Here is a 52,658-nt window from a genome sequence, read left to right as displayed (position 1 = left end):
TTCTCGACCGCTATGCTGCCGATCCTTCGCCGGACAAGCGCCTCGATTTCCTGTCGTGGCATGCCTATGGCGAGTTCCCTGAGGGGACCGGCGACAGCAATGGCCCTCGCGCATATCATTTCTACAAAGGCAATCCCAGCGAAGTGGCGGGGCAGCGCAAACAGTTGAACGAGGCACTCAGCAGCCGTGGCCTCGACACGAAGATTCCGGCTTTCATCACCGAGACCGGCATCTATCCCGGCCCCTCATTCGATAACAAGGACGATCCGCGACCGGACTACCTCATCGGTGCGGCCGGCGTTCCCGCGCTACATTACTGGTATTTGGAGCAGCCCGACACCTATCCGTTCAACTGGGTAATTCGCCACTCCAGTGAAGAGCGAAAGGATCAACTGATCACTCGCTCGCGCAATGGCGAGCACATCGCCGTTAGGGGCGCTGAAAACGTAGGGAACCTGCCGGTTAATACGTTCACGCCCTACGGCAACGCGATGGCGATGATGGCGAAGCTCAAGAACGAGCGCGTGGAGGCGCAGTCGAACGCCCTGAAGGAGGGCAAGGGTGTCTACAGCATCGCCACGAAAGACAAGTACGGCGCTGCGGTGATGGTCTGGAACTACCAGCACACTGGCACGCAGCCTTACCGGGTAAGCATCAACATGGGCGAATTGCCTGCCAATCTCCAAGGCAAGCGCCTGTGCCAGAGGATGTACCGGATCGACGATCAAGTCAGCAATTACTGGGCGAACCGGGAAACCGCCAACCTGCAGCAGGTGGGGGCGACTACCATCAGCCCCACCCGGCGCCACAGCGTATCTGTCGATCTCGCAGCTAATGCACTCCAATTGGTTGTTTTGGAGCCGGGACAATCATGCACTTGAGAAGCAGCCTCCCGGCTCAGGCGGATAGGGCCAAGGCGTAGGCGGTCTCTCGTCGCAATCTTCCCGGCCGCACTCGAATTGGCTTGGAAGATTGCGTCTGTGACGTCCTTTCTCTTTCTTAACCCATTTTGCGCGAAAGGCACACCTGTGGCGGAGGTCACCGCCGGATGGGAATTTTGGAGCAGGCATTCTACCGCTAGAAGAAGGTGGGAACTTCGAAGAATCGTCTGTTTCGGCGTCGTTCTGACGTTATGCAGGCGCAGTACGCACCTCGAGCCACTGGATGTTATAGACCATGTCGGCGATGCCGATCTTGATCCGAGCACAGGCGATGCCGATGGTTAGTACGATGAGGCCCATGCGGTGCTTCTGGCCGACAAAAAGACGTGCTCGACAGCCGAGCGCACCGCTGACCACTTCGCGTTGGCGCGTGCGATGCATTCGGGCATGGCCCGGCGGTGCGGCTTTCGCTGATGAACGTACCTTTCGCAAGAAACGCCTCGTTCTTCTTGGAAAGGTAAGCTGTGTCGGCCCACAAGCCCGAGGCTGTGTTGTCACGGCTGATCAGGACCGGAACCGTACTACATCGTGAGCATTGGCGGCCTGACATCCCAGGTGCGGATCAGGCTATGGCTGCGATCGGCCTGGGGTGTTGTCCAATGTGAAGCCAAAGCGTTTGTTTCCCGCTGAACAACGCTAAGGCCGTCTATCAGCGCGTTGGCATGACTGCTTCTGCCCCTTTTGACGTCATGACCCGAGCCGGCGTAAGCCTTGGTCACAACCGTGCGCGTCCGCTTTCGGGTTGGGCCAAAGGCTGGCTCTATGGCGATGTTGGTGGAACCGCCACTGTCCCAGGTGCCAGGGCGCGGCCGCGTGCACTTGGCTCGCCGAGCGAGAGGCCGCTCTGCTCCCGGTCGGCTACTTCCACGTCGTTTTCACGGTGCCCGCTGAGGTCGCCGACATCGCGCTGCAAAACACGGCAGCGCTCCACGGTCTGCTATTCCAGGCGGCGTCGGCGACGATGACGACCATTGCCGCTGACCCCAAACATCTCGGCGCCCGCATCGGCATCACCGCCGTGCTCCACACCTGGGGCTCGGCTATGACCCACCACCCGCACATCCACCTGATCGTGCCGGGCGGCGGCTTTTCGTTCGACGGCAACCGCTGGATCTCGTCACGCCCTGCATTCCTCCTGCCGGTGCGGGTTCTGGGCAAGCTCTTCCGCCGCCTATTCCTCACCCGGTTGATGGCTCTGCACGATGCCGAGGAGCTCGGCTACTTCGGCAGCATCTCGCATCTCGCCGAGCCATGCGCATTCCTGCATCACCTACAGAGATGGCGACAGCCAGCTGAGCTCACCCGGCCGGGCCGTCGAGCTCACTACTATGGCTTCAAACGAGCCGATCAGAATTGGCGCCCCCATCATACCTCGCGCGCCATCCGGCGCTGACGCGGGGCAGAATCTGAAAACCCCATAGCGTATCGCATGCGGCCCACGGGTTCGGGCCTCCAGGAGTTTCGTACGCCTGCCGGCCCCCGAAACTCTTCAGGACAACAGTCCGTCCGCTTTCGGGCAGCGCTGAGGGGAAGCGCTCTCTCGTTCATCTAGCAGGGCAAGGGGGCTCACGCCTGGGCGTAGTGCCGATGGCGGGGGGACGCCCACTGCTGCTTAGGCGGCAGGGAAGGCTTCGACGCGCGTCCTGACGATGCGCAAAGTCTTGATGAGCCAGTCGTCCCCGATCCTGACGTAGGTCTCGTGATAATGGCCATGCCCGAGCAACTCGCGAACGGGCCCTCCCTCGGGCATGATCAGCCTGTCAGTCATGGACCAGATTCCGCGGGCCGAGCTGGCGTCGTCGATTTCAATTTCGCAGTTCGGCCCGTAGTGCGCACTGATGACCCCGATCTCGGCCAGACCGTTGCCCGAGTAAGCGGCGCGCCCGCGCATAACAATGCTCAGTGCCGGAAAGTGATTGTAACCGGTGAGCGGGTCCACAAAGCAATCAGTATAATCGAGGAGGCAGTCCTCCGCGAGTACACTGCGCACGAGTGCCCCGTCTCCAGTGTCTACACCGCGAAAGTAGCGAGCCTTGAGCAGCTTGATGGCTTCGACGGCTGTCAACTTGTGGATCGCGTCCATGATTGCTTATGTCCTCTCGTGTTCGCACCGCCAGGCGGCGCAACCTGCCTTGTCGCCTATCCTGGCACTTCTGCCAAAAGACGCTACAAGATGGCGATCAGCAAGGACACATCGCTGCACAGCTGCTCGGTCCGTGCCTGCGCAGCTATAGCCTCCCGCTATGGACGGCGACATCAATTGTCGTATCGTTCTGCTCGTCTGGTCCATAAGAGGTCCCATTGCAGGGTTACAGACAAGCGCCGGACCGCGAGGGAACGCTCGCGAAAACGTCGGCCATTGCGGGGATTAGTGATGCAGGCTGACAGTTCGGCGGCTTGGGCAGGGCCTCTTGCAGGCATTCGCGTGCTCGACTTCACGCGCGTGCTCGCGGGGCCGGCAGCTTCGCTCGCGCTGGCGGATTTGGGTGCCGAGATCATCAAGGTGGAGCCGCCGGGCACCGGAGACGAGACCAGGACGTTTCCACCCATCAAGGATGGCGAGAGTCACTACTTCCTCGGCAACAACCGAGGCAAGAAGAGCATTGTCATCGATCTTAAGAGCGAGCAGGGCCTCCAGCTCGCACGTGATCTTGCAGCCAAGTGCGATGTCGTTGTCGAGAACTACCGTCCAGGAGTCATGGACCGGCTAGGCCTCGGCTACGAGACGCTGTCGCAGATCAACCCACGGCTGATCTACTGCGCCATCTCCGGGTTCGGCATGACGGGCCCGCTGCGCGACCGGCCCTCATTCGACATTGTCGCGCAGGCGCTTTCTGGCGTGTTGAGCGTGAACGGCGAGCCGGGCCGGCTGCCCATCAAGCTGGGCTTGCCGATGGGCGACCTGGTCGGCGGCATCAACGGTCCGATCGGCATCCTCGCAGCGTTGCACGAGCGACATCTAACCGGGCGAGGGCGGCTGATCGACGTGAGCCTGATGGATGGCCTCATCGGTTTGCTTGGTTACATCGCCCAGCTCGCCTTCTTCACCGGCGAGAACCCGGTGCCCCAAGGCTCACAGCATCCGAACCTGGTGCCTTACGGAGCCTTCCCAGCCAAGGACGGCGCCATCATTATCGCCTGTCTGACGAACGGGTTCTGGGCGCGCATCTGTGATGCACTTGGCTTCCCGGAGGCGGGGCCCGACCCGGCGTTCGACACCTTGCAGAAGCGGCGTGACATACGCGAACGCGTGAACGGGATGATTGCCGAGCAGACGCAGCTCTATTCGGTCGACGAACTGGTGGAGCTGTTTACCGAGCATCAGGTCCCTCACGCGCCAATTCTTGGAATACAAGAAGCGCTGACGCAGCCGCAGGCGGTCGCGCGTGAGATGGTGGTGGAGACAGAGCATGAGACTCTCGGCACGATCCCGATCGTCAACCGCCCGATTAAGTTCCCCGGCAGCCCTCAGCCTGTACCGACAGCACCGCCCGCGCTGGGCCAACACACCGAGGAGATCCTGCGCGATCTACTCGACCTCGACCCAGAGCAGATCGCCAGCTTGCGAGACACGCAAGTGATTGCGTGATTGCGTAAAGCAAGGAGACGAACGTGACAGAGCAAGCTGCAACCATCTACAAGATACTGCTGCCGATGAAGCGTAAGCCGGGGTTGAGCACGCAAGAGTTTCGCGAGTACTACGAGAACCATCATGCGCCACTCGCGGCCAAGTACTCAGGAGCACTCCTGCGTTACGTGCGAACGTACCTGGAACCCCATCCCCATCCCGAGACAGGCGAGGCTACCGAGCCGCCGTATGACGTGATCACCGAGTTGTGGTTCGACGACGAGGCGACCTACCGTTCGACGCTGCAGTATCTCACGACCACCAAGATGTCGCCCGAGATCGTCGAGGACGAGAAGCGGCTGTTCGATCGATCGTCGTTCTGCATCCTCACGACCGTCGAGCGGGAAACCGATCTCGACGCCGTGCGGGAGGCGCTGAAATCCTGATCGCAGGCCGTTCAGGGCGGGGCGGGGGCTCTAGGCGGGCGCCCCGTTCAACTTAGCCATGAGCGGGATCATCGTTTCCTGCACGACCAGCGCGTTGAAGTGCTCCGCGATTGAGCAGATCCGCCCCTCGCGGAAGCGGAACGCGAAGACGTAAGTGTTCGCATACTCGGTCCCGTCGACGAGGCGACCGCTGGATCTCACTTCAGCGAGCGCGCGATCGTCCTCGGCAGTTATGGCGTCGATCGTGAACGTCAGCGGCTGCGCTACCATGCGCGCGAGCAGCCCGATCACGTTCTGATACGCCGCCTTGCTCATAGTACCCTGGGTCGTGCTCCAGCCCGTCATGTCATCTGTCAGCAGCGCGTCGGGCAATTCTGCGTTCGCCAGCGCAGCGAAGAAGGCGCGTACGAGCGCCTTGTGCGCCTCCAGCGGCCGTTCGGCCGCGCCGCAGCGGTGAATAGTGGCGCGCTCCACGCATTGCGCTCGCAGGCGATAGTTTTCGTCCGCCCCAGGCATCGTTGGTTGCGAGAGGAACGCCTGCCCGCTCGGGTACCAGATACCCAGCGCCTCATGGAACGGTTCAGGCCCGCCGACCATCTGGCCCAGCACCGCGTGCCGCCAGAGGATACGACCTCCTGAGACCTTCAGCAGGGCAGCGAGTGCATCCATGTAGGCGCGATAGGGAGCGCCATCGGGGAAGCCCGCCTCGGCCTTGTACGTGTTGAGGTTGAGCATGAGCACGGGCCCATCGCGCCCGGCCTCGATGTCATCGCGCAACGCCGCGAGTTCGCGCTCGTTTCGCTTCAGGTGGTCAGGCGACATTGCAGCTCCCCCATTGTCGGGACGCGGAAGGCGCGCCCCGACATGTGCTCACAGGATTGGCGTCAGACGATCGGCTCGTCGCCTTCGATCTTCGTGCGGTGCATCATGCGGCCGCAGTCCAGCGGATAGTACGTCGCGCGGTGCAGGCTTCCGGTGTTGTCCCACATCACGAGGTCGCCGACCTTCCAGTCGTGGCTGTAAGTGAACTCGGGGCCAGTGGCGAAAGAGCGGAGGCGGATCAGCAGTTCCTCGCCATCAAGCGGATCGTAATCGAGGATGTTGTGCGCCGAGTTGCCGATCACCAGCGATTTGCGACCGGACTTGTGCGTCCAGACCAGCGGCAGTTCCTTACGCCCGATCGCGCGCCATTCCTGCCACTGCTCGTACGTCGGCTCTGGCGTGACGTCGAGCTGGGTCGCGGCGAGGGCGTGCACCGCCCGCAAGTCGGCCACGAGAGCCTTGTCCTCTCCCGACAGCGCTTCGTACGCGGCGTACGTATTGGCGAATTCGGTGCGGCCGGTTCCCGGAGGTGAGAGCACCTTGGCCGAAAGCAGGCTGGCGCGGATCGGCATCGGCGACATGAAGCCGTCGAAGTGCCAGAAGAATGCGCCCTTCAGGTATTCCGCGGTCGCGTTCTGCTTCTCGTCGAGGCTGACCTTGTAGATCTCCTCGCCGCGCATCTCGCGCGCGAACTTGCCGAGCGTGTTCGTGAAGGCGACGTGCTCTTCGTCGTTGAAGTTGATCTCCGGGAACACGAGCACGCCGCGATGCTCGAGAAGATTCATGATCTCCCCGCCAAGATCGCCGGCAAGCAGCTCTTCCTTGGAGTTGATGACCCGAGCCCCGATCTTCGGCTTGATCTCTTCGCTGCGAAGAGCGGTCAGTTCTTGCGTTGCCATTGTCATTCTCCACTTCCCTTGGCGCCGCCCGCAAGCGGGCTGCCGCTGCTCTTGCGAGGCAACTCGATCTCCGCGATGGCGGTCGCCATTGTCGTCCCGAGTTGATTTGTCATCTTGCAGTCCACCTGCACGATACTGCGGCCTTCATCATCGGTCAGCTTGTCGGAGACGGTCGCGTTCTGGATCGTGATGTCGCCGGTGAAGGCCGGTCCGCGATAGAACGCGTTGGAATGCACGACCTGGCCCCATTCACCGGCCCAGCCTGCGAGGTAGTCGATGATCCACGCGCCCATCGAAGCGCCATAGCCATAGCCACGAGGCATGCCGATGTAGCGCGCCCATTCGGGGAAGAGGTGACCGCGCGAGGGGCCGAAATAGGCGCCATCGGTCAGCTCCGGATTGATGCGCTCCATGACGCCGTCGTTCTCGTGGCCAGCCATCGCGGGGTCAAAGCCCATGGCCTCGAAGTCCGGGTTCACACGGTGCGTGCCGCCCCAGATCGTGAAGAGGTAGGCTCGCCATTCCGTGGTGAAGCTGGCGATCGTGTGTGGTCCGAACACGCGCTCGGGCAAGGCGTCGCCAATCTCGACGTCTTCCCAGAAGCGCTTGCCATGCCCAAGATCATGCAAGCTCTTGATCCACGCGAACTTGCGATCCTGCAGTTCCTCGAGCTGCTCGGGGCTCCAGACGGGATCCTCGGTCTGCGTGAGAGAGGCCATCTCCACGGCCAGGTCGTTGCGGTAGCGGATGCCGGTCGAGCGCTGGCGTGCCACAAAGTCGCCGGCCTGGTTGTAGTAGTTGTTGTCACCCCGCTGGAAGCAGGTCGGTCCGGCGAACTTCGTTTCCTTGACGACGTAGTCGAAGGGAATCCGCTCGTTGACGATCATGTCGCCCGCGAAGATTCGGGGGCCGAAGAACCACCACTCGTCACCGCCGAAGATCAGGTGGGAGCCGGGGATGCGCCCGACGCAGGCCGGAGTCGCGCCATGGCCGTCGTCGGTAGCGACGGCAAAGGACTGCGGCGCCACAAGCTTGCCGTAGCGCCCTTCGGCGGAGAACTCGGTGTCGTAGTGGAGCAGGTTGGGGTAGTGCATCGCCTGCGCCCAGCGACGGAAGTCGTTGTTGTGCAACGGTTCCTTCATCCGCCCGGGTTCGAGCGGCTTGCCCATGTAGTCGTCGAGGTCGGACGTATCGAGTGTGCGGTCGGTCATGCGGGTACTCACAGGGACAGAAGTGCGGAGCCGGCCTCGTCGTACCGTGCGCCGGCGACGGCATCGGCGGGAAGGGCGCGCTCGATGGCGGCGATCTCGTCGGGAGAGAGCGCGATTTGCGCCGAGGCGACATTCTCCTCGAGACGGGCGATCTTGGTGGTGCCGGGGATCGCCACGATGTCATCGCCCTTGTGGAGCAGCCACGCGAGCGAGAGCTGGGCTGGTGTGCACGCCTTTTCGGCTGCGATCGCCGCAAGCGTCTCGAACAGGCCGACGTTCCGCTCCAGCGCGGAGCCTTGCCAGCGCGGGAGGTTGCGCCGGAAATCGTCGCTCGCCAACTCCTTGGCTCCAGCGGCGAGAAAGCCTCGGCCGAGCGGGCTGTAGGCGACGAAGCCGATCTGCAATTCGCGGCAAAGCGGCAGGACGTCTTGCTCCGGATCGCGGGACCAAAGCGAGTACTCGGTCTGCAGCGCCGTGACCGGATGCGTCGCATGGGCGCGGCGGATCGTTGCGGGTGCGGCCTCCGACAATCCGAAGTAGCGGACCTTGCCTGCGGCGACCAGCTCCCCGATGGTTCCCGCGACATCCTCGATGGGCACCGCCGGGTCGACGCGGTGCTGATAGAAGAGGTCGATCGTCTCGATCCCAAGCCGCTGCAGCGAGGCGTCGCAGACCTCTCGGATGTGCTCGGGCCGGCTATTCACGCCAGTGGGTCGGCCGCCCTCCGGCGGGACCGCGAAGCCAAACTTGGTGGCGATGACCACCCGGTCGCGGACCGATCGCAAGGCGCTGCCAACCAGCAGCTCGTTCTTGAAGGGGCCGTACATCTCGGCGGTGTCGAACATGGTGACGCCAAGTTCGACGGCACGAGCGAGGAGGTTCAGGGCATCGCCTTCCCCTACGCTGGACCCATAGCTTGCGCTCAGGTTCATGCATCCGAGCCCAAGTGCCGAAACCGAAAGGCCCTGTGTCCCCAAGTTGCGTTTTTGCATCGCATTCCTCTCGATTCCCGCCTCGTTACGGGCTTTGTTGAGCCGAGCTTAAGGTACCGCGGCCATCAAGAACACGACAAAACCTGTCGCGTGGCTATAGCGTCCAGGCATGGCCTCAGGCCGAGCCCATGTATCGGCCGCCGTTCGTGCTGATGGTCTGTCCGGTGACGTACGCGGCATCCGGAGAGGCGAGGTAGGAGCACGCTGCAGCGACGTTCTCGGGCTTGCCCGGGCGCTTCATCGGCATCGTGGCCGCGTAGGCGTCCACATCGACGGGCGATGCACGCAGCATCGGCGTATCGATGAAGCCGGTGGCACCATGTTCACGGTGACGTTCTGCGCTGCATATTCCATCGCGATCCAAGTCGTCGACCGACAGATCGAGGAAGGAACCGTGCCTGTGATCCCGGCATTGTTCATCAGGATCGTGATCGGCCCCAGTTCGCTCGCCGGCGGCGATGTTCTCCTGCTTGGAGCAGTCCACGCCACTGCAATAGCGCGACCGCCGTCGGCATTGACGAGGCGCTGAGTCTCTTCAGCCGATTGCTGATTGATATCCCAGATAGCGACCGCCGCACCGTCGCGCGCGAGCTTTTGCGCAATGGCGCGCCCAATGCCGGATCCTGCACCTGTGGCCACGGCGACTGCACCTGTGCCCACGGCGACTTTACCTGCCAGTCTTGGATCAATAGCTCTTCGGCAGTTCGAGCACACGTTCGGCGATGTAGTTCATGATCTGGTGCGGGCTGACCGGGGCGATGCGCGGGATCATGACTTCGCGCAGGTAGCGCTCGACGTGGTACTCCTGTGCATAGCCCATGCCGCCCATCGACATGACGGCTGTCTGGCAAGCTTCGTATCCAGCCTCTGCAGCAAGGAACTTGGCGGTGTTCGCTTCCGTGCCGCAGTCCTTGCCTTGGTCGAACAGCGTCGCTGCCTTGAACACCATCAGCGTCGCCGCTTCGACCTGCATCCAGGCCTTGGCAAGCGGGTGCTGAATGCCCTGGTTCTGGCCGATCGGGCGGCCGAACACGACGCGCTCGCGGGCATAGCGGCTGGCCTTCTGGATCGCCACGCGGCCCAATCCGGTCGCCTCGGCGGCGAGCAGCACGCGCTCGGGATTAAGGCCCTGAAGCAGGATCTTGAAGCCTTGGCCTTCCTCGCCGATGCGGTCCTCATCGGGAATGAACAAGTCGGAGATGAACAGCATGTTCGATCCGACTGCGTGCCGCCCCATCTTCGGGATGAGCCGGTGCTCGATCGCGTCACGATCCAGCTTGCAGTAGAACAGCGTCAGACCTTCCGTCTTGCGCTTAACCTCCTCAAGCGGCGTGGTGCGCGCGATCAGCAGCATGCGGTCGGCGACGTGGGCGTTGGTGATCCAGATTTTCTCGCCCGTCACCCTGTAGCCGCCATCGACCTTCGTGGCGCGAGTCTTCAGGCTAGTGGTGTCGAGGCCCGTGTTGGGCTCAGTCACCGCGAAGCACATCTTCTCCTCGCCCGAGAGGATCGGCGGGATCATTCGCGCCTGCTGCTCTTCGGTGCCGAACAGATGCACCGGCTCCAGCCCGAACACAGGGCCGTGGATGGTCGAGGCCGCCGCCATGCCGCCGCCGCTTTCCGCCACCGCCTGCAGCATCACCGCCGCTTCCGTGATGCCGAGGCCAGCGCCGCCGACCGCTTCGGGCATGGCGATGCCCAGCCAGCCGGCTTCCGCCATCGACTTGTGGAACTCGTGCGGCCACTCGCCCGAGCGGTCCTTCTCCAGCCAGTACTCGTCGCTGAACTGGGAGCAGTGCTTGAGCACCGTCTCGCGAATGTTCTGCTGATCTTCGTTGAGCGCGAAATCCATACGATCCTGCCTGCTTCCTGATGCTTACTTGAGACGGTGCGGCGCACCGGTTCCCATGAACCGGGCAAGGTTGTAGTGCAGGCTGGCTACGGCCCGTTCACGGTAGGGGTTGGGCTTGGTGCCGCGAAAACCCTTGTTCTTCATGCCTTGCTGCACGGCCGCCATATTGGTGAAGTCCTGCTCGAGCACCGGGGGCCAGTTGCCGCGCTCGGTGTACTCCCACTCCGTCTCGGGCGCCTGCCCTTCCGGGTAGAGCTCGTAAACCACGGCTTCGAACACGCACTTGTCAGGGTTGAAGTCGTGGGGCCGGGCCTGGTAGCACAGCATGTTGTTGACGGCCTGGCCGACCTGGAAGTTGGGGAAGATCTGCCAGCTGGTCCCCGCCTGGGTGGCGTGGGAAGAGGGCACTTCCGGCCAGACAACGCCGCGCTCGGCATCCACCTGCTTGGAGCGCGTGATCCAATAGGCGAGCACCTCGGCCGGCGGCGTGCCGGCGGGCAGCTCCTCGGCCAGGCGCTGAGCGACGTCGACCATCGTCTTCGTCGTGTTGGTGTTTGCCGCGGCCCAAGTATAGGCCTGCATCTCCGCCGTGGAGATACGTGCATCCTCGCCCGCGCCGATGCGCAGCTTGCCTTGCTGTTCGTCCATGTCGGCAGGCGCATCATAGCCGATGTTGCTGTGCAGCCCTTGGTTGCGCGCCCAACCCGGAAACTCACCGAAGGCCATGAACTCCGGATGCGTGCTGGCGACGTGATAGGTCTCGTTGAACGCTTCCAGCGCAACCTTCCAGTTGCACTCGAACACGATCCACTTGCGCCAGCGAGGCCGCATGTTCTGGAGCTGATAAGGGTCGAGCAACGTCGCCGCAGGTTCCAGGTAGTCGCGCAGCGGCTGAGGCTCGTCGTCCATGTTGATCCAGATCCACCCGCCCCAGGTGTCGCAATGGACAGCCCCCAGCCGCACGTCCTCATCGTTCAGGTCGCCCTGCCAGTCCTCGCGGTTGGGGATGTACTTGCAGCCGCCCTCCAGATCGAAGGTCCAGGCGTGGAAGCCGCAGATGAAGTTCGAGCGGTTCCCCCCCGCGTTGCGCTTGCCCGGCGGCGTGTCGACCAGACGACGTCCACGGTGCGGGCAGACGTTGTAGAACGCTTTCACCTGGTCCGGTGCGGTGCGCACGATCAGAATGGAGTCGGTCAGGATGTCGTACGTGATGAAGTCACCGACTTCGGGAATGTCCTCCAGCCGTCCGGCCTGAAGCCAGACGCGACGCCAGAGCCGGTCCTGCTCTGCACGCGCATAGTCTTCCGACACATAGGCTTCCGAGCCGATCGTGACCGGCTTCACCAGCTCGTCGGCGGCCTGAACGATCTTGCCAAGTTCTGTCATGGTCGTGCTCCTCGATGCTCAGTTCGTTTCGCGCGGCGCGAGCGGGGAAATTGGGAAAAGAGTTCGCTGTGCTGCTCTGGCTGGGTGAAACCGTGACCCATCGTCCGAACGGCGAGGGGCGTGCCGCCTGCGTCCCGGCGCCCGCCCGATCATCCGGACTGCATGCGGATCACCGCCGAGTTCGATTTGCGGGTAGACGACCCCGATCTCCACCAGACCTCTCCAGTTGTGCTTTGACGCGCCAATAGCCGTTGCTGTACGCCATAGCCCAAGACAATGTGTGTCGTGTGGGTATAGTCAAAGGCTATATCGTTAAGGAGAGCGCACGATGGCCGATTTCAAGCGGCTTGGGTACTTCGTTCAGATCGCGGAGCTCGGCTCGCTGACGCGAACCGCTGAGCGACTGCGCATCGCCCAGCCTTCGCTCAGCCGGCAGATGCGGATCCTGGAGGAAGAGCTCGGCGTCACTCTGTTCACGCGCGGGCACCGAGGCATGCAACTGACGGAAGCGGGTGAGGCGTTGCGCAGCCGCATTGCCGGCCCGTTGCGGCAGATCGGCCATGCCCTCTATGAGGTACGCTCGCTTCCGACGCAGACGGTGGGCAGCGTCAGCTTTGGCATGCCCCCCACGTTCGTGTCAGTCCTCGCGCCGGATTTGGCAGCGCGCGTGGCGAACGAAGCGCCGGGGGTTTCGCTGCATATCGTGGAGGGGTACTCGGGCCACCTGCTGCAATGGCTCAAGCAAGGGGAGCTGGATGCCGCGATCCTCTATGGACCCACGCCATCCGGAGTGAACGCGACCCGCCTCCTCGATGATGAACTGGTGCTGGTCGGCAGTCCGGGACACGTACCCGCTAGCGGCCAGCTTCAGTTCCGTGACTTGCCAGAGATCCCGCTGGTTCTGCCAAGCCATACTCACGGCCTTAGGATAGCGGTCGAGTCCGCCGCGGCGAAAAGCAGGACCCAGCTTACGATCGCCTTTCAGTCCGACTCGTTCCAGCTGATGATGGAACTGGTGGAGAGCGGACGCTTCTGCACGATCCTGCCGCCATCCGCGGTTCACAGACAGGTTGCCGAAGGTCGCCTTGTGACTGCAGCGATCAGCGACCCGGCACCAAAACGCCAGGTCTTCCTCGCCATGCAATCGGGAGCACAATCGCCGCGCGCCGTCATCGAAGTGGAGCGGTTCCTGCGAGAGGAGCTTGCCAGACTGGTGGACAAGGGGGTGTTTGCCGGCGCGCGTATTCTCGGGACGGCAGACTAGCGGGCATGGTATAGCTGTCCGACATACCCCGGCGACCAACATTGTCTTGGTCATATGTCGCCGCGTTGAGCTAGGCCGCCGAAAAGCCGGAGTTGGAGAGAGTATGAACATGCAGATTGGTGTTGCCTATCCGACGACCGAGGTCGCCGGAGATCCCGATGCGATCCGCAAGTTCTGCCTTGCCGTCGAGGACATGGGTTACACGCACATGATGGCGTACGATCATGTGGTAAAGTGCCCGCACGAGGATCGCGAGCCCAAGCTGACGGGTCCATATACCGACAAGGACACCTTTCACGATCCTTTCGTTCTGTTCGGATTTGCCGCGGCCATCACCACCAAGCTGCAGTTCTCGACCGGCGTGCTCGTCCTGCCGCAGCGCCAGACGGTGCTGGTCGCGCAGCAGGCGGCGGACGTCGACCTGCTTTCGCGTGAGCGGCTGCGTTTGGGTGTGGGCATCGGCTGGAACTATGTCGAATTCGAAGCTCTGGGGCAGAACTTCAAGACTCGCGGGCGGCGGGTCGAAGAGCAGGTCGAGTATTTGCGCAAGCTCTGGACCACGCCGATCCTGACCTTCCAGGGCGAGTTCGACAAGATCGATCGCGCTGGGATCAACCCCCGTCCGCGCCGGCAGATCCCGCTGTGGATCGGCGGCCACAGCGAGGTCGCTTACGAGCGTGGCGCGCGCATCGGCGACGGTTTCGTCTTCGCCGCATCGGGCGAAGGTGCGGTCGAGGCATGGGGCCGCGTCCAGCACCACCTGCGCGAGCTCGGGCGGGACGAGGCGGAATATGGCCGCGAACTCCTGACGCTGTTCGCGCGCGACAAGCAGGAAACGGTCGATCACCTGAAGCGCTGGCGCGACGCCGGCGGCACGCACGGGGGGGTGCCGTCGATGAACAAAGGCCTAGGCGGCGATATCGACGCGCACATCGATTATGTCGCCGACGTCAAGCGCATGTTGGACGAAGGCTGAGGCAAGACAAGTCAAGGAACACCACCATGCAAATCAGTGATCTCGCCCCGCGGATCGGTTCGCGCGTCGAGGCTGACCGGTCCGAGCTGCTGTCCGGAGCCCATTCCCAGCAGATCCGACAGCTGCTGGAGCAGCGCGGCGTGCTGTTGTTCCCCGAGCTTGATTTGTCCGACGAGGAACAACTGGCATTCGCCGAAACGCTCGGCGAAGTGATCCAGCAGGGCATCAAGGGCATCTACAAGATCACGCTCGATCCTACTTTAAACGATACGGCCGATTACCTCCATGCCACGACGCATTGGCATATCGATGGCGCCAACGATCCGGTGCCGACCCTTGCTTCGCTACTGACGGCACGGGTCCTGTCTGAAGAGGGCGGCCAGACCGAGTTCGCGAACACTTATGCCGCTTACGAGGACTTGCCCGAGGACAAGAGGCAATACGTCGAAAGCCTGCGGGTGGTTCACTCGCAGGAGTTCATCCAGCGCGCTCTCTACGCCGATCCCACCCCAGCTCAGGTCGCACGCTGGCGCGAAATTCCCGAGCAGGTGCAGCCGATGGTCTGGACCCACCGCTCCGGGCGCAAGTCGCTTGTCCTTGGCCTGACTGCCGGCCGCGTCGAGGGAATGAGCGAAGCGGAAGGCACCGCACTGCTCGAGGAAATGCAGGCTTGGGCAACCCAGCCGCAGTTCGTCTACCGCCACCAGTGGACCGTCGGCGACATGATCATCTGGGACAACACCGGCGTCATGCACCGAGTGGAGCAATATCCGGCAAACAGCGGACGGCTGCTCAGCCGCACGACGCTGGTCGGTGAAGAGACGATCGCCTAAAAAAGGAAACGGGAACGATGCCAGCTTACATTATCGTCTATCGCGAGACTCCGGTAACGGATCGGGCCGCCATTGACGAATACTCGCGCATCAATCGCGAGAACGCCCCTGCCTTCCAGGAGAAGTTCGGCATTCGCCCTCTGGTCGTCTACGGCGCGTCCGAGGCTCCGGAAGGCAGCAACCCCGATGGCATTGTCATGCTGCAGTTCCCGACCGTAGAAGATGCGCGCGCCTGGTACGACAGCCCTGCGTATCAGGAGGCCCTTGCCTACCGCAAGGAAGCGGCCGACTGGCGCGTAGTTATCGTCGAAGGGCTGCCCGGATGAGCGATGGCGGCACGCCCGACAGGCAGCGGATCGAAAACCTTCCGCCGAAGGCTCTGACTCCCGAAATTGAGGCGTTGTTCCCGATCATGCTGCCGCCAGGCCCCCGGGCGAAGGGGGCCGACTTCAATGCGCTTGCGGCGATCCTGAACACGGCAGGTGCGGCGAATCGAGCGGCGGGTCTTCGAGCCGGCGACCTCCGCCGGACTGCCCCAGTTCAATTGCCGGCTGTGGCACAAGGGTGCACCACATGAATGCTCAAGCGCGCGTCGGACGCATCGGTGTGTGGTCGCTCGAGCTTCGCTTCGGTGATCATGGCGAAGCGGCCGAAGCGGCGAGCGAGCTCGACGAACTGGGATACTCTGCAGTTTGGGTGCCGGGCGGTATCGGCGGAGACCTGACTGGCGACCTGGATCGCCTGCTCGCCGCAACCCGCAGCATGACAATTGCAACGGGCATCCTCAACATCTGGAAGCATGAGCCCGCCGAAGTTGCCGAGTGGTGGCACGGGCTGGAGCACACGAGGCAGCAGCGTGTCCTGCTCGGCCTCGGCGTTAGCCATGCCCACGTGATCGGGGACGCGTACAAGAAGCCGCTGGCGGCGATGCGGGACTACCTCGGCTTGCTCGACGAAGCCGGCTTACCCGAACAGGCGCGGTGTCTGGCTGCGCTTGGCCCCAAGATGCTGGAACTCGCTCGCGAGCGTACCGCCGGCGTGCACCCCTACCTCATCACGCCGGCACATACCGCGCTTGCTCGACAGGCTGTCGGCCCGGACAGGCTGGTCGCACCGGAGCAGGGAATAATCCTGGAGAAGGATCCCGTCCGCGCACGCGAGATGGGGCGAGCCGCGCTGTCGCACTATAGTTCGTATCCGAATTACCGCAGCAGTTGGCAGCGGCTCGGCTTTTCCGAGGGCGAGATGGATGCCCTAAGCGATCGTCTCGTCGATGCACTCTTCGCCTGGGGAACGCCGGAGGTGATCGCCGAGCGGGTGGGGCAGCACTTCGCCGCTGGAGCAGACCACGTCTGCATCCAGGCGATAACCGGGGCAGGCGTGAGTGTCGCGGCGGCCCGGCCTATCTGGCGCGAACTTGCGGGAGCATTGCTCTGAGCACCCCGCCGCTCGTCGCTCAAACGGTTGTTTCTAGCAGGACGGTGGCGAAGTTCGCCGCGTGGTGCCGACCTCCCTTCACCGATGCAGTTGATACAACCGGCGTTCTACGTTCTAAGAAGAGGCGAGCGGGCAGAGATGTCACACGAGAGAAGCGAAGCCGAGTATCGCATCGGCAAAGGGATTGTCGTGATCGCGATCGATCACTTGCGGGTTGGCGAGAGCGATATGCCGGGCCTGTAGGAGGCAAGCCTTGTCCCGATCGCTGAGGCCAATCATACCGTCCTGCAGGTTGCCTTGGAGGGGCTACGCGAAGGTACCCTACGGCCGGGATTGCAGCCCATTAGCCCCAGTGTGAGCGTCGGCGAAGGGCAGTCGATGGGCGGCCACATCGCGATTCTGATGCAGGCGGCACCGCAGCTTCGACGGCTTGCGATGCTGGGATCTAGCGTGTCGTGCACTCGCCTGCCAGCCAGGGACCGGGCAAACGACATCTGTCTGCTGGGCAAGGATGATCGCGCCGAGGGTCCCCGAAATTCGCCGGATTGGACGTGCGATAATACCCCCCGTATAGTCGAATCTGGATCAACGGCGGAACCGCGGCGGGCATTATGCCTGCGGCCGTCATGAAGGCGGCCCCGCGGCTCACGCCACAATCCGGCGCAGGGATGGCCGATCCAGCCTTTGAGACCTCCGGCTCGTTCAGCCCCTTATCTGATCGACTCACGATGCATTGCCAGGTAAGATCTTGATTATGGGTAGCGTGCACAAGTTCCAGCGTCCGCCGAAGAACGAGCAACAGTTTAAGGGCTATCGGCCGACCCTGCCAAGTGGATCGCGGCGCGGGAAATTGGCGCGTTGGCAGCCCCGCGATTGGCAGAAGACTCTCATCGCATGGTCGGCGCTTGTGTTCCTTGCTGTCGGGATTTGGGCTACCGGCAAGTTAATGTAGCGGCAATCGCCGCTGGCGCCGCTTGCAGGCATCCAGAACAACACGATCTCTCCCGTTCGCTGCTTGTCGCGTGCTACCTCTAGTGCCTCTCAGCACAGCGGCATGAACGGCAGCTTGTGCGAAGCGCGCCAGAGCCGCGGGATGTCTGCGATTGGGTCGCCATGAAGCTTCAAGCGGCGATGGGGTTCTGCTCACTTACTTGAGCGCGACGAACGTCAATCGACGGCGGCGCCCCGAACAGGCGCCTGTACTCACGGCTGAACTGTGATGGGCTCTCGTAGCCGACCGCGAAGGCCGCCGCCGATGCACCGACGCCTTGGCTCAGCATCAAGCGACGTGCCTCTTGGAGACGTAGCTGTTTCTGGTATTCCAATGGAGTCAGTCGCGTCACTGCCTTGAAATGCTGATGGAACGAGGATGGGCTCATGCCCGCGACCTCGGCAATCTCAGCCACGCGTAGGGGCCTCTCCGGACGCTCGCGGATGTGGGCCGCTGCACGTGCGACGCGAGCGAGGTGGCCGTCGGCGGCTGCCATCCGCCGCATCATAGGCCCGCATGGGCCCTGCAGTAGGCGGTACAGGATCTCGCGCTCTACGAGGGGTGCGAGGAAGGCGGCATGGGCGGGCTGGTCAAGCACGCCGACGAGGCGGCAAGCCGCATCGACCAACTCAGGATCGATCGGGTATGCGGCGAGAACTGGAGCGGAAGCGCTCGCCGCATCGTTCCCTGCTGCCAGCACCAGATCGCTGAGCACACCCAAATCGAAGTCGATCTTGCAGCAAAGGTATGGCGCTTCGTGGCTGGCTTGGACGACATGGCCGACGAGTGGTAGGTCCAAGGACACCACGAGATGGTGTGCAGCATCGTACAGGATGACCTGGTCACCCAGAGCGACGCGCTTGGCGCCTTGTGCGATCAGGCAAGCTGATGCTTCGTAAACGGCTGGCAAGGGCGCGCTAGGCATATCCGCGCGGAACAGCGACAGACGGGGCAGGGCGGTTGCGACCATGCCCGTTGACGGCAGATGGCGCGAGATCAGGTCGGCGAGATGGGCAGCGTTGCGCATGGCGGTCTTCTGCCCCTGCGCTGGCAGATTGCAAGGTCCTGTCTTCCAAATTCGTAGTATCGGGCAAGTCTGCCGGATGATCGGCCTAACGGCTACGCCCTGTATCGCTCCATATCCTCGCTAGCCCCACAAACCGGTGCAATGGAGACAACGTATGCCCACCATCAACAAAACCATCCTCATCACCGGTGCATCCAGTGGCATCGGCGAGGCCGCCGTTCGCGAGCTTGCCGGAACCGGCGCCCGGCTGTTCATAGGTGCTCGCCGGGCCGAGCGGCTCGAGGCGCTAGCGCACGAACTTGGCGGCAACCTTGCCTGGCGTACGCTCGACGTGACGGATGCAACCGACTTCCAGGCCTTTGCAGACGCCGCTGTCGAGCGGTTCGGTCGAGTCGATGCGCTGGTCAACAATGCGGGTGTGATGCCGCTGTCGGCGCTGGCGGCAGTCAAGCTGGATGAGTGGAACCGCATGATCGACGTAAACGTGCGCGGAGTGCTGCACGGCATCGCCGCCGTGCTCCCTCGCTTCGTAGCGCAGCGGTCCGGGCACGTCGTCAATGTGGCCTCGGTCGCGGCGCATATGGTCATGCCTACGGCTGCGGTTTACTGCGCCACCAAGCATGCGGTGAAGGTGATCACCGAGGGCTTGCGCCAGGAGCATGACGAGGTGCGCTCGACGCTGATTTCGCCTGGCGTCGTCGCGACCGAGCTCGGCCACGACATCAGCGTGCCCGAAGTCGCGGACGGCCTTCGAACCTGGCGCAAGAAGTCGCTAGGGCCCGACGCGATCGCTCGGGCTATCCGCTACGCGCTAGAACAGCCGGACGGCGTGGACATCAACGAGATCATCGTGCGACCAACCGCTGCCGATATGTAAGCTTGAAGGGGCAAAGCGGTGCGCTTTGCCCCTTCAAGCCCGCGCCAGCCGATTGCCCGATGAGCCGGTCCGAGCAACTGGCGGCGGGCGAGTGCAGTAAGCCACTGTCGACCAAGGTTAAGCTCGTCGCGATAAAGCCAAGCGCACCTATGCGGTCTTGAGGCTGCACTGAACAAGCGTCCGCTTTCGGAAAGCAGCAGAGTGGCTCTAAGTGGCGGCTTATGGTTCTTATCAACCTCAGCGGCATGCTGAACGAAGGGCGGCATGATGGCGGCTTCTCAGATGGCAACATGGAGCGGCCCGGCATCGAGGCCCCTATGAACGAAGTCGATGCGGGCCGTGTCGATGTGATCGTCGTCTACAAGGTCGATCGCCTCACTCGCAGCCTTGCCGCCTTTGCCAAGATCGTCGAACGGCTCGATGCGCGGCAAGCCAGCTTCGTCTCTATCACCCAGGCGTTCAACACGACTACTAGCATGGGACGCCTCACACTCAACGTGCTGCTCTCGTTAGCACAGTTCGAGCGCGAGGTTACCGGCGAGCGCATTCGCAACAAGATCGCGGCCTCAAAGAAGAAGGGCTTGTGGATGGGCGGTCCGGTGCTCCTTGGATACAAGGTGATCGATCGCAAGCTGATCGTCGTCCCAGAAGAAGCCGAACGGATGCGCATGATCATGCTGCGCTATCTGGACGCGGGGTCAGCTCCAGCGCTGCTCCAGCAGCTCAATGTGGAAGGCATTGGAACCAAGGTGCAGGTGCGGAGCAGCGGACCCCACGGGGGAGGCATCCCCTTTAAGCGTGGCAGCTTGTTCTACTTGCTAAAGAACCCTGTCTATCGGCGCATGCTGGTCCACAAGGACAACCTCTACCTAGGCGAACACCAGCCGATCGTTGGCCAGCAGCTCTGGGATGCGGTTCAGGCGAAGCTTGCGGAAGGCACCGTCGCGACGCGAGACCAACGATCCGCAAAGAGCACTACTACAGGGGATAGTCGCTGATCCACAAGGCCGGGCGATCGTGCCGAGCTACGCTACCAAGGGCAAACGTCGGTACTGCTACTACGAGACTCGCAAGGAATGCTCCTGGGTCTCGCCGGCTGATGTCCTGAACCGCGAGTAACAGACCTGCAGCGAGGGTGCGGCGGGGTTCTTCCAAACGGAGAATCCAGCTGTTTTCGTGACTATGTGCTGGGTCTCGGCGGCGGTCTCTATCTTCACCGTATCTGAAAATCGACGGCGAGAAGGCGCAGCACTGCGCGGCTGTGCACCAGCCGGGTGCCCGAAGGCGAAACTCAGTGCTGTTCCGAAACTGCCTGGTGCGGTCGAGAAGACTCGAACTTCCACGGGCTTTCGCCCACAACGACCTCAACGTTGCGCGTCTACCAATTCCGCCACGACCGCTAAATCTCGGGATGCGCTGACGCTCTTCCCGGGGCAGGAGCGCGCCCTTAGCAAAGGCTTTGAAAGGCTGCAAGCGGCGATAACGATTGTTTTCGCGACTGCTGCCCGGTTCAGGCCGGCTTCCATCCTATTTCTGCCGATTTGGCCGACTTTGGAACGTCGGTCACGGCTTCGTTTATGGTGATTGTCTCGCCCGGTGCCAGCTCCCGCTTGGGCGGCACGACTTCCCAGCTGTAGACGATGCGGTCTCGCGCATCACGCAGCACGATCAGAATTGTCGGCACGTAACGGCTCTCTCGGCCGATATTGCTGACCGTCCCGCTGGCACCGAAATACTCGGTGCCGTTAGGAAGAGTGCGTCGGTCTTGCCGCTTGGCAGGAAAATCCAGCACGAGGTCCTGTTGCGCTTGCGCGAAGGTGGGTCTTGCGACCGGAACCCAGTCTGGCAGGCCGGCCCAGGCGACCAGCCCCGCGAGCCCCAATGTTACGACCGCGAATACGATAGCCGCCAGCATCCCGATCTTCGCCCAGTTGCGCCGGGGCCGAAAGGGAGGCGCGAAGTCGAAGCGCGAAGGGCTCTCGTCCGAAAACTGGGTTTCGCTCGTATCATCGTAGTAGGTGCGCCGGGGCCCTTGCGCCGGCTCGCGATCCGCCAACGGCGGCTTCGGAAGCTCGTCCACGGGTTTGTGGGTGCGGGGTGCTGGCTGGGGCGCTTCAGGCAAAGGGCCATCCACCGACGTGGGCGCTGGCGGTGTGTTGCCTGACGGTTCGGTTGGGGGTGTGGGCGTACTGCCTGCTTCGGCTGTCGCGCCCGGACCAGCTTCGGTCAGGTCCTCTACCGATGCGTACTGGAACCAGCTGTGGCGGCACTTGGCGCACCGCACCGTGCGGCCTTCCACGCCGATCGCACTGTCCGGGACCGCGTAGCGGGTCGCACAAGCGGGGCAGGCGATGATCATAGTGTCACCCTAGACATGAGAACGGCCCATGCGACAAGACGATGACCAGCGGCTTCATGGTTCTGAGCTCTTTTTTCCACATTCATTGACCGCCATAGCCCGTTCGGCGTACCTCGCGCACTCCGTTTTTGAAGACGAATTGATGAGCATTACGGCTGGGGACGAAATCGTCCATTTCGACAACGTGGGCCTGCGCTACAGCACCGACCGCGAGGTGCTGAGCGACTTGTCGTTCACGCTGTTTCCCGGCACCTTTTATTTTCTGACCGGCGCGAGCGGCGCGGGCAAGACCTCGCTTCTGCGGCTGCTCTATCTCGCGCAGCGGCCATCGCGAGGCGTCATTCGCATGTTCGGCAAGGATGCGATCACCACGCCCCGCAGCGGCCTGCCCGCGATGCGGCGACGGATCGGAGTGGTCTTCCAGGATTTCCGGCTGGTCCCTCACTTGAGCGCGTTTGATAACGTGGCGCTGCCCTTGCGCGTCGCGGGCTTTGGCGAGCGAGAGATAGCCGGGCCTGTTGCCGATATCCTGGACTGGGTGGGCTTGGCGGACCGCCGCGATGCGCGGCCGGCGACGCTATCTGGCGGAGAACAGCAGCGTATCGCCATCGCGCGTGCAGTGATCGGGAGGCCGGACGTGCTTGTGGCGGACGAGCCCACAGGAAACGTCGATCCGGAGATGGCGGTGAAGCTATTGCGACTGTTCGAGCTGCTTAACCGTCAGGGCACGACGGTCGTGGTAGCCACCCACGATGTTCATTTGTTGAAGAAGGTCTCCAATCCGCTGATCATGCGGCTTGATCGGGGACGCCTTTCCGATCCAACCGGCGCGTTGCGATACCCGCCGCGGCGGGTAACGTAAGGGGCATGAGAACATGAGCCGGGCTTCACCGGACAAGAGCCCGGGCAGGATCGGGCGGCGTCGCGCGCTTTTCGCAAGAGGTGAGGCCGAGCTCGTGCCGCAGGCACGCCTTTCCGGCCCGATGCCGTGGGTCATCGCGATCATGGTAGCGTTGACGGCCATCGCGCTTGCTGCCGGCCTTACTCTTGGCAACACGGTGACCGCTGCCACGGCGGAGATCGAGGGCGGGGTGACTGTACAGATCGTCGAGCCCCGAACGGACTTGCGCGAGCGGGAAGTGACCCGAGCGCTCGCCGCGCTCAAAGTGCTTCCCGGCATTCAGAGCATACGCTTGGTGCCCCAGGAGGAACTGGATAAGCTGGTCGCGCCTTGGCTCGGCTCAGTCGACGAGGACCCGGCCGCAGCGGCAATTCCGGTCCCCGCCTTGATCGACGTTCGGCTCAGACGGCCCACTACGCGGTCACAAGTTGCAGTTGTCGAAGAGGCGCTCTTACCGGTTGCCCCGTCCGCACGCGTCGATGCGCAGGCCACCTGGTTGCGGCCGGTATTCGATGCGATCGTCTCTCTGCAGTGGCTGGCGATCGCACTGGTCGTGCTGCTCGCGGGCGCCTTGGCGGCAGCGGTGCTGCTGGCGGCGCGTTCGGCCCTCGGGACCAACCGCGACACGATCGAAATCGTTCACCTGCTCGGCGGCACCGACACGCAAATCGCTCGCGTATTCCAGCGCTCGATCGGATGGGACGCGGCGGGGGGAGGCGCAGTCGGCCTGGCGCTGGCAATGATGGTCATCCTGGGGCTGGGGCGCCGCTTTTCCGGGCTTGGAGCGGGCATGGTGAGCAGTGGCGGGCTTGTTTGGACCGACTGGCTGCTGCTTGCACTCGTGCCGCTGCTGGCGACGCTGCTGGCAATGCTGACTGCCCGGCTGACCGTGATGCATGCGCTGCGTAAGATGCTATAAGCTCTCTCATGTTCCGCCGCATCGCCGCATTCTTCTTACTGCTATGGGTTTTTGGTTTCCTGTGGTTCGCAGTCACGCTGCCGCAACCGGCGGACGGCCAACGTACGGATGCAGTTATCGTTCTTACAGGAGGTCCGGGCCGTATTCCGCGCGCGATCAACGTGTTGCGAGAGGGGCTTGCGCCGCGTCTGCTTGTTTCGGGTGTGGATCCCGAAGTCCGCACCGTCGAGTTCGCACGCGAGTACAACGTCTCCGAGCGTTTGATGCAGTGCTGCATTACACTGGGCTACCGCGCATTCGACACCCGGTCCAACGCGGTGGAGGCCGGCAACTGGTTGCGTGCGAACGGCGCCCGTTCTGTGCGCGTGGTCACTGTCGACTGGCACATGCGCCGCGCGGCGTATGAGCTGGGTCGGGCGTTGCCAGCCCACATAGCAGTGCTGCGCGACGCCGTGCACAGCGAACCGTCCTTGCAAGTTCTCTTCCTCGAATACCACAAGCTGCTGGCACGCTGGATGATCGATACATGGCAAAGGCTACGTCAGTGACACGTCCGATCCAAGTTTTGCGTAATGTTCTTTTCTATGTGGCGTTCTACGTTGGATCAGCCGGCTATGTGCTTTCGGCTTTGGCTATGCTGCCAATCAGCCGAGACCGCTTCGCGCGGGTAGTCGTCGGGTGGAGCCGATATCATCGAACCTGTGCCCGGTTGCTGCTGGGCATTCGCGTGGTCATCGAGGGTGAACTGCCGCTGTCCCATGCCCTTGTCGCGATCAAGCACGAGAGCTTCTTTGAGGCGATCGACTTGCCCTACCTGCTCAACGAACCCGCCGTTATAGCCAAGGCCGAGTTGCTGCGCATTCCACTCTGGGGGAAGGCAGGGCGCAATTTTGGCCTGATCGGCGTCGAACGGGATCAAGGGGCCAAGGCTCTGCGCACGATGCTGAACGAGGCACGGACGATGATCGCCGCCGGTCGGGTTCTGGCCATCTTCCCCGAGGGGACGCGGATACCGCACGGGCACACGGCACCGCTCGGCTCGGGCTTTGCAGGGCTCTACAAGCTGCTTCGCCTTCCGGTCGTCCCCGTGGCGGTGGATAGCGGGCCGCTCTATCATCGGACGTGGAAGCGATCGGGGACGATCACCTATCGAGTTGGCGCGCCCATCCCTTCCGGCCTTCCCCGGGATGAGATCGAGGCGAAGGTAATCGCGGCGATCAATGGACTAACCCCGGAGGCGCCCTTTCAGGAGAGCGCCAACGGTGCGGGACTTCCGCAGGCGACGGCTCCCGGCCTGCCGCGCAGGGCTTAGTCGGCCGACGTCTACTTTGCAGCGCGGAGGCGAGAGCTTTAGCCCTCTGTCGCATCGTGGTCGGCCCGTCCGAAATCCGGACGGGCATCGTCCTGCCCTTCCTCGATGATCGAGCGGCGGATCGCGCGAGTGCGAGCAAATTGGCTGAACAGCATTTCGCCGTCTCCGATGCGAATCGCGCGCTGAAGCGCAGTGAGATCCTCAGTGAAGCGCTGGAGCATGGTCAGCACCGCTTCGCGGTTCGATAGGAACACGTCGCGCCACATGGTCGGATCGGAGGCTGCGATCCGGGTAAAGTCCCGGAAGCCGCCAGCGGAATATTTAATCACCTCCGAGCGGGTGACTTCCTCAAGATCCGACGCGGTGCCGACGATCGTATAGGCGATCAGGTGCGGCAGGTGGCTGGTTACGGCAAGCACTAGGTCGTGATGCTCGGGGTCCATGATCTCCACGTTCGCGCCCAGAGCCTCCCAGAACGCGACGAGGCTGGACAGCTTCACGAGGTCTGTCTGCGCCGGGGGCGTGACGATGCACCAGCGGTTTCGGAAAAGCTGCGCGAAGCCTGCGTCAGGACCTGAGTTCTCAGTGCCTGCCACCGGGTGGGCAGGGATCACAAGGTGATCCGGCAAGGCCTCGCCAAGGGCTTTGGCGACGGCTTGCTTGCTCGAACCCACGTCGCTGACGAGCGCTCCGGCTGGAAGGCTCGCGCGCACGTCTGCCGCTGCGGGCCCCATCGCACCCGGCGGCACGCAGAAGATGATCAGATCGGCATCGGCAGCCGCTTCGGCAGACGTGTCGCAGACCTTGTGGACGAGTCCGCGCTCTGCTGCGCGGGCACGAGTCCCGGGGTCGATGTCCGTGCCGGTGGTAAAGACGTCGGGAAGATAGGCCTGCACAGCCAGTCCGATGGACCCGCCTTGCAGGCCAAGACCGATGATGGCGACGCGCTGGAAAGTCATGTCCCCGCGCCTTTCATTCCCAGACCGTTCACTTCGCTGCCTCGGCCATTTCGCCCAAGGCGGCTGCGATGGTGTCCATGTCACGGGCATGGCCGATCGTGAAGCGCAGCGCCTGGGGCAAGCCCTGACCGGGAAGCCAGCGCACGATATAGCCGCGCTCAGCCAGCCCCTGGTACGCAGCCTCGGCAGTGAGCGCCCCTTGAAACAGGACGAGGACGAAGTTGGCTTCGCTAGGAAGCGCCCGCAAACCATGATTGCCGAGCGCTTCCACGGCTCGGACAAAGCTGGCGCGAACGTCCAGGTTATGCAGTCGACTGTGCTCGACGAAATCTGCATCTTGAACGGCGGCCAGAGCGACCGCCTGGGCGCTGTTGTTCAGGTTGAAGGGGCCGCGGATGCGATTGAGCACTTCGATCACCCCGGCCGGGCCGGTCGCCCAACCCACACGTTCGCCGGCAAGGCCGTACGCCTTCGAGAAAGTGCGGGTTACCAGCACATTCGGCTGCGATGCCGCCAATTCGAGTGCGCCGTCGTCATCCTCTGGTGCAACGTATTCGGCATAGGCCTGGTCGATGACGAGCAGGACCTCGGGAGCCAGAGCAGCATGCAACCTTGCGATTTCGCCGCGGGGGAGGAAGCTGCCGGTCGGATTGTTGGGATTGGCGACGAACACCACACGAGTCCTGTCGCTCACCATCGAGAGCAACACGTCGACATCGGTGCCATAGTCCGCATCGGGAGCAATCACCGGAGTGGCGCCGCAACGGCGCGCGACAATCTCGTAAAGCGAGAAGCCGTAGCGGACGTACAGCACTTCATCACCCGGTCCTGCATAGGCATTGGCCGCAATGCCGAGCAGTTCGCCCGATCCTGTTCCGCACAGTATCCGCGCCGGATCAATTCCGTGCAGTTCGCCAAGAGCCGCACGCAAGGAGGTGCTGTCAGGGTCCGGGTAGAGCGAGGGCTCCACTGCACTTGCCCGCGCTGCCAGCGCGGCCGGGCTTGTGCCCAACGGGTTCTCGTTGGCGGAGAGCTTGATCAGCGGCCTTCCATCCGCGCCTGTCGATTTGCCCGGCACATAGGCGTGGATCGCTTCGATCCACGGTTTGGGAGCGGGCACACGGGTAGAGATCAGGTTCATGATCGGCGGCCTTTAGCGAAGGAGGGGCCAGATTGCACCCCGCGATTGAAAGGCCGCCATTGACAGGGGAGAGGGGCTGCCCCAATTCCCCCGGTCACCATGGCAACGGCTCCGACCATCGACACGAGCGAAGTTCTGACGCTGCCTCAGCCTCTGCGGCTCGACGGCGGCCAGAGCCTGTCTGGCGTGCACATAGCTTACGAGAGCTACGGCACGCTCTCCCCTGCGCGCGACAATGCGATCTTCATCGCCCATGCCCTCACGGGCGATCATCATGTCGCCAGCCCCCATCCCAAAACCGGCAAGCCCGGCTGGTGGGTGCGCATGGTCGGTCCCGGCAAGCCGATCGATACCGACCGATACTATGTGATCTGTGCCAATGTGCTGGGTAGCTGCATGGGTTCGACCGGCCCCGCCTCGACAGGGCCCGAGGGCAATCCGTGGGGCATGCGCTTCCCGGTAATCACCATTCGCGACATGGTGCGCGGACACGTCGCACTGCTGGACGCCCTGGGGATCGAGCAACTGCATGCCGTAGTCGGCGGTTCGATGGGAGGAATGCAGGCGCTGAGCCTTGCCGCGAATTTCCCTGAGCGCACGCGTGCCGCCCTCGTGATCGCGTCCACGGCGCGGCACTCCGCTCAGAACATCGCGTTTCACGAGGTAGGACGCCAAGCGATCATGGCCGATCCAGCCTGGCGTGAAGGCAATTACTATTCGCACGGAAAGGGCCCGGAAAAGGGCCTCTCGGTGGCGCGAATGGCGGCGCACATCACCTACTTGTCGGAAGCCGGGTTGACCGAGAAATTCGGACGACGCTTGCAGAACCGCACTGAGAAAACCTTCGGGTTCGACGCAGACTTCCAGGTCGAGAGTTATCTGCGCTATCAGGGGCTGGCGTTTACCGATCGCTTCGATGCCAATGCCTACCTCTACATCACGCGGGCTATGGACTACTTCGATCTTGCAGAGGAGCACGGGGGCATGCTCGCGAATGCATTCGCCGCCAGCAAGGCGCGCTTCTGCCTCGTCAGCTTCGACACGGATTGGCTCTATCCGACAGCCGAATCGCGCAACGTCGCCCACGCTCTAACCGCGGCAGGTCTGCCGGTCAGTTTTGTCGAGCTTTCGGCGCCTTTCGGGCACGACTCATTCCTGCTGGACGTTCCCGCGCTCGACCGGGTGGTCGCAGGGTTCCTGGGGTAAGGTGATGGTTCTGCGCCCCGACCTCGCGGTGATCGCAGAGAGCGTTGCACCCGGCTCAAGGGTGCTCGACGTCGGCTGCGGTGACGGTGCGCTTATCGCCGCTTTACGTGACCGCAAAGGGTGCGATGCACGCGGGATGGAGATCGATCCCGCTAACGTCGCCGAATGCGTCGCGCGCGGCCTTTCGGTCATCCAGGGCGACGCTGACAAGGACTTGGCCTTCTACCCGGACTCCTCCGTAGAGTACGCCATTCTGAGCCAGACGCTGCAGACGACGATGCGCCCCGATCGCGTGCTGGAGGAACTGCTGCGGATCGGGCGGAAGGCCTTCGTCAGTTTTCCGAACTTCGGACACTGGAAAGTCCGCACGTCGCTGCTGTGGAACGGCCGCATGCCGGTAACTCGGCTGCTGCCGATCGCCTGGTACGCGACGCCGAACATTCACCACGCCACCGTCAACGACTTTCGCGACATGGTGCGCGAACGGGGAATCAAGGTGGAGCAGGCCTGGTACCTGAGTGGCGACCGTCGCTGCAGTCCGGCAGCGGCCAGCTTTCGCGCCGAACACGCCGTTTTTCTGCTGGCGCGCTGACGGCGCCAGCTAGTCAGCAAGACGCTCCTGGGCCGCAGCCGCTGGGCCCGCTACAGCCAACACGCTGTCATCGCGTGCGAGCGCCCACAGGCTCAGTCCTGCCGCTTGTGCGCGCTTCACGGCCATGCTCGTCGGCAGTGACACTGTGACCAGCGTGGTTGCGCCCGCCCGCACGGCTTTCTCCACGATCTCGTAACTGCATCGCGCCGTCGAAAGAACAAAGCCTGTTGCCAGCGGTTTGCCCGATCTCGCACTGACGCCGACGAGCTTGTCGAGCGCGTTGTGCCGGCCCACGTCCTCGCGCACGTGAACAAGGCTGCCGTCGAGCGCCACGTGCGCTGCGGCGTGGGCGGCGCCTGTCGCTCTTCCCAGCGGCTGATGATCGCGCAGATGGCTTAACGCGCGGAAGATCGCCTCGCTCGCAATGGGCTCGTGGGGAGCCACGGCCGGCAAGGGCCGGGCGACCGCTTCGAGATTCTCGATACCGCACAAACCGCAACTCGATTCGGCAACGCGCGCGCGCACGCGTTCTCCCAGCTTCTCGGCGCCGAGGCCCTCGACGGTGGTTCTCACGACCCAACCATTCTCGACTTCGGCCACCGCGACGTCCAGGACCTGAGTTGCGGTTGTCGCCAGGCCTTCGCCGATAGCAAAGCCGGTTGCGAAGTCCGCCAGATCTGTCGGTGTGGCCATCATCACAGCGTAGGCAACGCCGTTAAACTCAAGCGCCACGGGAGCTTCGGGCACCCATTGGCGCTCAACCTGGAGGCGGCGCCCGTCTGCCGTGACTTCGACCGCTCCACCCATGTCAGTTAACCCATGTTGAGCCCGAAGTAGGCTCCCAGCTTGTTGCCGTCGGGGTCGCGCAAGTAAGCGCCGAAGGCGCCACGTGCCTGCGGCTTGGGCTCGGGATCTCCCTCGGTGGTGCCACCGTTGGCGAGGCCGGCCGCGTGCCAGTTGCGCACAGACTGCTCGTCCGGCGCCTCGAGAACTACGGTTCCGCCATTGGCGTGAGTCGCGGGCTGACCGTCCCTGGCGGGGCCGCACAGGAAGCGAGCGCCACCGGGCAAGTTGTACATGATGAGGGGGTAGTCGGCCGGCGTTGCGGAGGGCGCCACTCCGAGCGCACCGAAAGTGGCATCATAGAACGCGCGGGACTTGGCGACGTCGTTCGTACCGAAGCGCAGACTTTTCAGCATCGTTGACCTTCCCTCTCTCTTTACGCCCCAGTCATGGTGCTTCGGGTCGGCAGGGTCAATCCGTGGAAGGAGGAGCTGCTGCCGGCTGCCGGCTGCCGCGAGCTCGCGACGAGCACTTATCCACCAGTCGCACCCGCTTCGTCCTATCGCTGCTGGACGCTTGTGGACGCCTTTGGCATGCCATGCGGCATGTGGCACTTATACCAGTTCCCGCTCTGCCCATTCAGCCGCAAAGTGCGTCTACTGATGAGCGAGAAGGGCATCGCTTACGAACTCCAGACGGAAAAGCCCTGGGAGGCGCGCGACGGCTTCTTTGCGATGAACCCCGCAGGCAGGGTGCCTGTGCTTCATGAAGAGGAGCGCGGCATCACGCTGGCTGACAGCCGCGCGATCTGCGAGTATCTCGAGGAAACGGTCGACCGAAACCCGCTGATCAGTGGAACCGCCCAGCAGCGTGCCGAAGTGCGCCGGTTGGTCGCCATGTTCGACGAGAACTTCTTCAACGATGTCGCTGGCCCGCTGCTGCACGAGCGTATGAAGAAGCGGCTCATCCTGCGCCAGTCACCCGATGCGAAGATGCTGCGGGAGGCCATGAAGCTGGCGCACGATTGGCTGGACTATATCGATTACCTCATCGACCATCGGCCTTGGCTCGCGGGCGCTACTATGACGCTGGCGGACCTCGCCGCCGCCGCGCAGATCTCCGTAGCCGATTATCTCGGCGGCATTGACTGGTCGAGCCACGAGCCCGCGCGTGGCTGGTACCTCGTGATCAAAAGCCGTCCAAGCTTCCGGCCGCTGCTGTCCGAACGGATGGAAGTGATTCAACCGCCTAGTCATTATGCCGAGGTTGATGCGTAGAGGTTTCCCCACCCGGCGGGTGGGGCAAAGGCGCCAAGTCTGCCTCTAGAATTTGGCTCCTGGTGCCGGCATCGAATCGCCGCGGTCCGTTTCGGAAAAACGGCCGTACTTGCGGAAACGCACCATCCACCGCTCTAGGAAAAGCGACAACGGACGCGGTGAGATGCCCAGATCTTCAATTCCCGGCAGCGAGGGATCGGCGACATTGCCGCGCCTGAGTAACGCCAGCTGATCACGGGTGATCGGCGTGCCCGGCAAAGCGGCGATGGCGTTCGACACCCTGTCCGGAAGTTCGATGAAGCTGCGCTTGCGCCTTTGTGCAGCGGCTATGCGCTGATTGATTTCGCGCATCGTGATCGTTTCAGGGCCGGCGATCTCGTAAGTCTGGCCCTGTGCCTGCTGCCTCCCCAGCGCATTGGCAACCGCCTCCGCCGCGTCGTCGGCAAAGAGGGGCTGCAGCTTGGCGTCGGGGGCGAAAACCGGCAGCGCCGGCAGCTTGCTGATGAGCTGACCGAACATCATCACGAAGTTATCATCGTCCGCAAACAAGATGGACGGGCGCATGATTGTCGCGGCCGGAAACGCAGCCAGCACTGCCGCCTCGCCTTCTGCTTTTGTGCGGGCGTAAGCGATGGAGGAATTGAAATCGGCGCCGATCGCAGAGATCTGGACGTATGAGCTAATCCCGGCATCAGATGCTGCAGCCGCAACCCGCCCGGCGCCGCTGCCCTGAAGCGCATCAAGGTTGCCCGAGAACGATCCCACAAGGTTCACGACGGCGTCCGCTCCTGCGAATGCCGCCGAGAGCGTTTGGGGGCGAGTCACATCAACCGGAAGGAACTGCAACTGGCCGAGATTACCCAACGGACGCACACGCCAGGCCTTTTGCGGTGCCCGGCTCGCCAGACGCAATCGGGCGCCGCGTGCCAGCAGTTCCTGCGCAAGGTGGCGCCCGAAGAAGCCAGTGCCGCCAAGCACCGTCACTACTTTGCCGCTGAGGGAAACGTTCGCGTCCACGCTCATGCCTCGATAAGTCCTTCTACCGATCCGTGTTCCCGCCGCACATCACGCGCACAGCCGAGATCAAGCCCTTGGCATAAGCCCCCCATCCGAGCAACCGGACAGCGGGGCGCACACAGACTTTGCCGCCTTCACACGAATACGTGTCCCCGAGTGCGCATGGGCGTTGACAACCCCGCGTTCACCCAGTATCGGCGCCCTCCTACCCGCGTCGTGCTTCTGGCATGGCGCCCGTGCCCAGATGGCGGAATTGGTAGACGCACCAGCTTCAGGTGCTGGCGCTCGCAAGGGCGTGGAGGTTCGAGTCCTCTTCTGGGCACCATTTCTGGCGCTAAGTGCGCCCAGCAGCGTCCAGCAAGCGGCTGGTTTGACAGCATAAATCGACGGATGATCGCCGGCTAAATTTCCCGTGACGTCCGGCTATGACCATCAACAGGACTACCACGATTGGGCTGCGTTTGATGGCCTCGGATCGACCCGGCTTGCTGGGATGCATCCAATGCTAACTCACATCAAGATCACGTCCGCGAAGCCATCAGAAAAGCTCTACCGGCTTCACGACAGCCTCGGCCTGTTTCTTGCGGTCAAGCCGAACGGTTCGAAGCTCTGGCGCATGAACTACCGATCCCTGGGCAAGCAGAAGACGCTTCATTTGGGGAAATGGCCTGCCGTCCGTCTCGCCGACGCCCGCGCGAAACGGGATGAGGCGCGCAAGCAGATCGCTGCCGGAATGGACCCTGCTATCGAAAAGAAGCGCCAGCGGATCGCGGCCAGGCATGCCGCGGCGACCACGTTCGAGCTGGTTGCAAAGGAATGGCTGGTGAAGTGCGAGCGCTATGGATTGGCGCCGGTCACCATCGACAAGATTCGGTGGCTGCTCGAAAAGGCCTACCCCGTTATCGGCAGTCTACCGATCGCCCAGATCACGCCTCACGAGGCGCTCGCCGTCCTGCGCAAGATCGAGGCGACGGGGCGTATGAGAGCGCCCGGCGCATGCGCAGCGTGCTTAGTCGCGTATTCCGCTATGGGGTTGCGACGGTGCGATGCGACAAGGACGTCGCGGCCGATCTGCGAGGCGCAATCGCGACCCCGAAGCCCAGGCACTTCGCCGCCATAACCAAACCCTCAGAAGTCGGCGCTCTCTTGCGCGCCATCGACGGTCGCGACCGATTGCCGGTCAGGCGCATGGCGATGCGTCTCTCCCCGCACGTGCTCCTGCTCCGGGCGAACTCAGGCAGGCGTAGTGGTGCGATATCGACCTGGAGGACAGGGTGGTCCGAAAACTGCCGGTCCAAGCGGCTCAATTTCATGCGTGGACTCGAGGGGACCTCAGACGGTAGACATCGCGGAGTTGGCTTAGGATAGGCCCCTCACTGGGGGCACAATGGCGAAGCTGCATCTATCGGATCGAGAAATCAGCCTAATCAAGGGTCTGCTCACCCATAAAGGGATGAATGATCAGGAGGTGCTGCCGGTGTTCAGCTACCTCCACCGTAACATGAATCATCGGGAGATCGCCCAAATTCGGCGCGGTGATAAGCCCGGTACGTTGCTATCGCGGCAGCGCCGTTGGCTGAGGTCGACGAGCTTCTTTACCACTACGCCAAAATCGCTTCGTTGGCCGACCGGCTTGGTTTTGCGAAATGGACCTGATCACCGCTAAGGTCCACAAGGAGGTCGAGATCATGAAAACCGCGATCACGGTCTACAACAATAGCATGATCGTTACCCGGTCTGAGACAACCATCGTCCCCGGCGTGATCGCATGGACCTACCTGGTTCATGCCCATCTTGAGGCGCAGAGTGTCGATCCGATTTATCGAAACACCGACGGCACTGATGTGCTGATCGACGGCAAGCCCAAGTACTGGGAACTGACCTACTGCCTTGCCGGCCTGAGGCAGCTCTGATCAAGGGGATGGTCAACAATCTGAGCCGCCCTGGGTTTGCCGGAGGCCAGTTTCGTCGAATTATGCGGCCATTGGGGTGTCGTCCAGCATGGCGTAATATCGCTCTTCGGCTTCGGCAAGGCGGGAGATTGCCGATGGGCGCAAGCAAGCGTCGGTTGTTGAACCAGTCCACCCATTCGAGCGTGGCGTATTCAACGGCTTCAAATGATCGCCACGGCCCCGCCGATGGATTACCTCGGCCTTGTAAAGCCGTTGATCGTTTGGCCAAGGCGTTATCGTAGCTGTCGCCAATACTCCCGACCGACGGTTCGATGCCGGCTCGGCAAGCCGCTCGGGATACTTGATCGAGACATACCGGCTGCCGCGGTCACTGTGGTGGATCAGGCTATCCCGATGGACTGGCTGCCGATCATGGATCGCCTGTTCGAGGGCATCCAGCACGAAGCTGGCATGCGCTGTCCTGCTCACCCGCCAGCCCACGATACAGCGAGCGTAGACGTCGATCACGAAGGCCACGTAGACGAACCCCGCCCAGGTCGCGACGTAAGTGAGATCCGACACACATAGCATGTTCGGCGCCGAGGCATGCAAGTGGCGGTTCACCTGGTCGAGCGGGCAAGGCGCAGCCTTGTCACTGATCGTCGTCTTCACGGCCTTGCCACGGATCACGCCCTGCAGACCCAGATCACGCATCAGCCGTTCGACCGTGCAACGGGCAATTTCGAAGCCCTCGCGCAGCATCTGTCGCCACACCTTTCGCACGCCGTAAACTCCGAAGTTGGCGTCAAACACGCGCTGAACCTCGGGCGTCATCGTCTCGTCGCGCTGCAACGTGATGACAGACGCGACGGATCGCGGCGCTGCGCCACACGCTCATGGTAGGTGGATGGGGCGATAGGCAGAACCCGGCAGATCGGCTCGACCCCATACTCATCCCGATGCTCATCAATGAGGCCGGTCATCGCTTGAACGGGCGGTCGAGCTCCGCCTGGGCAAACTATGCAGAAGCCTTGCGCAGTATCCCATTGACTTGCCGCAGTTCGCGCTTCTCGCGCTCCAACGCCTTCAGCTTGTCAGCTAACTCGGTCGGTACGCCGGCACGCTTGCCGCTGTTCACCTCGACCTTCTTCACCCACTCCAGCAGCGTGTGCCCTGAGCAGCCGATCTTGCCCGCAATGGACGTGATCGCAGCCCAGCGGGAGGGATAATCACCCTCGTGGTTCAACACCATGCGGACTGCCTGTTCGCGAACCTCGGGTGAAAACTTGTTCGTCGTCTTGCTCATCGCAGACCCTTCCTCTCAGGAGTTAGGGCCTCCGGCAATCTCGGGGCGGCTCAGTGATTCGATGACGAGGCGGCGTACCGGTCTACCTTGGCGTACATCACGACTCACACGATGCCGCCCAAGACCATCAAGGACGAGATGAAGCTCTTCGACCGCTCGTCGTTCTGCATCGTCACCACTGTGGAGTGTGAAACAGACCTCCATGCTGTGCGTCAGTCGCTGAAGGCCTGATCTGCGGACGCTGAACCCTTTGATGCGCCGTTCGGCTTGCGCATGAGCGGCAACATCTGTGGACGCCCCGAAGAGGGCAAGCTTGCGATTTTCATTGAAAAGAGGGTGTTACCGCGGTTGTCCACCCCATGAGCGTGGAAAACCTCCTTGGCGATATCCAACCCGATCGTGCTAACTCCTTCCACGGACGCCTCCTTTCGTGATGTTCGACGACTCACCTTCGCACATTGCTACCGCCGGGGGGCGTCCACCCCATCATGATACGGTCCGGTTATGGTGGAACAGGTTTGGGCCGATGTTTGCAGGCGAAGTGCGCCGCAAGCGGTTGAGCCACATGCGCGGGTTCCGCCACTGACGCTGGCACCTGGACGAGATGTACGTGAAGCTGAATGGTCTCGCAGCAGCATGATCAACAGCGGCGATCCACTTATCCGGGCAGCGAGCCTGTGCAGACAAGCCGAGCCAGCTCTGATGTCCAACCATTTCGTAACCAGTCTCGTGCGAAGATGGGCAGTCGAAATCAGGAGCGGCTGAGTGAATAGCTATTCACGCGCGAGGCTGGGGGGCGCAGCCTCGATTGTGCAGTGGCTGTTTCGGCCTTCCGGGGAAGTGTCTGCGGACGATCGCGCTTTCCTGTTGGGGCAACTTCTGGGGGCTCCGGCGGCTGCGATCATGGGATCGTTCTGCTCCCTCGCCGTGACCAGCGTAGCACTTTTACGTAGTGGCGGCTCCCTCTATGGGTTTCTCCTGGCGCTTGAGATCACATTGATGGCGGCCCGCCTCGTGGATTGGCAGCGACGTACCAGGCTGTCACGATCTGCTCCTGAATCAGTGCCGACCATCGACACGTCAGTAGCGTTGTCGGCAGTCTGGTGCACATTCCAGGGCGCGCTGGCTTTCGTGATCATGAGCTCTGACGATCTCGTGCTCTGCGTTCTCTCGGCCACCCTCGTGATGGCGATGATCGGCCCGATCTGCGCGCGCAACTATGCCGCCCCGCGCTTTGCATTCCTGCTGGTCTTGCTCTGCGATATTCCGTTTGTGGCAGGAGCGGTGGCATCGGGAGAACCCTGGCTTACACTCATCGTGCTACTTACACCGCCCTTTCTCCTCGGCACCATGCAAATCATCACCACCTTTCACAGGTCGATGCTGGGGACGCTTTCCGCGCATGCGAACATGCTACGTCTAGCGCAGCATGATTCGCTTACCGGCATTCTCAACCGACAGGGAATGGATCAGGCCCTCAGCCAGATTTTGCCACATCACGATCGGCAGATGGCAATGATTTGCATAGACCTCGACGGGTTCAAGCAAGTGAACGACCGGTATGGACATGGCGCCGGTGATGTCCTTTTGATCGAAGTCGCCGAAAGGCTGAAGGGGCAGCTCCGCAGCGAAGATTTGCTCGCGCGCATGGGCGGGGATGAGTTTATGGTCGTGGTCCGCGACATGTCGCCCCGCCAGATTGGGCCGCTCGCCGACCGCCTCATCAGCGCGATCTCCCGCTACGATTACGACCTTCAGGACGGGACATCTGCGCGCGTGGGCGCCAGCATCGGCTTCGCCTGCCTTCCGGAGGATGCGACCACCACGGTCGAGCTGCGGCTGCGAGCGGACGAGGCCCTATACGCGGCGAAAGGCGCTGGGAAAGGCGTAGGATGTCGCTATGGCACGCTCGCTGCTGCGGCGGCGCCACTGCATAGTTCGGGCCGAACGAAGGTCGCCCAGATGTAACGCAGCGCTGGTACCGCTAAGGAGGGTCATCGCTTTTATTGCGATAAGTGCTCGCCTCCTCGCCCTGCGGCAAGATAGCGTCGAACTGCGCTGATCGCTTCGGAGGCGAGTGGCGAGTTCAGTCGTCTTCGGAGCTTGGCCATATAAATTCGCGTATCACCAAGCGGCAGCCCCTCCACCCGAATTTCCTTCAGGCTACCGTCAGCGAGCTGCATTGCGACAAAATCCGTAGAGCAGATACACACGGCATCGGTCGTCATCACAGTTTCCCGCAGAATGTGGTAGTTATCGCAGATCAAGCGAGCCTTGCTCGGTACATCAGGCGCAAGGTGCGGCTCGACGGAGCTGAGCCAAGGATAGCGTACGAGATCATCACGTGCGATCTGGCGACGCTCAAGCAGCGGGTGTCCAGCACGAACAAAGCAGCCCGACATCACTTGGCCGACAAGTCCGATCTCGATGTCCTCAGCGTCCTGAATATGGCTCTCCGGGAAAAAGAAGACCTCGATCTCATCGTTCTTGAGTGCGTCCAACAACCCGCGGCCTGGTCTGATCATGACACGGATTTGCGCCGCCGAGTCAGGTCTGAGAAAGTCGGCTGCAAAGCGCGTCAGTAGTTGACTGGCAAGGAGGGGTGCAAAGCCTACGGAGAGACGCCCCCCCTTTCCTTGCCCGATCAACCGCAGGTTGCTGTCAAACACCTGCAACTCCTGCACCAGCGCCTGCGCCTGTTCGACGACGTCCTGACCTGCTGAAGTCACTTCAACCCCGTGACTCATCCGATTGAACAGCGGGAAACCGTAGCGCGCCTCGGCAGCCGCTATGCTCCGGCTCAGTGCAGGCTGGCTCATATGAAGTTCTTCTGCTGCTCGTGAGAAGCTTCTGCACCGCGCAACGGCGATGATCTGCTGCAACTTGTTGAGTGAGGTGCTCATTCCTGTTCTGCATAGCGTTAGGCCTAAACACGCATTGGACTGCATTGCTCGTGCGTGCAATATCCTCTTGCCCAGGAGAGGAGCCGCCCTGTGTTCAAACAAATCTGCTTCTTCCGAAAGCGGCCTGACATGTCGCTGGACGAGTTCATGGACTACTATGAAAACCAGCACTCCCAACTCGCGAAGAAGATGGGAGCCAAGCCGGCCCTGCCCAATGCCGTGCGGTATGTTCGGCGTTATCTCACCCCGGAGACTAACCCGGTTACGGGTGAGGTGCATGATTGTGGGTACGACTGCATCATGGAGATCTGGTGGAGCAGCCGTGAAGACTTCGAGGCTTCGCAGCGCATAATCAGCGACCCTGCTCGTCTCCCCATGACCATCGATGATGAGAAGAAGCTGTTTGCAAGTCATGCAAACCCGATCGTCTCATGCGTCGAATTCGACTCACCCATGGGCCCAAATGGCGAGCCCACACGTGCCGAAGTGCGCCACGGTGCCTGAAGCGGCTGTATTTCAGGAGAATTCAAATGAGCGATGAATCTGCTGCTGCGATCTCCGCTGTTCGCCGCGACTGGGCTGCTGAGCATCGCGAGAAGTATCTCCGATCAGGCGGGACGGAAGGTCATATAGAGGACCTAACACCGGTCGGGGGACGTCCTTTCGCAACGCACTGCCTGCTGAAATACACGGGCCGCAAAAGCGGTAAGGTTTTCATTACAGGGTTAACCTATGCCGACGTTGGGGGAGAAGTAGTTGTCTGCGCCTCCAAGGGCGGCGCCGATCAGCATCCCAATTGGTATCTAAACCTAATCAACGATCCTGTTGTTGAGTTTCAGATCGCAACTCAGGCGTTCCGCGGCTCCTGGCGCGAGCCGACCGGGGCGGAACGCGAGAAGGTATGGCCCTTCTTCGTCGACTGCCACCCGTTTTATCAGGCGTACCAGGACTCGACCGAACGACTGCTCCCCCTCGTCATGCTCAAGGCAGGCTCGCGAGTTCCTGTGTTCCAGGAAAGCGACGCTACCGGCATTCGCCAGTCCTAAAAACAGGCTGACGCGAGGCGTTCAGCACCAGCCATTCTCTCGAGGTCAAAGACATGGACGTCCGACACGCCAAGCCGAAGGTCGGCAGTATCGTCACGATAGACAGACACGACTTCTTAAGCGGAAGGTACGCCAGCGAAATTTATAGGCTTTTGGTCGAACGCAGCGCGTTGGTGTTTCCGGAGATGTTCCTTAGCGACGATGAGCAACTGCAATTTGCCAGTTCCATTGGCGAGGTCAGCCTTATTGGTGGCAGTATGGCGTTGCAGAACGTCACGCTCGATTCCAGTCTCAGCAAGGTAGCCGATTATACGCGCGGTGCGTTTTACTGGCACATAGACGGTGCGAACGATCTAATTCCTGCAAAGGCAACTATGCTTTCGGTGCGTACCCTGCCCGAACCGGGAACCGGCGATACCCTGATTGCCAATACGTATGCCGCGTACGATGACCTGCCGGAGCAGCAAAAGCAGGCTCTAGACGGGATCCTGGTGCGCCACGCGCTTGAAGCATCACAGCGTTACGTCAATCCAACGCCATCCGTTTCAGAACTGACCCGCTGGCAGTCCTATCCCTCTCAGACGCACCCTTTGGTCTGGCACCACGTTCACGGCCGGTCCTCGCTGCTACTCGGCAACACCTGCTTCTACGTGGAAGGCATGGAACTTGCCGAAGGCAATATGCTGCTTGCGCGCATGATGGAGTGGGCAACGCAGGATCAGTACGTCTACCGTCATACATGGCGCGAAGGCGATTTCGTGATCTTCGACAACACCGGTGCGATGCACCGCGCTGCCGACTACTCGCTCAACAGCAAGCGGCTGATGCGTCGGACCACATTGTGCGGCGAGGAGCCCGTCACCGCGACGGCCTGATCTCACCATCCTGTCTCGATAGATGGAAGGACTTCCAGCGTGCCCACCACAATTCTGGATTGCTCGGACATTGACCAGTACCTCGGCAAGCCGATCACATCGTCACGCATCCGCGAGCCGATCTCGAATAACGACATCCGACGATGGGCGCACGCCATGCACTACCCCAATCTGCTGCACTACGATCCAACTTACGCTGAAGAGAGCCGCTACGCTCGCCTGGTGAGCATGCAGAGCTTCCCCTGCGCGGTGGACGATGGAATGGGTGTGGCGCCCGCTTGCGTTGGCCGCGTTCCCGATTCCCACCTGCTTTTTGGCGGTGAGGAGTGGTGGTTCGAAGAGCGCCGCGTTTCTGGCGGAGATTGGATATTCAACGAGCGCGTTCCGTTCGACTATGTTGTGAAAGAGACAAAACTGGCCGGGCCGACCTGCTTTCAGCGTGGCGACAATTTTTACACCAACCAGCATGGGCAACTGCTCGCTAAGCAGCGGTCCACTGCAATCCGCTACAACGCGGCTGCCGGCGCCGCAAACGTGGACAAGAGCCAGTTCGACGAGCCTGAGTGGACCGATCCTGAACTGGACGCACTAGAAGAGCGCAAGCTTGGCTGGATACGCATGCTGCGCGAACTTGGTCACCAGGAGCGCTGCTGGGATGACGTGAATGTCGGTGACCAGCTGCCCGAACGTGTGTTTGGTCCGCACTCTGTCGCGAGCTTCACCACCGAATGGCGCGCCTGGATCATCAATACCTGGGGTGCCGTAACTTGCCGGAAACTCGATCTCGCTGCGCTAGGCTATACCCCGGAGATGGCGGGCTACGAGAATGATCCCGACATGCTTCTGGCAAATCCGGAACTCACGGATGGGGCATATTATGGTCCGTCGCGCGGGCACCTGTTCCCAAAGTATGCCCGGCGCATCGGGATGCCGCGCGCTTATGGCTATGGCGGGGCGATGGGTGCCTGGGTGATCGACTACATGTCCGGCTGGGCCGGGGAGCACGGCATGGTGGTCCATTCGGTCGCCAACTTTCGTGGCCCGGCCTTGTCAGGCGACGTCACCGTTCAGACTGCGGAAGTGGTCGCCAAATCACTCGACGACAAGGGCCGCCACCTTGTTCAGGTCAAGCACCTGATGCAGACTCATAAGGGCACCACGATGGCGACCGGGACAGCGGAAATTGCTCTGCCTGCTCGTCCGGCCTGATGCAGCAGGCCACCATGGTCAGAAGCAATAAGCCAGTCGACGGATCGTATGCGTTCGGCATCCCGCTGAGCGAGGAGAAAGGCATAGGGCCTCTCACGCTGGGCCAATATCTTCGAGAACTTGCATGGGCTCACAGCTCGCGCGAAGCGGTGGTTCAACGCGAAGGCGATCTCGTCGAGCGGTGGACTTATGCTGAGCTATGGAACCACTCAATTGATGTTGCGCGAGCGCTGATCGCCTCTGGTGTGGGCAAGGGCACGCGAGTGGGTATACTCATGACCAATCGGTTAGAGTTCCTGTCGGCGCTTTTCGGAACGGCACTTGCAGGAGGCGTGGCGACGACCCTCAATACGTTCTTCACCGCACCGGAGCTCGGCGCAGTACTGGAAACCGCAGGATGTTCCGTCCTCCTGATGGAGCGCCGTGTGCTCAGGAAGGACTTCCTGGCCATGCTGCGGGACCTTGATCCCGCCGCAACCGAGGGTTCTCCCGGCGGCATCGGGTCCCTGCGGTTCCCGTTTCTACGTCACGTGGTCTGCATCGGGGAAGTGGACGCGAATGGAGCAGCGGAGGGGTGGAATCAATTCCTGAGACGCGGAGAAAGCATACCAGCAGCGCATGTGGATGCACGGGATGCAGCCATTACTCCCGCTGACCCGGGTGTACTATTCTTCTCGTCCGGCTCGACGGGCAAGGCGAAGGGCATCCTCACCGCACACCGATCTGTGTGCCTTCAGTTGTGGCGATGGAAGACATGGTATGGGATTTCTGAGCCTCCGCGGACTTGGTCTGCCAATGCCTTCTTCTTTTCCGGCAACTTCGCCATGGCGCTCGGCGGAACGCTGTCGTCTGGTGGCTGCTTGATTCTTCAACGAACGTTCGAGCCGAGCGAGGCCCTCCGGCTGATCGAGCAGGAGCGGGCGACGATGCTCCTGGCTTGGCCACATCAGTGGCCCCAACTCGAAACTGCCGCTGGTTATGAGACGAGCAATCTTTCCGCACTACGCTATGTTGATGCCAACAGTCCGGTCGCTCGGCATCCATCGGTTTGCACTAAGTGGCGCGAGCCCCGGGCCTATGGCAGCACGGAAACGTTCACCCTGATCACCGCCTTGCCGGGCGGCGAAAGCTCTTCTGGGGCTTCGGCCGCGGGGAGCCATGGCGTGCCGACAGCCGGGTCCGCTGTCCGGATCGTGGACCCCATCACGCGACAAGTATTGCCGCTGGGCGAATCTGGTGAAATTGCAGTCAAGGGACCTACGCTCATGCTGGGGTATCTGGGCATTCCGCTTGACGAGATGCTGGATGACGAGGGCTACTTCTGTACCGGGGACGGCGGTCATCTGGACGTAGAGGGGCGGTTGTTCTGGAGTGGACGTCTCAACGACATCATCAAAACCGGCGGCGCCAACGTATCTCCTCTCGAGATTGACGAAGTGCTGCGCGATTGCCCGGGCGTTAAGATAAGCCAAACCATTGGAGTACCAGACGACTTGCTAGGCGAAATGATCGTTGCTTGCATTGTCCCGCACGAGAGATGGGCCTTGACGCAGAAAGACGTCCAAGCCCATGCACGCCAGCAACTGGCAAGCTTCAAAGTACCTCGCGAAGTTCTGTTTTTTGCAGACGATGAATTGGCCACTACCGGAAGCGCCAAGATCAAAACGGCGCATCTGCGGAAACTCGCACGCGCCCGCTTAGCGTCCGACGGTGCTATCAGACCAACGTGGCAGGCGTCCGCGCCGGATGCCAGCGACGATAGCACTGTCAAACCAAATGCACCTGCTGGTAAGCAGGGCAGGGTAGGGCAGGTGGATGCCTCGCCGACGCAAGCCAGCTAGTCCGTTCCGCTACTTCAACTCGTCGCCCGAGGTGATCCGCCTGGTGGTGATGATGTATGTGCGTTTCCCGCTCTCATTGCGGACCGTCGAAGACCTGTTATTCGAGCGCGGGATCGACGTGTGCCATGAGACCGTGAGGCTCTGGTGGAACAGGTTTGGTCCGATGTTCGCCGGCGAGATCCGCCGCGAGCGGGTGAGCCGCATGCGAGGGCACGCGGTCGGCTCCGCATGTGGCGCACGCAGCCAATCGAAAGGCGACGAGCATGAAGTGGCTTTCCACAACCTACCGCATCGGCTTTTTTCTGCTGCTCGCGGCGATAATCATTTTCCTGTTCGGGGGAACGTTTGCCAGCACCTTCAGCGAAGCGCCCGCCGCTGGTGGAAGAGGCAGGCCGGAGGGGGAAGCATAGCGGCGGCGATAGACTGCGCTCAAAATAGCTAACCGCGAATGGCGTCGAGCAGGTCAGTAGCATTCGCTTCGGTGAACCGCGCAGGGTTTGCCGGAGGCTCCAACTCCTGAGAAGGTGGAGCCTGTATCAGCAAGACGACGAACAAGTTTGCACCCGAGGTCCGCGAGCGGGCGGTGCGGATGGTGACCGACCACGAGCGGGATTACCCTTCTCGCTGGGCAGCGGTGGTTTCGATCGCGGAGAAGATCGGCTGTGTTCCGTAAACGCTGCATGAGTGGGCAAGAAGGCGGAGGTTGCCGACAAGGTGAAGGCGCTGGAGCGCGAGGTGCGTGAGTTGCGCCAGGCGAACGAGATTCTGCGCAAGCATCGTGGTTTCCGCCTGCAACTCCCGAGCCTGCTCACCCGCAGGTGCACTCGGTTTCACAACGTCGTTGCGAATGTAAGTTTTCTGTAAAGTTGCTGGCATCCACCACATTTTCATACAATCTCGTCGTCGAGCTAAGGAAAAAATCATAATAGCCTTAACAAGCAAAGACACCGGGGGGGATTGTCATGAGAATACACAAGCTTCTGCTTGCCAGCACCAGTGTGCTTTCGGCAGGGACAGCTTGGGCGCAGGCTGTGCCACAGGAGTCTACTCCAACAGCCTTAGATGCTCGCAGCCAGCTCAATGAAGTGGTCGCCACCAACGAGATCATCGTCAGTGCCCGTCGACGTGAAGAATCGCTTCAGGACGTACCTCAGACCGTCAACGTGGTCACCGCCACGCAAGTCGAGGACCTCAACTTGCGCGACTTTCGCGATCTTCAGCAGCTCGTGCCTGGCCTGACCATGACAAGCACCTCGAGCTTCTCCAGCCAGGCCACGGTTCGCGGGATCGCATTCGTGCCCGAGGCAAGCGGCAACAACTCGAGCATCGCGTTCTACCTGAACGATGCGCCGATCTCGTCTAACTTCCTGTTCCAATCGACTTACGACTTTGGTCAGTTCGAACTGCAGCGCGGACCGCAAGGCACTTTGCGCGGACAGGCAGCGCCTTCTGGCTCGATTGCCTACAGCACCCGCCGGCCTGATCTCAGCGGCGTGTCAGCCGGCTTCAACGGCACGATTACCGATACCCATGCGCGCAAGATTGACGGTTTCTTCAACATCCCGGTGGTCGCGGACGTGCTCGCGATCCGCCTCGCGGGCGTGGTCGACCGCGACCGCGGGGATCAGGTCCGCACCATCAAGGACACTGGCAACGGCGAGCTGAATTCGCTTCCTTACAACCGGACGCAATCCATCCGCGTAAGTGCACGGTTCGAGCCGACCGCGTGGATTGCGGCCAACGTGATGTACCAAGTTCTCAACACTGAGGGCCGCAGCTACACTCAGGTTGTCTCAAACTCGCTGTACGAGCCGGGAAGCCCTGCGACGACGACCATAATCCGCCCCTTCGATCGCCTCTCGATCGAGGACCAGGGTAGCTTCAGCCGTCAGGACCACGATGTCCTGATCGGCAATCTTGACATCTCCTTCGCTGGCCAAAGGCTCAGCTACGTTGGTGCGTATAGCAAGCAGGACAACGCAAGCCTTTCGCAAAGCGACAACAGCGACTTCTTCTCCGCGCCGAGGATCAATCTCGAACGACGACCCTTCGTCGATTTGATCGGCTATGAGCCGGTTTGTCAGCGGGAAGGTGGTCGCGTCGGCCTGAACCCGACATCAGGTTCTTACTATCAATGCACGAACAACATCGGCCGGCGGGAGTCTCACGAAATTCGCCTCGCTTCGGAGGATCGCATTGCCGGGTTTCTCGACTACGTGATCGGCGGATTTCACGATCACATCGAGAATCCGGCGCGGCTTACTCAGGAGGGTGGCCCTGGCGGGAACGGCACCCCCGTGTTCAACCCGGTTACCGGCAACGTCAACGCGCCGGGCCGGCGATCAATCATTCGCGAGGGTGAATCGACCGAGAAGTCGGCGTTCGGCAACTTGACCGCGCGCTTCTTCCATGATCGCCTCGAGCTATCAGGCGGACTGCGCTACATCGAATACGAGAACGAGGACGCGCTGGCCCTTGGCCTGGCGAACAACGCACCTCCGCGCGTGGTGAGTCCCGCCGTGCCAGAAAAGCGCAACCACACAATCTACACGGCCTCGGTGAAGTATGAATTCTCGCGCGACTTCATGATTTATGGCCTTGTCGGATCGTCGTGGCGGCCGGGCCCGCGCGTGGTTGGCAACTTCTCGGTAGGTCCGGACGGGACTGGTCAGACGGCGCGTGAACGTTCGTTCCTCAATCTGCCGGACGAGACGTCCACGTCCTATGAGGTCGGCGCGAAGACAAGCTTCTGGAACGGGCGCGGCCGGTTGAACGTCAGCGCCTATTACCAGGAGTTTCAAAACTACCCGTTCCGTGGCCCAGCGGTTCCCTTCCTGAACTACAGCGCGCCCGGCGCTCCCGCGGTGGTCAGCACGTTCAACTTCGTTGCTCCGGTTCCCGTCGAGGTTAAAGGCATCGAAGGCGAGGCATCGTTTAACTTGCTCGACCGCTGGAGCCTGTCGCTGAACGCCAGCTTCGCTGACGGACGGATCAAGAACGGCACCATCCCTTGTACCGACCTGAACCGTGACGGCTCTCCGGACGTGAATGCCGTGGTACCGACCAATCCGGCACAGTTCGCCGCCACTCTCGAGCCTGGACAAACGCTCGCGCAATGCTCTGGGATCAATCGCCGCTCCACGACATCTCCGAAATTTTCCGCCAACGTCCAGTCGCAATACGCGTTCGATCTTACCGACCAGTTGAGCGGCTTCATCCGCGGATTGGCGACGCTCAGGGGCCGCACAAATGGCGCTCCAGAGACAACGTTTGACGATCAGGAGGCGATGGGCACGGTGAACCTCTTCGCCGGTGTGCGCGGCGAAAACAACCGCTGGGAAGTCGCAGCTTTCGTGAAGAACCTCTTTGACAAGCAGCGCGTCATCTCGGTGGGGCCGGCGGCGCTGAGAGCACAGGTCAACACGAACGGACGCCCACCCAACAACGTGATCCAGTACGTATCCGAATATCGTACGGTCAATGTCACGGCACCGCAGGAATTTGGCGTGACCGCCCGAGTGGCGATCGGCGGGCGTTGAGGAAAACCGGCTCCGGCAGTGAAGCGTGCCGGAGCCGAAGTTTGCAGGCAGTCCAATCAACAATGACCATCGCACGGCGGCGTTTATCGGACCTCGTGACGGCAGGTGCGCCGCTCGTCTGCGTGGACGCTAGGACATGCGGTCCTTCGGCCCGGGGCAATGGGTTGACTTGAGGCGTTCCCCTATAAATCGGGAACGCGGACCTGTCGTTGGAGGGCAGCACCTGCGCCACGCGCACCTCATGCTGCAGGGACAGCCGCCTGATCAGTCCAGGCTCGATGTCTGTCGACGTAACAGAGGGTGGGCAGCCGTTAAAGGCACTCTTAAAAAAGGGGGGCAGATAATCCTGAGGATAGCCTGCCCAGTCGGCGCAGTTGCGGCGCTCTACGCGAGCAGCGGCGCGCTCGCCCAAGAAACTGAGGCGTTACAGCCGCTCGCCCCAAACGCCATGCCAGTTCAGCCGCTCCTTCCGGCAGAGCAAAGGGCCCCTGCCAGTGATCGGGTGATCTACCCCGCGACTCACTTTGCCAAGAACAACCCGCAAACGGCGCTTGATATGGTCAGGTTGACCCCGGGGTTCTCGCTGGACGCGGGCGAGAGCCGCCGAGGCTTCTCCGGCGCCGTGGGCAATCTCCTGATCGACGGGAATCGTCCGAGCACCAAGAGTCAGTCTATTTCGGACGTGCTATCGCGCATTCCGGCCGGGCAAGTGGTGCAGATCGAAGTTCTGCGCGGCGCAGCCGTTGCCGGCGATGCATCGGGCCAATCGGTGCTGGTCAATGTCGTGAGGCTTAGCAATGTCGGCGGCGGACTGTGGGAGGCTGGGCTGGAGTATCGGAGCGACTCCGGCGTAGCGCCCCGAGGAAAAGCTTCTTACAACGGCCGTAGCGGGCAGGTTGAATACGAAATTGGCGGAACGCTGACCATCATTGATCGCGCCAATGTCGGAATACGCCAGAGCTTCGACCCCAGTGGTCTATTCGTCAGCAGCATCGACACGCCTCAATTAGAAGATCAGACCAATTGGTCATCAAACGGAAAGCTGGCGGTCCCTTTGCTAGGCGGTCAGTTGAATACTAACGCACAGTTCCGGCGTGATCGGCACCGCAGCCACTTTCGCTTTCGTTCTACCGACGCCGCCGGTGCTTTCGTCTCAGAACGACGCACGATGTCCAACACCCGGATTTCGACGATTGAAGTCGCCCTCGATTATCAAAGGCCGCTAGGTTCATGGGACTTGTCGCTGATCGGCTTGGCTGAGCGGAGCGTCGACAACGGCAGTAATTTTACGGAACGCCTCGACGCGACCGGGGGCCTGATCGGAGACTTGCTGCAGAACGATACACAAAAGGCTGGCGAGACCATCGTGCGAAGCACGATTGCCCGTACTTTCGCCAGCCATCGTGTGGAGCTTGGGATTGAAGGCGCCATCAACACCTTGGACCAGGAGTTTCGCGCCGATCGGGCTGGTCCTGTGCCCAATGCCAACGTCGGCGTTCGAGAAAATCGCGCTGATCTGTTTGCCGCTCACGCCTGGGCGCCGGGCGGATGGAGTTTCGATACCCGCGTCGCATGGGAAACATCGCGGCTGACATTCACCGGCGACAGCGAGGCGTCCGTCAATTTGTCGTTTTGGAAGCCCTCTTTACAGGTCGCGCGAACGATTACCGGAGGCAGCCAATTTCGCGCGCGGATCTACCGCGACGTCAGTCAGCTCGACTTCAACGACTTTGTCTCGGCTATCGAAGTCGCGGATGACCGTATCGCAAGCGGCAATCCGGATCTGAGGCCCACGACCGCCTGGATTGGCGAATTGTCTGCCGATCTGAGGTTTGACAAGGACACTGCACTGGCATTGACGCTCTCGCACCACCGCATTTCGAACGTCGCGGGTCAGGTTGTCATCTTTGTGCCTGGCCTGGACCCGCGAGACCCGCCACTTCGGTTTGCCGCAGCAGGCAATATCGGTGATGGCAGGTTGACACAGTTGGAAGCTAATTTCTCAACATCGCTCGGCTTCTTCATGCCTGGTGCACGCCTGATCCTCACCGGCGCACTGCGGGACACCAGCGTAACGGACCCTATCACGGGTGAAAAACGCGATATCGCAGATCAGCAACGGTACGATTATGAAGCCCAGTTCCGACATGACATCTCAGGCGCAAAGACGGCGTGGGGCCTTACAGTTCGGCAAGGGGCTCTCGAGCGGACCTATCGGTTCGACGAATTCGATGTCGGCGGAGATACCCTCTTCGTCACTGGGTTTGTCGAGACAACGCGCTTGCCGCACAATCTAAGACTGCGCCTGCAGGTTGAGGACATCGCCGGTCGAGTAACCAAACTTCGCCGAGAGGTTTACTTGGCCGACCGGACCGGTCCGCTGGTGCGAAGCGAGCTGCGCTGGACTCGGAGAGGGAGTCAGCCTTGGTTCCTGCTGGCGTTAAGCGGCCAGTTCTGAAGGAGAATGCAGGCAGTTTCACAAGCACGCGCAAGTCTATGTGCTGAGCAGCATAACAACGGCCTTTGAACAAACGATACAAATTGTGACAAGTATCTGCGAACAATCATGATATACATTGCAGCGGCTGCTTAGATAGGGGGTCTTGAATGATGAAATCGCTGTTGGCACTGCGCCTGACATCGGCGACCGCGCTTTGTCTTGCCATTGGCTTGACTGGCTGTGCGACCAGTCCGTCCGCCGGGGTTTCGACTGCCAATCCTGCGGTCGGAACGATGTCCGATCCCTCATTTGGTCGGTACCAGGTCTATACGATGCCGCTTCCCGAGGGCATCAAGGTTCAGCGCGCCACCTTCACGCCGTCGGGCAAGGTCCTGATAGACTACACGGAAGCCGGCGATACCAATCGGAACTTGCTCAAGCTGGCCACGCTGAACCCGGACGGCACTGGCATGCGCCCCTTCTTTGCCCAGGAGCTGTCGGACGTGCCGACGGGCGGCGTGAACCTGATGATTCTGCCCGATGACCGGCGCATCTACACCGGCGACTATGTCATAGAGTGTCAGCAAGCGCTGGCGCTGTGCGAAAACCCGCAGCTTCTGCCTGTCGAGTTTCCCGATGAAGTCGCGAAAGGCCGCGACTACATTTCTCACCATCGCTCTGAAGTCATCGTCTCGCCGGACAACGAGCACGTGGCCTGGACGGCCTTGCTGTCAAACTATTCGGCGATGGTTTTCACGGGCAAGCTGGAAAAGCACGGGAGCGGTTACCGTCTCGCCGACCCCCAGATCATCAGCTCCCTCCACCCGTTCAAACCCGATCCGGGTCATCCCGACGGAGTTTTGCCGCAGCCGGTCCGCGGCGGCGAAGTTAAGCAGTTCGTCAGTGGCGGAACAGCGATATCGCTGGTCGGCATTGTCAATCACGCCTTGCCGGACTCGACCGTCCAGCATCTGAGCGATGGTCGCATAGAGGCGATCACCAATACGCCAGGGTACACCGAAACAACGATCTTCTCGCCCGACGAACGGCTCGGCATGACGATGACGACCGGCTTTTCGGAAAAGACCGATATGGCCGTCGTGGGCCTGATGCCCCGTCCTTACCCAGATAGTCTGAACATCGGCCTTGCCCGGTACGCCTACACGTATGGTGTGTCGGGAGTGCGCCGATCCCGCCCCGGCAATATCGGTCCGGCCTTGATCGACATTTCGAAGGCGAAGAAGCAAGACGGCTATCTGGGAGCCAACCTCAGCACCGATGAAAGCTGGGTCTATGAATCCCCCATGTCTTGGCATCCCAGTGGTAAGATGGCGATGTGGCAGGAGCGCCGCCGCCAAGCGGCTGGCAACAACGACGAAGGCGATCGGATCCAGATCGTTCGTCTTCTCGACTATGCGCCGGGGGCTGCGCCTGCGGTGCGACCTTGGTCACTGAACAAAGCCTACACATCATCGGACTTATCGGTCGCCAAAAAGCAGGCTGCCGGGGGCCACGATCTCGACGTGAAGGTCTATGGCCGCGCGTCGGGCTATCTGACCTATCGCCGCACTGCCGGTGGTACGATAGAGAAGGTGTACTATGACTTCAGCGATGATGGCCGCAGTGTCTATTCGGGCAGCGAGCGAATGGAGGGCAACCCGCGGGGCCGGTCGACGTACACGGCGGCTGTCGCACTGAAGGGGCCCACGCCGGGCGAAATGAAGCTGAAGATGACTTTCGGGCCACTCGGCGGTGAACTACCGTCCCGTATCATCTTCGAGGAGGATGCATCAGGCAGGCCTCTGAGCTTTGGCTATGCTCAATATGGCTCGCAGCGACTGGAAGTCGGGACTCTCGTCCCTTGAGCGGGACCGCTACGAAGAGAGGGGAGTTCTGATATCGTGCGCCAGAACTCCGTGGTATGATGATCGAAGCTTGTTGTGGGAGAAATTTAAGGTGAAGCAATTGATGCTACGAACGCGAGTAACACTGGTGACAGCACTTTGCTTCGCCGCGGGTCTACCCTCCGCCCTCGCGCAACCAACGCCGGGTCCTTCACCGGCCACTTCTTTGCCCGCTACGGTGCAGGTCGACTTCAACAAGTCTCGCGGAGATTTCGTGCACCCGGAGCGCTATAACAACTTCACCCGTTGGTCGAGTTGGCAGCCGCAGCGCGATGCCGACATCCGTTTCTTAAACGAACAGGGGCTCCACGGTAAGATCTATAAAGTGTGGGTCGATGCCGAGCGCGTCCATGACCCGAAGACTGACACCTACAACTACCAAGGCGTCGACGATTACATGGCCGACGCGAGCCTACTTTCAGACGAACTGCTGATGGTGATGGATACGCGCGTGTCCGTGCGCGACATGGGCCGAAGCCCGGCCGATATCAAGCCGATCATCAAGCGCATCATGATGGACATGAAGAAGCGCTATCCGCAAATACGCTATATCGAAGCATTCAACGAACCCGACCATAATCTCGCCAAGAACATAACGCCTGCAGGTCTCTATGACTACTACAAGGTCTATTATGAGGCAGTAAACGAAATCAATCGCGAGTTGCAGCCGCAGGTTCCGCTAGAGATCGGCGGACCGGGGTATATGCAGTACAACGAGAAATGGATGTACCCGTTTCTCGACCGCTATGCTGCCGATCCTTCGCCGGACAAGCGCCTCGATTTCCTGTCGTGGCATGCCTATGGCGAGTTCCCTGAGGGGACCGGCGACAGCAATGGCCCTCGCGCATATCATTTCTACAAAGGCAATCCCAGCGAAGTGGCGGGGCAGCGCAAACAGTTGAACGAGGCACTCAGCAGCCGTGGCCTCGACACGAAGATTCCGGCTTTCATCACCGAGACCGGCATCTATCCCGGCCCCTCATTCGATAACAAGGACGATCCGCGACCGGACTACCTCATCGGTGCGGCCGGCGTTCCCGCGCTACATTACTGGTATTTGGAGCAGCCCGACACCTATCCGTTCAACTGGGTAATTCGCCACTCCAGTGAAGAGCGAAAGGATCAACTGATCACTCGCTCGCGCAATGGCGAGCACATCGCCGTTAGGGGCGCTGAAAACGTAGGGAACCTGCCGGTTAATACGTTCACGCCCTACGGCAACGCGATGGCGATGATGGCGAAGCTCAAGAACGAGCGCGTGGAGGCGCAGTCGAACGCCCTGAAGGAGGGCAAGGGTGTCTACAGCATCGCCACGAAAGACAAGTACGGCGCTGCGGTGATGGTCTGGAACTACCAGCACACTGGCACGCAGCCTTACCGGGTAAGCATCAACATGGGCGAATTGCCTGCCAATCTCCAAGGCAAGCGCCTGTGCCAGAGGATGTACCGGATCGACGATCAAGTCAGCAATTACTGGGCGAACCGGGAAACCGCCAACCTGCAGCAGGTGGGGGCGACTACCATCAGCCCCACCCGGCGCCACAGCGTATCTGTCGATCTCGCAGCTAATGCACTCCAATTGGTTGTTTTGGAGCCGGGACAATCATGCACTTGAGAAGCAGCCTCCCGGCTCAGGCGGATAGGGCCAAGGCGTAGGCGGTCTCTCGTCGCAATCTTCCCGGCCGCACTCGAATTGGCTTGGAAGATTGCGTCTG

The 52,658-nt window shown here is 61.7% G+C and carries 49 protein-coding genes, 2 tRNA genes, 7 pseudogenes and 1 other annotated feature; of the genes and pseudogenes, 37 read left to right on the top strand and 21 right to left on the bottom strand.

The window, feature by feature from the left end:
- A partial coding sequence (locus ABVV53_RS13555; RefSeq protein WP_353984954.1) for a hypothetical protein occupies positions 1-881 on the top strand: 881 nt, incomplete at its 5' end.
- A 249-nt stretch (positions 882-1,130) separates the two neighbouring features.
- On the opposite strand, the pseudogene ABVV53_RS13550 reads toward ABVV53_RS13555, so the two are convergent.
- Positions 1,131-1,522: pseudogene (locus ABVV53_RS13550) on the bottom strand (transposase); the annotation flags it as partial.
- Between the two features lie 197 nt (positions 1,523-1,719).
- Between ABVV53_RS13550 and ABVV53_RS13545 the strand changes: the two are divergent.
- Positions 1,720-2,229 (top strand): annotated as a pseudogene (locus ABVV53_RS13545) (IS91 family transposase); the annotation flags it as partial.
- A 324-nt stretch (positions 2,230-2,553) separates the two neighbouring features.
- Here the strand turns inward: ABVV53_RS13545 and ABVV53_RS13540 are convergent.
- Positions 2,554-3,024, bottom strand: coding sequence for a nuclear transport factor 2 family protein (locus ABVV53_RS13540; protein WP_353984953.1), 471 nt, complete (start codon positions 3,022-3,024; stop codon positions 2,554-2,556).
- Between the two features lie 291 nt (positions 3,025-3,315).
- Between ABVV53_RS13540 and ABVV53_RS13535 the strand changes: the two genes are divergently transcribed.
- Complete coding sequence (locus ABVV53_RS13535; protein WP_353984952.1) at positions 3,316-4,530, top strand: CaiB/BaiF CoA transferase family protein; 1,215 nt, start codon at positions 3,316-3,318, stop codon at positions 4,528-4,530.
- Positions 4,531-4,553: 23 nt separating this feature from the next.
- Positions 4,554-4,955, top strand: a complete 402-nt coding sequence (locus ABVV53_RS13530; RefSeq protein WP_353984951.1) for an EthD domain-containing protein — start codon at positions 4,554-4,556, stop codon at positions 4,953-4,955.
- Positions 4,956-4,985: 30 nt separating this feature from the next.
- Here ABVV53_RS13530 and ABVV53_RS13525 read toward each other — a convergent pair whose 3' ends face one another.
- The 8 genes from ABVV53_RS13525 to ABVV53_RS13490 form a co-directional block, all read right to left on the bottom strand.
- Entirely contained in the window at positions 4,986-5,777 is a 792-nt protein-coding gene (locus tag ABVV53_RS13525; protein ID WP_353984950.1) for a nuclear transport factor 2 family protein, read from the bottom strand.
- A 62-nt stretch (positions 5,778-5,839) separates the two neighbouring features.
- The gene (locus ABVV53_RS13520) at positions 5,840-6,676 is read right to left on the bottom strand and encodes a TauD/TfdA dioxygenase family protein (protein WP_353984949.1); all 837 of its coding nucleotides are present in this window, start codon (positions 6,674-6,676) and stop codon (positions 5,840-5,842) included.
- 2 nt (positions 6,677-6,678) lie between these two features.
- Positions 6,679-7,887 carry an FAS1-like dehydratase domain-containing protein gene (locus ABVV53_RS13515; protein ID WP_353984948.1) on the bottom strand — a complete coding sequence of 403 codons (1,209 nt, stop codon included), beginning with the start codon at positions 7,885-7,887 and terminating at the stop codon, positions 6,679-6,681.
- Between the two features lie 8 nt (positions 7,888-7,895).
- Positions 7,896-8,879, bottom strand: a complete 984-nt coding sequence (locus ABVV53_RS13510) for an aldo/keto reductase (protein WP_353984947.1) — start codon at positions 8,877-8,879, stop codon at positions 7,896-7,898.
- A gap of 115 nt (positions 8,880-8,994) precedes the next feature.
- Positions 8,995-9,171, bottom strand: coding sequence for an SDR family oxidoreductase (locus tag ABVV53_RS13505; RefSeq protein WP_353984946.1), 177 nt, complete (start codon positions 9,169-9,171; stop codon positions 8,995-8,997).
- On the bottom strand, positions 9,117-9,518 hold the full coding sequence (locus tag ABVV53_RS13500) for an SDR family NAD(P)-dependent oxidoreductase (protein WP_353984945.1): 402 nt from the start codon (positions 9,516-9,518) through the stop codon (positions 9,117-9,119). Before ABVV53_RS13500 ends, ABVV53_RS13505 begins: the two co-directional genes overlap by 55 nt.
- Before the next feature lie 46 nt (positions 9,519-9,564).
- Entirely contained in the window at positions 9,565-10,731 is a 1,167-nt protein-coding gene (locus ABVV53_RS13495; protein ID WP_353984944.1) for an acyl-CoA dehydrogenase family protein, read from the bottom strand.
- Between the two features lie 24 nt (positions 10,732-10,755).
- On the bottom strand, positions 10,756-12,117 hold the full coding sequence (locus ABVV53_RS13490) for an aromatic ring-hydroxylating oxygenase subunit alpha (RefSeq protein WP_353984943.1): 1,362 nt from the start codon (positions 12,115-12,117) through the stop codon (positions 10,756-10,758).
- Positions 12,118-12,445: 328 nt separating this feature from the next.
- On the opposite strand from ABVV53_RS13490, the gene ABVV53_RS13485 reads away from it, so the two are divergent.
- The 6 genes from ABVV53_RS13485 to ABVV53_RS13460 all read left to right on the top strand — a co-directional run bounded on the left by ABVV53_RS13485 (position 12,446) and on the right by ABVV53_RS13460 (position 16,627).
- On the top strand, positions 12,446-13,381 hold the full coding sequence (locus ABVV53_RS13485) for a LysR family transcriptional regulator (protein ID WP_353984942.1): 936 nt from the start codon (positions 12,446-12,448) through the stop codon (positions 13,379-13,381).
- A gap of 103 nt (positions 13,382-13,484) precedes the next feature.
- Positions 13,485-14,357 (top strand): LLM class F420-dependent oxidoreductase, encoded by an 873-nt coding sequence (locus ABVV53_RS13480; RefSeq protein WP_353984941.1) that lies wholly within the window; start codon positions 13,485-13,487, stop codon positions 14,355-14,357.
- Between the two features lie 26 nt (positions 14,358-14,383).
- Positions 14,384-15,190, top strand: coding sequence for a TauD/TfdA dioxygenase family protein (locus ABVV53_RS13475; RefSeq protein WP_353984940.1), 807 nt, complete (start codon positions 14,384-14,386; stop codon positions 15,188-15,190).
- A gap of 17 nt (positions 15,191-15,207) precedes the next feature.
- Positions 15,208-15,516 carry a DUF1330 domain-containing protein gene (locus ABVV53_RS13470; protein ID WP_353984939.1) on the top strand — a complete coding sequence of 103 codons (309 nt, stop codon included), beginning with the start codon at positions 15,208-15,210 and terminating at the stop codon, positions 15,514-15,516.
- The gene (locus tag ABVV53_RS13465) at positions 15,513-15,767 is read left to right on the top strand and encodes a hypothetical protein (protein ID WP_353984938.1); all 255 of its coding nucleotides are present in this window, start codon (positions 15,513-15,515) and stop codon (positions 15,765-15,767) included. The genes ABVV53_RS13470 and ABVV53_RS13465 overlap by 4 nt, the downstream gene beginning before the upstream one ends.
- Positions 15,764-16,627, top strand: coding sequence for a TIGR03620 family F420-dependent LLM class oxidoreductase (locus tag ABVV53_RS13460; RefSeq protein ID WP_353984937.1), 864 nt, complete (start codon positions 15,764-15,766; stop codon positions 16,625-16,627). The genes ABVV53_RS13465 and ABVV53_RS13460 overlap by 4 nt, the downstream gene beginning before the upstream one ends.
- A gap of 141 nt (positions 16,628-16,768) precedes the next feature.
- On the opposite strand, the gene ABVV53_RS13455 is transcribed toward ABVV53_RS13460, so the two are convergent.
- Both ABVV53_RS13455 and ABVV53_RS13450 read right to left on the bottom strand, forming a co-directional pair.
- Positions 16,769-16,906, bottom strand: coding sequence for a hypothetical protein (locus tag ABVV53_RS13455; RefSeq protein ID WP_353984936.1), 138 nt, complete (start codon positions 16,904-16,906; stop codon positions 16,769-16,771).
- A gap of 842 nt (positions 16,907-17,748) precedes the next feature.
- Complete coding sequence (locus ABVV53_RS13450) at positions 17,749-18,645, bottom strand: AraC family transcriptional regulator (RefSeq protein ID WP_353984935.1); 897 nt, start codon at positions 18,643-18,645, stop codon at positions 17,749-17,751.
- Positions 18,646-18,799: 154 nt separating this feature from the next.
- Between ABVV53_RS13450 and ABVV53_RS13445 the strand changes: the two genes are divergently transcribed.
- Positions 18,800-19,522, top strand: coding sequence for an SDR family oxidoreductase (locus tag ABVV53_RS13445; protein WP_353984934.1), 723 nt, complete (start codon positions 18,800-18,802; stop codon positions 19,520-19,522).
- A gap of 221 nt (positions 19,523-19,743) precedes the next feature.
- Positions 19,744-20,520: a recombinase family protein gene (locus ABVV53_RS13440; RefSeq protein WP_353984933.1), complete on the top strand. Its 777-nt coding sequence runs from the start codon at positions 19,744-19,746 to the stop codon at positions 20,518-20,520.
- A 315-nt stretch (positions 20,521-20,835) separates the two neighbouring features.
- Here ABVV53_RS13440 and ABVV53_RS13435 read toward each other — a convergent pair.
- Together ABVV53_RS13435 and ABVV53_RS13430 are read right to left on the bottom strand one after the other, a co-directional pair.
- A tRNA-Leu gene (locus ABVV53_RS13435) sits at positions 20,836-20,922 on the bottom strand.
- A 110-nt stretch (positions 20,923-21,032) separates the two neighbouring features.
- Positions 21,033-21,881, bottom strand: coding sequence for an MJ0042-type zinc finger domain-containing protein (locus ABVV53_RS13430; protein WP_353984932.1), 849 nt, complete (start codon positions 21,879-21,881; stop codon positions 21,033-21,035).
- 142 nt (positions 21,882-22,023) lie between these two features.
- Here ABVV53_RS13430 and ftsE point away from each other — a divergent pair, with 142 nt between their 5' ends.
- From ftsE to ABVV53_RS13410, 4 genes are read left to right on the top strand one after another with little or no spacing between them, the layout of a single operon-like run.
- The gene (gene ftsE, locus ABVV53_RS13425) at positions 22,024-22,743 is read left to right on the top strand and encodes a cell division ATP-binding protein FtsE (protein WP_353984931.1); all 720 of its coding nucleotides are present in this window, start codon (positions 22,024-22,026) and stop codon (positions 22,741-22,743) included.
- 13 nt (positions 22,744-22,756) lie between these two features.
- Complete coding sequence (locus ABVV53_RS13420) at positions 22,757-23,701, top strand: cell division protein FtsX (protein ID WP_419956780.1); 945 nt, start codon at positions 22,757-22,759, stop codon at positions 23,699-23,701.
- An 8-nt stretch (positions 23,702-23,709) separates the two neighbouring features.
- A complete protein-coding gene (locus ABVV53_RS13415; protein WP_353984930.1) occupies positions 23,710-24,249 on the top strand; it encodes a YdcF family protein in 540 nt (179 codons plus the stop codon).
- Positions 24,228-25,013: a lysophospholipid acyltransferase family protein gene (locus ABVV53_RS13410; RefSeq protein ID WP_353984929.1), complete on the top strand. Its 786-nt coding sequence runs from the start codon at positions 24,228-24,230 to the stop codon at positions 25,011-25,013. The genes ABVV53_RS13415 and ABVV53_RS13410 overlap by 22 nt, the downstream gene beginning before the upstream one ends.
- A 38-nt stretch (positions 25,014-25,051) precedes the next feature.
- Here ABVV53_RS13410 and ABVV53_RS13405 read toward each other — a convergent pair whose 3' ends face one another.
- Positions 25,052-25,972, bottom strand: a complete 921-nt coding sequence (locus ABVV53_RS13405) for a prephenate/arogenate dehydrogenase family protein (RefSeq protein ID WP_353984928.1) — start codon at positions 25,970-25,972, stop codon at positions 25,052-25,054.
- 28 nt (positions 25,973-26,000) lie between these two features.
- Positions 26,001-27,113 carry a pyridoxal phosphate-dependent aminotransferase gene (locus tag ABVV53_RS13400; RefSeq protein ID WP_353984927.1) on the bottom strand — a complete coding sequence of 371 codons (1,113 nt, stop codon included), beginning with the start codon at positions 27,111-27,113 and terminating at the stop codon, positions 26,001-26,003.
- 99 nt (positions 27,114-27,212) lie between these two features.
- On the opposite strand from ABVV53_RS13400, the gene metX reads away from it, so the two are divergent.
- Together metX and metW are read left to right on the top strand one after the other, a co-directional pair.
- Positions 27,213-28,319 carry a homoserine O-acetyltransferase MetX gene (gene metX, locus ABVV53_RS13395; RefSeq protein WP_353984926.1) on the top strand — a complete coding sequence of 369 codons (1,107 nt, stop codon included), beginning with the start codon at positions 27,213-27,215 and terminating at the stop codon, positions 28,317-28,319.
- Positions 28,320-28,323: 4 nt separating this feature from the next.
- Positions 28,324-28,911 carry a methionine biosynthesis protein MetW gene (metW, locus tag ABVV53_RS13390; RefSeq protein WP_353984925.1) on the top strand — a complete coding sequence of 196 codons (588 nt, stop codon included), beginning with the start codon at positions 28,324-28,326 and terminating at the stop codon, positions 28,909-28,911.
- Between the two features lie 9 nt (positions 28,912-28,920).
- On the opposite strand, the gene fdhD is transcribed toward metW, so the two are convergent.
- Entirely contained in the window at positions 28,921-29,718 is a 798-nt protein-coding gene (fdhD, locus tag ABVV53_RS13385; RefSeq protein WP_353984924.1) for a formate dehydrogenase accessory sulfurtransferase FdhD, read from the bottom strand.
- A 5-nt stretch (positions 29,719-29,723) separates the two neighbouring features.
- Positions 29,724-30,110, bottom strand: coding sequence for a VOC family protein (locus ABVV53_RS13380; RefSeq protein ID WP_353984923.1), 387 nt, complete (start codon positions 30,108-30,110; stop codon positions 29,724-29,726).
- A 189-nt stretch (positions 30,111-30,299) separates the two neighbouring features.
- Here ABVV53_RS13380 and ABVV53_RS13375 point away from each other — a divergent pair, with 189 nt between their 5' ends.
- A complete protein-coding gene (locus ABVV53_RS13375; RefSeq protein WP_353984955.1) occupies positions 30,300-30,971 on the top strand; it encodes a glutathione S-transferase family protein in 672 nt (223 codons plus the stop codon).
- 45 nt (positions 30,972-31,016) lie between these two features.
- On the opposite strand, the gene ABVV53_RS13370 is transcribed toward ABVV53_RS13375, so the two are convergent.
- Positions 31,017-31,994 carry a complex I NDUFA9 subunit family protein gene (locus ABVV53_RS13370; protein ID WP_353984922.1) on the bottom strand — a complete coding sequence of 326 codons (978 nt, stop codon included), beginning with the start codon at positions 31,992-31,994 and terminating at the stop codon, positions 31,017-31,019.
- A 232-nt stretch (positions 31,995-32,226) separates the two neighbouring features.
- Here ABVV53_RS13370 and ABVV53_RS13365 point away from each other — a divergent pair.
- The 3 genes and pseudogenes from ABVV53_RS13365 to ABVV53_RS13355 all read left to right on the top strand — a co-directional run bounded on the left by ABVV53_RS13365 (position 32,227) and on the right by ABVV53_RS13355 (position 33,901).
- Positions 32,227-32,313: transfer RNA gene (locus ABVV53_RS13365), tRNA-Leu, on the top strand.
- Positions 32,314-32,481: 168 nt separating this feature from the next.
- A pseudogene (locus ABVV53_RS13360) lies at positions 32,482-33,356 on the top strand (tyrosine-type recombinase/integrase).
- A gap of 278 nt (positions 33,357-33,634) precedes the next feature.
- Positions 33,635-33,901 carry a DUF3644 domain-containing protein gene (locus ABVV53_RS13355; protein ID WP_353984920.1) on the top strand — a complete coding sequence of 89 codons (267 nt, stop codon included), beginning with the start codon at positions 33,635-33,637 and terminating at the stop codon, positions 33,899-33,901.
- 60 nt (positions 33,902-33,961) lie between these two features.
- Here the strand turns inward: ABVV53_RS13355 and ABVV53_RS13350 are convergent.
- Positions 33,962-35,186: pseudogene (locus tag ABVV53_RS13350) on the bottom strand (IS3 family transposase).
- Positions 34,789-34,905, bottom strand: a sequence feature (AL1L pseudoknot). (Overlaps the previous pseudogene by 117 nt.)
- Positions 35,187-35,273: 87 nt before the next feature.
- Between ABVV53_RS13350 and ABVV53_RS13345 the strand changes: the two are divergent.
- From ABVV53_RS13345 to ABVV53_RS13340, 3 genes and pseudogenes are all read left to right on the top strand, one after another.
- Positions 35,274-35,417, top strand: a complete 144-nt coding sequence (locus ABVV53_RS13345; protein ID WP_353984919.1) for a hypothetical protein — start codon at positions 35,274-35,276, stop codon at positions 35,415-35,417.
- Between the two features lie 256 nt (positions 35,418-35,673).
- Positions 35,674-35,769, top strand: a pseudogene (locus ABVV53_RS17285) (IS6 family transposase); the annotation flags it as partial.
- 182 nt (positions 35,770-35,951) lie between these two features.
- Positions 35,952-37,154, top strand: coding sequence for a GGDEF domain-containing protein (locus ABVV53_RS13340; protein WP_353984918.1), 1,203 nt, complete (start codon positions 35,952-35,954; stop codon positions 37,152-37,154).
- Positions 37,155-37,189: 35 nt separating this feature from the next.
- Here ABVV53_RS13340 and ABVV53_RS13335 read toward each other — a convergent pair whose 3' ends face one another.
- Positions 37,190-38,089, bottom strand: coding sequence for a LysR family transcriptional regulator (locus ABVV53_RS13335; RefSeq protein WP_353984917.1), 900 nt, complete (start codon positions 38,087-38,089; stop codon positions 37,190-37,192).
- Between the two features lie 90 nt (positions 38,090-38,179).
- On the opposite strand from ABVV53_RS13335, the gene ABVV53_RS13330 reads away from it, so the two are divergent.
- The 12 genes and pseudogenes from ABVV53_RS13330 (at position 38,180) to ABVV53_RS13275 (ending at position 52,558) form a co-directional block, all read left to right on the top strand.
- A complete protein-coding gene (locus ABVV53_RS13330; RefSeq protein WP_353984916.1) occupies positions 38,180-38,593 on the top strand; it encodes an EthD domain-containing protein in 414 nt (137 codons plus the stop codon).
- A 26-nt stretch (positions 38,594-38,619) separates the two neighbouring features.
- Positions 38,620-39,135 carry a nitroreductase/quinone reductase family protein gene (locus ABVV53_RS13325; protein ID WP_353984915.1) on the top strand — a complete coding sequence of 172 codons (516 nt, stop codon included), beginning with the start codon at positions 38,620-38,622 and terminating at the stop codon, positions 39,133-39,135.
- A 53-nt stretch (positions 39,136-39,188) separates the two neighbouring features.
- A complete protein-coding gene (locus tag ABVV53_RS13320) occupies positions 39,189-40,010 on the top strand; it encodes a TauD/TfdA dioxygenase family protein (RefSeq protein WP_353984914.1) in 822 nt (273 codons plus the stop codon).
- Between the two features lie 39 nt (positions 40,011-40,049).
- Positions 40,050-41,219: an FAS1-like dehydratase domain-containing protein gene (locus tag ABVV53_RS13315; RefSeq protein ID WP_353984913.1), complete on the top strand. Its 1,170-nt coding sequence runs from the start codon at positions 40,050-40,052 to the stop codon at positions 41,217-41,219.
- Between the two features lie 14 nt (positions 41,220-41,233).
- The gene (locus tag ABVV53_RS13310; protein ID WP_353984912.1) at positions 41,234-43,060 is read left to right on the top strand and encodes a class I adenylate-forming enzyme family protein; all 1,827 of its coding nucleotides are present in this window, start codon (positions 41,234-41,236) and stop codon (positions 43,058-43,060) included.
- A pseudogene (locus ABVV53_RS13305) lies at positions 43,035-43,271 on the top strand (IS6 family transposase); the annotation flags it as partial. The gene ABVV53_RS13310 and the pseudogene ABVV53_RS13305, both read left to right, overlap by 26 nt.
- Before the next feature lie 52 nt (positions 43,272-43,323).
- Entirely contained in the window at positions 43,324-43,470 is a 147-nt protein-coding gene (locus ABVV53_RS13300) for a hypothetical protein (protein WP_353984957.1), read from the top strand.
- A 179-nt stretch (positions 43,471-43,649) separates the two neighbouring features.
- Positions 43,650-43,834: pseudogene (locus tag ABVV53_RS13295) on the top strand (IS3 family transposase); the annotation flags it as partial.
- A 188-nt stretch (positions 43,835-44,022) separates the two neighbouring features.
- Entirely contained in the window at positions 44,023-46,599 is a 2,577-nt protein-coding gene (locus tag ABVV53_RS13290; protein ID WP_353984911.1) for a TonB-dependent receptor, read from the top strand.
- A gap of 556 nt (positions 46,600-47,155) precedes the next feature.
- Positions 47,156-49,057 (top strand): TonB-dependent receptor domain-containing protein, encoded by a 1,902-nt coding sequence (locus ABVV53_RS13285; RefSeq protein WP_353984910.1) that lies wholly within the window; start codon positions 47,156-47,158, stop codon positions 49,055-49,057.
- A 149-nt stretch (positions 49,058-49,206) separates the two neighbouring features.
- Entirely contained in the window at positions 49,207-50,904 is a 1,698-nt protein-coding gene (locus ABVV53_RS13280) for a hypothetical protein (protein WP_353984909.1), read from the top strand.
- Between the two features lie 205 nt (positions 50,905-51,109).
- Positions 51,110-52,558 carry a GH39 family glycosyl hydrolase gene (locus ABVV53_RS13275; RefSeq protein ID WP_353984908.1) on the top strand — a complete coding sequence of 483 codons (1,449 nt, stop codon included), beginning with the start codon at positions 51,110-51,112 and terminating at the stop codon, positions 52,556-52,558.
- The last annotated feature ends 100 nt before the right edge of the window (positions 52,559-52,658 follow it).

This window comes from Novosphingobium kalidii (genome assembly GCF_040534015.1).
Classification (GTDB): domain Bacteria; phylum Pseudomonadota; class Alphaproteobacteria; order Sphingomonadales; family Sphingomonadaceae; genus Novosphingobium; species Novosphingobium kalidii.
This window is presented reverse-complemented; position numbering and strand designations above follow the sequence as displayed.

Bases quoted from the DNA above. Each gene is read 5' to 3' on its own strand.
- ABVV53_RS13540 (WP_353984953.1), bottom strand. From the start codon at position 3,024: ATGGACGCGATCCACAAGTTGACAGCCGTCGAAGCCATCAAGCTGCTC.
- ABVV53_RS13535 (WP_353984952.1), top strand. From the start codon at position 3,316: ATGCAGGCTGACAGTTCGGCGGCTTGGGCAGGGCCTCTTGCAGGCATT.
- ABVV53_RS13525 (WP_353984950.1), bottom strand. From the start codon at position 5,777: ATGTCGCCTGACCACCTGAAGCGAAACGAGCGCGAACTCGCGGCGTTG.
- ABVV53_RS13520 (WP_353984949.1), bottom strand. From the start codon at position 6,676: ATGGCAACGCAAGAACTGACCGCTCTTCGCAGCGAAGAGATCAAGCCG.
- ABVV53_RS13515 (WP_353984948.1), bottom strand. From the start codon at position 7,887: ATGACCGACCGCACACTCGATACGTCCGACCTCGACGACTACATGGGC.
- ABVV53_RS13510 (WP_353984947.1), bottom strand. From the start codon at position 8,879: ATGCAAAAACGCAACTTGGGGACACAGGGCCTTTCGGTTTCGGCACTT.
- ABVV53_RS13505 (WP_353984946.1), bottom strand. From the start codon at position 9,171: ATGCTGCGTGCATCGCCCGTCGATGTGGACGCCTACGCGGCCACGATG.
- ABVV53_RS13495 (WP_353984944.1), bottom strand. From the start codon at position 10,731: ATGGATTTCGCGCTCAACGAAGATCAGCAGAACATTCGCGAGACGGTG.
- ABVV53_RS13490 (WP_353984943.1), bottom strand. From the start codon at position 12,117: ATGACAGAACTTGGCAAGATCGTTCAGGCCGCCGACGAGCTGGTGAAG.
- ABVV53_RS13485 (WP_353984942.1), top strand. From the start codon at position 12,446: ATGGCCGATTTCAAGCGGCTTGGGTACTTCGTTCAGATCGCGGAGCTC.
- ABVV53_RS13480 (WP_353984941.1), top strand. From the start codon at position 13,485: ATGAACATGCAGATTGGTGTTGCCTATCCGACGACCGAGGTCGCCGGA.
- ABVV53_RS13475 (WP_353984940.1), top strand. From the start codon at position 14,384: ATGCAAATCAGTGATCTCGCCCCGCGGATCGGTTCGCGCGTCGAGGCT.
- ABVV53_RS13470 (WP_353984939.1), top strand. From the start codon at position 15,208: ATGCCAGCTTACATTATCGTCTATCGCGAGACTCCGGTAACGGATCGG.
- ABVV53_RS13465 (WP_353984938.1), top strand. From the start codon at position 15,513: ATGAGCGATGGCGGCACGCCCGACAGGCAGCGGATCGAAAACCTTCCG.
- ABVV53_RS13460 (WP_353984937.1), top strand. From the start codon at position 15,764: ATGAATGCTCAAGCGCGCGTCGGACGCATCGGTGTGTGGTCGCTCGAG.
- ABVV53_RS13455 (WP_353984936.1), bottom strand. From the start codon at position 16,906: ATGATTGGCCTCAGCGATCGGGACAAGGCTTGCCTCCTACAGGCCCGG.
- ABVV53_RS13450 (WP_353984935.1), bottom strand. From the start codon at position 18,645: ATGCGCAACGCTGCCCATCTCGCCGACCTGATCTCGCGCCATCTGCCG.
- ABVV53_RS13445 (WP_353984934.1), top strand. From the start codon at position 18,800: ATGCCCACCATCAACAAAACCATCCTCATCACCGGTGCATCCAGTGGC.
- ABVV53_RS13440 (WP_353984933.1), top strand. From the start codon at position 19,744: ATGGTTCTTATCAACCTCAGCGGCATGCTGAACGAAGGGCGGCATGAT.
- ABVV53_RS13430 (WP_353984932.1), bottom strand. From the start codon at position 21,881: ATGATCATCGCCTGCCCCGCTTGTGCGACCCGCTACGCGGTCCCGGAC.
- ftsE (WP_353984931.1), top strand. From the start codon at position 22,024: ATGAGCATTACGGCTGGGGACGAAATCGTCCATTTCGACAACGTGGGC.
- ABVV53_RS13420 (WP_419956780.1), top strand. From the start codon at position 22,757: ATGAGCCGGGCTTCACCGGACAAGAGCCCGGGCAGGATCGGGCGGCGT.
- ABVV53_RS13415 (WP_353984930.1), top strand. From the start codon at position 23,710: ATGTTCCGCCGCATCGCCGCATTCTTCTTACTGCTATGGGTTTTTGGT.
- ABVV53_RS13410 (WP_353984929.1), top strand. From the start codon at position 24,228: ATGGCAAAGGCTACGTCAGTGACACGTCCGATCCAAGTTTTGCGTAAT.
- ABVV53_RS13405 (WP_353984928.1), bottom strand. From the start codon at position 25,972: ATGACTTTCCAGCGCGTCGCCATCATCGGTCTTGGCCTGCAAGGCGGG.
- ABVV53_RS13400 (WP_353984927.1), bottom strand. From the start codon at position 27,113: ATGAACCTGATCTCTACCCGTGTGCCCGCTCCCAAACCGTGGATCGAA.
- metX (WP_353984926.1), top strand. From the start codon at position 27,213: ATGGCAACGGCTCCGACCATCGACACGAGCGAAGTTCTGACGCTGCCT.
- metW (WP_353984925.1), top strand. From the start codon at position 28,324: ATGGTTCTGCGCCCCGACCTCGCGGTGATCGCAGAGAGCGTTGCACCC.
- fdhD (WP_353984924.1), bottom strand. From the start codon at position 29,718: ATGGGTGGAGCGGTCGAAGTCACGGCAGACGGGCGCCGCCTCCAGGTT.
- ABVV53_RS13380 (WP_353984923.1), bottom strand. From the start codon at position 30,110: ATGCTGAAAAGTCTGCGCTTCGGTACGAACGACGTCGCCAAGTCCCGC.
- ABVV53_RS13375 (WP_353984955.1), top strand. From the start codon at position 30,300: ATGTGGCACTTATACCAGTTCCCGCTCTGCCCATTCAGCCGCAAAGTG.
- ABVV53_RS13370 (WP_353984922.1), bottom strand. From the start codon at position 31,994: ATGAGCGTGGACGCGAACGTTTCCCTCAGCGGCAAAGTAGTGACGGTG.
- ABVV53_RS13355 (WP_353984920.1), top strand. From the start codon at position 33,635: ATGGACCTGATCACCGCTAAGGTCCACAAGGAGGTCGAGATCATGAAA.
- ABVV53_RS13335 (WP_353984917.1), bottom strand. From the start codon at position 38,089: ATGAGCACCTCACTCAACAAGTTGCAGCAGATCATCGCCGTTGCGCGG.
- ABVV53_RS13325 (WP_353984915.1), top strand. From the start codon at position 38,620: ATGAGCGATGAATCTGCTGCTGCGATCTCCGCTGTTCGCCGCGACTGG.
- ABVV53_RS13320 (WP_353984914.1), top strand. From the start codon at position 39,189: ATGGACGTCCGACACGCCAAGCCGAAGGTCGGCAGTATCGTCACGATA.
- ABVV53_RS13310 (WP_353984912.1), top strand. From the start codon at position 41,234: ATGGTCAGAAGCAATAAGCCAGTCGACGGATCGTATGCGTTCGGCATC.
- ABVV53_RS13300 (WP_353984957.1), top strand. From the start codon at position 43,324: ATGAAGTGGCTTTCCACAACCTACCGCATCGGCTTTTTTCTGCTGCTC.
- ABVV53_RS13290 (WP_353984911.1), top strand. From the start codon at position 44,023: ATGAGAATACACAAGCTTCTGCTTGCCAGCACCAGTGTGCTTTCGGCA.
- ABVV53_RS13285 (WP_353984910.1), top strand. From the start codon at position 47,156: ATGGTCAGGTTGACCCCGGGGTTCTCGCTGGACGCGGGCGAGAGCCGC.
- ABVV53_RS13280 (WP_353984909.1), top strand. From the start codon at position 49,207: ATGATGAAATCGCTGTTGGCACTGCGCCTGACATCGGCGACCGCGCTT.